General features: G+C 62.6%; 43 protein-coding genes (1 of these 43 running past the window's edge). 26 read left to right on the forward strand and 17 right to left on the reverse strand.

Translation table 11 applies throughout. From position 1 onward, the window contains the following. Positions 1-317: 317 nt before the first annotated feature. The 15 genes from flhA to yegS all read left to right on the forward strand — a co-directional run bounded on the left by flhA (position 318) and on the right by yegS (position 15,740). Positions 318-2,432 carry a flagellar biosynthesis protein FlhA gene (flhA, locus tag JFT58_RS16765; RefSeq protein ID WP_034126796.1) on the forward strand — a complete coding sequence of 705 codons (2,115 nt, stop codon included), beginning with the start codon at positions 318-320 and terminating at the stop codon, positions 2,430-2,432. Positions 2,433-2,443: 11 nt separating this feature from the next. Further along, positions 2,444-3,760, forward strand: coding sequence for a flagellar biosynthesis protein FlhF (gene flhF, locus JFT58_RS16770; protein WP_003192914.1), 1,317 nt, complete (start codon positions 2,444-2,446; stop codon positions 3,758-3,760). 105 nt (positions 3,761-3,865) lie between these two features. Continuing rightward, the gene (fleN, locus tag JFT58_RS16775) at positions 3,866-4,699 is read left to right on the forward strand and encodes a flagellar synthesis regulator FleN (RefSeq protein WP_003192912.1); all 834 of its coding nucleotides are present in this window, start codon (positions 3,866-3,868) and stop codon (positions 4,697-4,699) included. Beyond that, entirely contained in the window at positions 4,696-5,436 is a 741-nt protein-coding gene (gene fliA / locus JFT58_RS16780; RefSeq protein ID WP_003192909.1) for an RNA polymerase sigma factor FliA, read from the forward strand. The genes fleN and fliA overlap by 4 nt, the downstream gene beginning before the upstream one ends. Positions 5,437-5,603: 167 nt before the next feature. Next, positions 5,604-5,978: a chemotaxis response regulator CheY gene (locus JFT58_RS16785; RefSeq protein ID WP_003192908.1), complete on the forward strand. Its 375-nt coding sequence runs from the start codon at positions 5,604-5,606 to the stop codon at positions 5,976-5,978. Positions 5,979-5,996: 18 nt separating this feature from the next. Next, positions 5,997-6,785, forward strand: coding sequence for a protein phosphatase CheZ (locus tag JFT58_RS16790; RefSeq protein WP_003192906.1), 789 nt, complete (start codon positions 5,997-5,999; stop codon positions 6,783-6,785). A gap of 11 nt (positions 6,786-6,796) precedes the next feature. Then, positions 6,797-8,998 (forward strand): chemotaxis protein CheA, encoded by a 2,202-nt coding sequence (locus JFT58_RS16795; protein WP_054896359.1) that lies wholly within the window; start codon positions 6,797-6,799, stop codon positions 8,996-8,998. Between the two features lie 48 nt (positions 8,999-9,046). Beyond that, entirely contained in the window at positions 9,047-10,177 is a 1,131-nt protein-coding gene (locus JFT58_RS16800; protein WP_089041950.1) for a protein-glutamate methylesterase/protein-glutamine glutaminase, read from the forward strand. Continuing rightward, positions 10,177-10,917, forward strand: coding sequence for a flagellar motor protein (locus JFT58_RS16805; RefSeq protein WP_003192902.1), 741 nt, complete (start codon positions 10,177-10,179; stop codon positions 10,915-10,917). Before JFT58_RS16800 ends, JFT58_RS16805 begins: the two co-directional genes overlap by 1 nt. Positions 10,918-11,122: 205 nt before the next feature. Beyond that, on the forward strand, positions 11,123-12,010 hold the full coding sequence (motD, locus tag JFT58_RS16810; protein WP_054896357.1) for a flagellar motor protein MotD: 888 nt from the start codon (positions 11,123-11,125) through the stop codon (positions 12,008-12,010). Positions 12,011-12,061: 51 nt separating this feature from the next. After that, positions 12,062-12,850: a ParA family protein gene (locus JFT58_RS16815; protein WP_014719332.1), complete on the forward strand. Its 789-nt coding sequence runs from the start codon at positions 12,062-12,064 to the stop codon at positions 12,848-12,850. After that, complete coding sequence (locus JFT58_RS16820; RefSeq protein ID WP_054896356.1) at positions 12,850-13,641, forward strand: CheW domain-containing protein; 792 nt, start codon at positions 12,850-12,852, stop codon at positions 13,639-13,641. The genes JFT58_RS16815 and JFT58_RS16820 overlap by 1 nt, the downstream gene beginning before the upstream one ends. Before the next feature lie 79 nt (positions 13,642-13,720). Next, positions 13,721-14,203, forward strand: a complete 483-nt coding sequence (locus JFT58_RS16825) for a chemotaxis protein CheW (protein WP_003192896.1) — start codon at positions 13,721-13,723, stop codon at positions 14,201-14,203. Beyond that, a complete protein-coding gene (locus JFT58_RS16830) occupies positions 14,204-14,596 on the forward strand; it encodes a DUF2802 domain-containing protein (RefSeq protein WP_054896355.1) in 393 nt (130 codons plus the stop codon). 223 nt (positions 14,597-14,819) lie between these two features. Continuing rightward, positions 14,820-15,740 carry a lipid kinase YegS gene (gene yegS / locus JFT58_RS16835; RefSeq protein ID WP_034126802.1) on the forward strand — a complete coding sequence of 307 codons (921 nt, stop codon included), beginning with the start codon at positions 14,820-14,822 and terminating at the stop codon, positions 15,738-15,740. Here the strand turns inward: yegS and JFT58_RS16840 are convergent. The 3 genes from JFT58_RS16840 to JFT58_RS16850 all read right to left on the reverse strand — a co-directional run bounded on the left by JFT58_RS16840 (position 15,699) and on the right by JFT58_RS16850 (position 18,049). Further along, complete coding sequence (locus tag JFT58_RS16840) at positions 15,699-16,358, reverse strand: response regulator transcription factor (RefSeq protein ID WP_034126803.1); 660 nt, start codon at positions 16,356-16,358, stop codon at positions 15,699-15,701. The two genes, yegS and JFT58_RS16840, sit on opposite strands and share 42 nt — an antisense overlap. Next, entirely contained in the window at positions 16,355-17,248 is an 894-nt protein-coding gene (locus JFT58_RS16845; RefSeq protein ID WP_034126804.1) for a sensor histidine kinase, read from the reverse strand. Before JFT58_RS16845 ends, JFT58_RS16840 begins: the two co-directional genes overlap by 4 nt. A 357-nt stretch (positions 17,249-17,605) precedes the next feature. Then, positions 17,606-18,049: a hypothetical protein gene (locus JFT58_RS16850; RefSeq protein WP_169918712.1), complete on the reverse strand. Its 444-nt coding sequence runs from the start codon at positions 18,047-18,049 to the stop codon at positions 17,606-17,608. Between the two features lie 547 nt (positions 18,050-18,596). Here JFT58_RS16850 and JFT58_RS16855 point away from each other — a divergent pair. Together JFT58_RS16855 and JFT58_RS16860 are read left to right on the forward strand one after the other, a co-directional pair. Further along, a complete protein-coding gene (locus JFT58_RS16855; protein ID WP_034126805.1) occupies positions 18,597-19,532 on the forward strand; it encodes a chemotaxis protein CheV in 936 nt (311 codons plus the stop codon). A gap of 38 nt (positions 19,533-19,570) precedes the next feature. Further along, complete coding sequence (locus JFT58_RS16860) at positions 19,571-20,377, forward strand: MOSC domain-containing protein (RefSeq protein ID WP_054896354.1); 807 nt, start codon at positions 19,571-19,573, stop codon at positions 20,375-20,377. A 47-nt stretch (positions 20,378-20,424) separates the two neighbouring features. Here the strand turns inward: JFT58_RS16860 and ppnP are convergent, their stop codons facing one another. The 8 genes from ppnP to JFT58_RS16900 all read right to left on the reverse strand — a co-directional run bounded on the left by ppnP (position 20,425) and on the right by JFT58_RS16900 (position 29,834). Beyond that, the gene (gene ppnP, locus JFT58_RS16865) at positions 20,425-20,709 is read right to left on the reverse strand and encodes a pyrimidine/purine nucleoside phosphorylase (protein WP_003226701.1); all 285 of its coding nucleotides are present in this window, start codon (positions 20,707-20,709) and stop codon (positions 20,425-20,427) included. 222 nt (positions 20,710-20,931) lie between these two features. Next, on the reverse strand, positions 20,932-21,474 hold the full coding sequence (locus tag JFT58_RS16870; protein ID WP_019818536.1) for an exonuclease domain-containing protein: 543 nt from the start codon (positions 21,472-21,474) through the stop codon (positions 20,932-20,934). Between the two features lie 74 nt (positions 21,475-21,548). Next, positions 21,549-23,432, reverse strand: coding sequence for an acetyl-CoA carboxylase biotin carboxylase subunit (locus tag JFT58_RS16875; protein WP_054896353.1), 1,884 nt, complete (start codon positions 23,430-23,432; stop codon positions 21,549-21,551). Positions 23,433-23,543: 111 nt separating this feature from the next. Further along, a complete protein-coding gene (locus JFT58_RS16880) occupies positions 23,544-24,305 on the reverse strand; it encodes an enoyl-CoA hydratase/isomerase family protein (protein WP_054896352.1) in 762 nt (253 codons plus the stop codon). Next, the gene (gene atuD, locus JFT58_RS16885; RefSeq protein WP_054896351.1) at positions 24,302-25,459 is read right to left on the reverse strand and encodes a citronellyl-CoA dehydrogenase; all 1,158 of its coding nucleotides are present in this window, start codon (positions 25,457-25,459) and stop codon (positions 24,302-24,304) included. Before atuD ends, JFT58_RS16880 begins: the two co-directional genes overlap by 4 nt. Positions 25,460-25,552: 93 nt before the next feature. Beyond that, complete coding sequence (gene atuC / locus JFT58_RS16890; RefSeq protein WP_054896350.1) at positions 25,553-27,166, reverse strand: geranyl-CoA carboxylase subunit beta; 1,614 nt, start codon at positions 27,164-27,166, stop codon at positions 25,553-25,555. Between the two features lie 4 nt (positions 27,167-27,170). Next, complete coding sequence (locus tag JFT58_RS16895) at positions 27,171-28,043, reverse strand: SDR family oxidoreductase (protein ID WP_054896349.1); 873 nt, start codon at positions 28,041-28,043, stop codon at positions 27,171-27,173. A 12-nt stretch (positions 28,044-28,055) separates the two neighbouring features. Continuing rightward, positions 28,056-29,834 carry an acyclic terpene utilization AtuA family protein gene (locus JFT58_RS16900; RefSeq protein ID WP_054896348.1) on the reverse strand — a complete coding sequence of 593 codons (1,779 nt, stop codon included), beginning with the start codon at positions 29,832-29,834 and terminating at the stop codon, positions 28,056-28,058. Between the two features lie 153 nt (positions 29,835-29,987). Here JFT58_RS16900 and JFT58_RS16905 point away from each other — a divergent pair, with 153 nt between their 5' ends. Further along, entirely contained in the window at positions 29,988-30,611 is a 624-nt protein-coding gene (locus tag JFT58_RS16905; protein WP_034126813.1) for a TetR/AcrR family transcriptional regulator, read from the forward strand. Between the two features lie 92 nt (positions 30,612-30,703). Continuing rightward, the gene (locus JFT58_RS16910; protein WP_103299839.1) at positions 30,704-31,492 is read left to right on the forward strand and encodes a substrate-binding periplasmic protein; all 789 of its coding nucleotides are present in this window, start codon (positions 30,704-30,706) and stop codon (positions 31,490-31,492) included. 568 nt (positions 31,493-32,060) lie between these two features. On the opposite strand, the gene JFT58_RS16915 is transcribed toward JFT58_RS16910, so the two are convergent. Beyond that, positions 32,061-32,612, reverse strand: a complete 552-nt coding sequence (locus tag JFT58_RS16915) for an RNA polymerase factor sigma-70 (protein WP_032904207.1) — start codon at positions 32,610-32,612, stop codon at positions 32,061-32,063. Positions 32,613-32,913: 301 nt separating this feature from the next. Here JFT58_RS16915 and JFT58_RS16920 point away from each other — a divergent pair, with 301 nt between their 5' ends. Together JFT58_RS16920 and JFT58_RS16925 are read left to right on the forward strand one after the other, a co-directional pair. After that, on the forward strand, positions 32,914-33,666 hold the full coding sequence (locus tag JFT58_RS16920) for a thioesterase II family protein (RefSeq protein WP_054896346.1): 753 nt from the start codon (positions 32,914-32,916) through the stop codon (positions 33,664-33,666). A 54-nt stretch (positions 33,667-33,720) separates the two neighbouring features. Further along, positions 33,721-46,617, forward strand: coding sequence for a non-ribosomal peptide synthetase (locus JFT58_RS16925; RefSeq protein ID WP_198834420.1), 12,897 nt, complete (start codon positions 33,721-33,723; stop codon positions 46,615-46,617). Positions 46,618-47,418: 801 nt separating this feature from the next. Here the strand turns inward: JFT58_RS16925 and dsbG are convergent. The 3 genes from dsbG to dsbD are packed head-to-tail and all read right to left on the reverse strand — an operon-like array spanning position 47,419 to position 50,728. Further along, on the reverse strand, positions 47,419-48,180 hold the full coding sequence (dsbG, locus tag JFT58_RS16930) for a thiol:disulfide interchange protein DsbG (RefSeq protein ID WP_054896344.1): 762 nt from the start codon (positions 48,178-48,180) through the stop codon (positions 47,419-47,421). Then, positions 48,156-49,001 carry a TlpA disulfide reductase family protein gene (locus JFT58_RS16935; RefSeq protein ID WP_034126122.1) on the reverse strand — a complete coding sequence of 282 codons (846 nt, stop codon included), beginning with the start codon at positions 48,999-49,001 and terminating at the stop codon, positions 48,156-48,158. Before JFT58_RS16935 ends, dsbG begins: the two co-directional genes overlap by 25 nt. Beyond that, on the reverse strand, positions 49,001-50,728 hold the full coding sequence (dsbD, locus tag JFT58_RS16940; protein WP_034126123.1) for a protein-disulfide reductase DsbD: 1,728 nt from the start codon (positions 50,726-50,728) through the stop codon (positions 49,001-49,003). Before dsbD ends, JFT58_RS16935 begins: the two co-directional genes overlap by 1 nt. A gap of 175 nt (positions 50,729-50,903) precedes the next feature. Here dsbD and JFT58_RS16945 point away from each other — a divergent pair, with 175 nt between their 5' ends. The 5 genes from JFT58_RS16945 (at position 50,904) to JFT58_RS16965 (ending at position 55,776) form a co-directional block, all read left to right on the forward strand. Beyond that, a complete protein-coding gene (locus JFT58_RS16945; RefSeq protein WP_034126124.1) occupies positions 50,904-51,584 on the forward strand; it encodes a response regulator in 681 nt (226 codons plus the stop codon). Continuing rightward, positions 51,584-52,903, forward strand: a complete 1,320-nt coding sequence (locus JFT58_RS16950; RefSeq protein ID WP_054896343.1) for an ATP-binding protein — start codon at positions 51,584-51,586, stop codon at positions 52,901-52,903. Before JFT58_RS16945 ends, JFT58_RS16950 begins: the two co-directional genes overlap by 1 nt. A gap of 123 nt (positions 52,904-53,026) precedes the next feature. Further along, positions 53,027-53,794, forward strand: a complete 768-nt coding sequence (locus tag JFT58_RS16955) for an N-acetylmuramoyl-L-alanine amidase (protein WP_054896342.1) — start codon at positions 53,027-53,029, stop codon at positions 53,792-53,794. 274 nt (positions 53,795-54,068) lie between these two features. Further along, the gene (locus JFT58_RS16960) at positions 54,069-55,469 is read left to right on the forward strand and encodes an aspartate aminotransferase family protein (RefSeq protein WP_054896341.1); all 1,401 of its coding nucleotides are present in this window, start codon (positions 54,069-54,071) and stop codon (positions 55,467-55,469) included. A gap of 82 nt (positions 55,470-55,551) precedes the next feature. Further along, positions 55,552-55,776, forward strand: a complete 225-nt coding sequence (locus JFT58_RS16965) for an MbtH family protein (RefSeq protein ID WP_003192847.1) — start codon at positions 55,552-55,554, stop codon at positions 55,774-55,776. A 109-nt stretch (positions 55,777-55,885) separates the two neighbouring features. On the opposite strand, the gene JFT58_RS16970 is transcribed toward JFT58_RS16965, so the two are convergent. Together JFT58_RS16970 and JFT58_RS16975 are read right to left on the reverse strand one after the other, a co-directional pair. Then, the gene (locus JFT58_RS16970) at positions 55,886-57,232 is read right to left on the reverse strand and encodes an amidohydrolase (protein ID WP_054896340.1); all 1,347 of its coding nucleotides are present in this window, start codon (positions 57,230-57,232) and stop codon (positions 55,886-55,888) included. A 16-nt stretch (positions 57,233-57,248) separates the two neighbouring features. Beyond that, positions 57,249-57,671, reverse strand: the end of a protein-coding gene (locus JFT58_RS16975; RefSeq protein WP_034126128.1) for a mechanosensitive ion channel family protein. The gene runs 1,743 nt beyond the window's last position; the window shows 423 of its 2,166 coding nt (coding positions 1,744-2,166); its start codon lies beyond the right edge, outside the window — the gene reads right to left on this strand; it ends in the stop codon at positions 57,249-57,251.

Here is a 57,671-nt window from a genome sequence, read left to right on the forward strand (position 1 = left end):
CGCAGAGCGTGGGAATGATCGAGGGAACCGCGTTATTGTTCTAGCCTCAGGTATCAAGCCTCTTGATCGTTCCCACGCTCCCGCGTGGGAACGCATCGCGTGACGCTCTGCGTCACCCTTGCAGAGTACTCAAGTCGTGCGCCTGACACACCGCATCGCAGGCAAGCCAGCTCCCACACTTGAATCGGTTTACCACTCGAAAATCGGCCCCGAAAGCAAAGTTGGAAGGCTTCTTGCAACCCCGCCTCCAAGTCGCCTTCCAGCGTCAAAACTTTGCTTCAAGGACCCGAGGAATACCGGTGGTAGATCGCTCTCAAATGCTCAACACGGCCCGTGGCACCCTGACTGACCTGTCGCGGGGCAATCTGGGTGTGCCGTTGTTGTTGCTGGTGATGCTGGCAATGATGATGTTGCCGATGCCGCCGTTCCTGCTCGACGTGTTCTTTACCTTCAACATTGCCCTGTCCGTCGTTGTGTTGCTGGTGTGCGTGTACGCCTTGCGGCCGCTGGATTTCGCGGTGTTCCCGACGATTCTGCTGGTGGCGACCCTGCTGCGCCTGGCATTGAACGTCGCTTCCACGCGGGTGGTGATGCTCCACGGCCAGGACGGCCATGCCGCTGCCGGCAAGGTGATCCAGGCGTTCGGCGAGGTGGTGATCGGCGGTAACTACGTGGTCGGTATCGTGGTGTTCGCGATCCTGATGATCATCAACTTCGTGGTGGTGACCAAGGGCGCCGGGCGGATTTCCGAGGTGAGCGCGCGGTTTACCCTCGACGCCATGCCCGGCAAGCAGATGGCCATCGACGCCGACCTCAACGCCGGCCTGATCGACCAGGGCCAAGCCAAGGCCCGTCGGGCGGAAGTCGCCCAGGAAGCCGAGTTCTACGGCTCCATGGACGGTGCCAGCAAGTTTGTGCGCGGCGACGCCATCGCCGGCCTGTTGATTCTGTTCATCAACCTGATCGGCGGTGTGGCCGTCGGTATGTTTCAGCACGGCATGACATTCGGCGATGCCGGCAAGGTGTATGCCTTGCTGACCATCGGTGACGGTTTAGTGGCGCAATTGCCATCACTGTTGTTATCCACAGCGGCGGCCATCATGGTTACCCGTGCTTCGGGCTCCGAAGACATGGGCAAGCAGATCAGCCGGCAGATGTTCGCTTCGCCCAAGGCCCTGGCCGTGGCGGCGGGCATCATGGCGATCATGGGCATTGTGCCGGGCATGCCGCACTTTTCGTTCCTGAGCATGGCGGCCCTGGCGGGTGGTGCGGCGTACCTGTTCTGGAAAAAGCAGAACCAGGTCAAAGTCCAGGCCCAGCAGGAAATCGCCCGTCAACAGGAGCTGCTGCCATCCCCGGCCCGCGCCCAGGAAACCAAGGAGTTGGGCTGGGACGACGTCACGCCCATCGACATGATCGGCCTGGAAGTCGGTTACCGCCTGATCCCGCTGGTCGACCGCAACCAGGGTGGGCAACTGCTGGCGCGGATCAAGGGTGTGCGCAAGAAGCTGTCCCAGGACCTGGGTTTCTTGATGCCCACTGTGCATATCCGTGACAACCTCGACCTGGCCCCCAGCGCTTATCGCCTGACCCTGATGGGGGTAATCCTGGCCGAAGCCGAGATCTACCCGGACCGCGAACTGGCGATCAACCCCGGCCAAGTGTTCGGTACCCTCAACGGCATTACCGCCAAAGATCCGGCTTTCGGCCTGGAAGCGGTGTGGATCGAAGTCAGCCAGCGCAGCCAGGCGCAGTCCCTCGGTTACACCGTGGTGGATGCCAGCACCGTGGTCGCCACGCACCTCAACCAGATTCTCTACAAGCACTCCCACGAGTTGATCGGCCACGAGGAAGTCCAGCAATTGATGGGCTTGCTGGCCAAATCGTCGCCAAAACTGGCCGAAGAGCTGGTGCCTGGCGTGCTGTCACTGTCGCAGTTGCTCAAGGTGTTGCAAGCGCTGTTGGCCGAACAGGTGCCCGTGCGCGACATTCGCAGCATTGCCGAGGCCATCGCCAACAATGCCGCCAAGAGTCAAGATACTGCCGCTCTGGTGGCGGCGGTGCGTGTCGGCGTGTCCCGCGCAATCGTGCAAAGCATTGTAGGGACTGAGTCGGAGCTGCCTGTGATCACCCTGGAGCCCAGGTTGGAACAAATATTGCTCAATAGTATTCAGAAGGCAGGGCAAGGCCAGGAAGAGGGCGTTTTACTGGAGCCAAGCATGGCTGAAAAGCTGCAGCGTTCGTTGATCGACGCCGCACAGCGCCAGGAAATGCAGGGCAACCCGGTGATCCTGCTGGTGGCCGGCCCGGTTCGCGCGATGTTGTCGCGGTTCGGACGCCTGGCCGTACCGAATTTGCACGTGTTGGCTTACCAGGAAATTCCTGACAATAAGCAAGTGACTATTGTCGCGACAGTTGGGCCCAATGGCTGAGGTAGTGGGTTATGCAAGTTAAGCGTTTTTTCGCCGCCGATATGCGTCAGGCCATGAAACTGGTCCGTGATGAGCTGGGCGCCGATGCCGCGATTATCGGTAACCGTCGGATTGCCGGCGGTGTCGAGCTGACGGCTGCCCTGGATTACACGCCCCAGGCGCTGGCCCCGCGCGTGCCAAACATGGAGCTCGAAGACGAGCTGCGCAAGACCGCCTCGCGCATTGTGTCGGCCCAGGCTGAACTGAGCATGCGTGGCGACAGCGATGCCAGCACCAATCGCCAGCTGTTTGCCGGCCTGCCGCTGACCGCCGCCGAGCCGCTGGTTGAACCCACCTTTGTCGAACCGCCGCGTCCTGCAGCGCCTGCCCCGGCTGCCGCAGTTGACCAGCGCGTGATTGACTCGATGCGTTTTGAACTCAACGGCCTGCGTGAATTGCTCGAAGTGCAGCTCGGCTCGCTGGCCTGGACCCAACTGCAAGGCAGCAAGCCGCAGCAAGCCAACCTCTGGCGTCGCCTGCAACGCATCGGCCTGTCCGGCCCGTTGTCCCGCGACCTGCTGGCCTTGACCGCTGAAGTCGAAGAGCCGCGGCAGGCCTGGCGCATGCTGCTGGCGCACTTGGCGCGCATGATTGCCACGCCGGAAATCGAACCCCTGGAAGAGGGCGGTGTAATCGCCATGGTCGGCCCCGCCGGCATGGGCAAGACCACCACCCTGGCAAAGCTTGCGGCCCGTTACGTGCTTAAATACGGCGCGCAGAATATCGCCCTGGTGAGCATGGACAGTTACCGTATCGGCGCTCAGGAGCAGCTCAAGACCCTGGGCCGCATCCTCAACGTGCCGGTGACCCATGTCGACCCGGGCCAGTCCCTGGCCAATGCCCTCGACCCGTTGCTGCGCAAGCGCGTGGTGCTGATCGATACCGCCGGCCTGCAAGCCAGTGATCCGGCGCTGCGCATGCAGCTCGAAAGCCTGGCCGGGCGAGGCATCAAGTCAAAAAATTACCTGGTGCTTGCAACCACCAGCCAGAAACAGGTTCTTACCGCTGCTTATCACAGTTACAAGCGTTGCGGCCTGGCCGGTTGCATCCTCACCAAGCTCGACGAAACAGCGAGTCTGGGCGAGGTGTTGAGCCTGGCCATCAGCCATGAATTACCGGTTGCCTACCTCACCGACGGGCCGCGGATCCCGGATGATCTGCATCTGCCGCGCCGTCATCAGTTGGTCAGCCGTGCCGTGAGTGTGCAAATGCAAGACGAGCCTAGCGAGGAAGCGATGGCCGATATGTTCGCCGACCTTTACCACCACCCGGCTAAACGGGTGGGTTGAGGCAGGATGAACACCGTGAAATGTACCTACATCGATGGTCTGCAAGCGATTCACGCGGCCAAGCCATGTAGCCTGCGTCTAAGCAAGACAAGGTAAAGAAATAAAATGGGCAGCATGCATCCCGTACAGGTGATCGCGGTGACCGGCGGCAAAGGTGGCGTCGGGAAAACTAACGTGTCAGTGAATTTGTCCCTGGCCCTGGCAGAGCTTGGCCGTCGCGTCATGCTGCTGGATGCTGACCTGGGCTTGGCGAACGTGGACGTTCTGCTGGGGCTGACACCCAAACATACCCTGGCCGATGTGATCGAAGGCCGCTGTGAGCTGCGCGACGTGCTGCTCCAGGGCCCCGGAGGCATTCGCATCGTGCCGGCGGCCTCGGGCACCCAGAGCATGGTGCACCTGAGCCCCGCGCAGCATGCCGGGCTGATCCAGGCGTTCAGCGACATCGGCGACAACCTCGACGTGCTGGTGATCGACACCGCCGCCGGGATCGGCGAGTCGGTGGTCAGCTTTGTGCGCGCAGCGCAGGAAGTGCTGTTGGTGGTGTGCGACGAACCCACCTCCATCACCGACGCCTATGCGCTGATCAAACTGCTTAACCGTGACTACGGCATGAACCGCTTCCGCGTTCTGGCCAACATGGCCCAGAGCCCGCAGGAAGGGCGCAACCTGTTCGCCAAGTTGACCAAGGTCACGGATCGCTTCCTCGATGTGGCCTTACAATACGTCGGCGCAGTTCCCTATGACGAGTGTGTGCGCAAGGCCGTGCAAAAGCAGCGTGCGGTCTACGAAGCGTTCCCTCGTTCGAAATGCGCACTGGCGTTCAAGGCCATTGCCCAGAAGGTCGATACCTGGCCGTTGCCCGCCAACCCGCGGGGGCATCTGGAGTTTTTCGTCGAGCGTTTGGTGCATCAGACGAGCGCAGGACCGGTGCTATGACATCCAGCGGCTACAACCTTTACAAAAAGTCGGCACGTGACAGCCAGGGCGAATTGATCGAGCGCTATGCGCCGTTGGTCAAGCGCATTGCCTATCACCTGTTGGCGCGCCTGCCTGCGAGTGTGCAGGTCGAAGACTTGATCCAGGCCGGCATGATCGGCCTGCTTGAAGTCTCGACCAAATACGACGCCAGCAAGGGTGCCAGTTTCGAAACGTATGCGGGTATCCGTATCCGTGGCGCGATGCTCGATGAAGTGCGTAAAGGCGATTGGGCGCCGCGTTCGGTACACCGCAATACGCGCATGGTCAGCGATGCAATTCGTGCAATTGAAGCAAAAACCGGCCGTGACGCTAAAGATCATGAAGTTGCGGCCGAACTCCAATTGAGTCTCGACGATTACTACGGGATTTTGAACGATACCTTGGGCAGCCGCCTGTTCAGTTTCGACGACCTTTTACAGGACGGCGAGCACGAAGGGCTGCACGAGGACGGCGCGAGCGCGCATACGGAGCCGTCGCGCGACCTGGAAGATGAACGTTTCCAGGGCGCGTTGGCCGATGCAATCGCCAATTTGCCAGAGCGTGAGCGGCTGGTGCTGGCGCTGTACTACGACGAAGAGCTGAACCTCAAGGAAATCGGTGAGGTCCTGGGGGTCAGCGAATCGCGTGTCAGCCAGTTGCATAGCCAGTGCGCAGCCCGCTTGCGGGGCCGATTGGCCGAGTGGCGCGCGCGCTGACAGGCAGTGTGGGGGCACTGCAGACGCTGCCGTGAGATCGCAAGGTTTCGCGGCTGTGTGCCGTGGTGCCCTGGGCAGTCCTTTTTGTGTAACGCCTGTTGATTGAAATGGCGCGTCCAGGTGCTGGGCGCGTTTAAGACTGCTTGGAGGTCGAATTGGACAAGAACATGAAAATCCTCATCGTTGATGACTTCTCAACGATGCGGCGGATCATTAAAAACCTGTTGCGTGACCTTGGGTTCACCAACACGGTCGAGGCGGATGACGGCCTGACGGCCATTCCGATCCTCAACAGCGGGAGCATCGACTTTCTGGTGACCGACTGGAACATGCCGGGCATGACCGGTATCGACCTGCTGCGCCATGTGCGCGCCGATGAAAAACTGCGCAGCCTGCCTGTGCTGATGGTGACCGCCGAAGCCAAGCGCGAACAGATCATCGAAGCCGCCCAAGCCGGGGTCAACGGTTACGTGGTCAAGCCATTCACGGCACTGGCCTTGAAAGAGAAGATCGAGAAAATCTTCGAACGCATCCACGGCTAATGCCATCGCGGGGGAGCTATGGAGCATAACGAAACGTCACAGGGCGACTTTGAGTCGACCCTGAAAAAACATGCTCACCAGTTGGTCGACAGCCTGGAAAAAGGCCAGTTCGCCGATGCGGTGCAGTTGATCCATGAGCTTAACCAGACCCGTGACCGCGGCCTGTACCAGGAAGTGGGCAAGCTCACACGCGAGCTGCACAGCGCAATCGTCAATTTCCAGATTGACCCGCGCATGCCCCAGGCCGAAGAAATTTCCCAGATCACTGATGCCACTGAACGTCTGTCCTATGTGGTCAGGCTGACTGAGGCAGCGGCCAACCGCACCATGGACCTGGTGGAAAACGCCACGCCCCTGGTCAACGGCATGGCCACCGAAGCCCAGGCCTTGAGCCAGGACTGGGGCCGCTTCATGCGCCGCGAAGTGGGCGCTGAAGAGTTTCGTGAATTGGCGCGTCGCGTCGACGGGTTCCTGTCGCGCAGCGAACAGGAAAACCGCACGGTGGCCAGCAACCTCAACGACATCCTGCTGGCCCAGGATTACCAGGACCTCACCGGTCAGGTGATCAAGCGCGTGACCCAGTTGGTCACCGAAGTGGAAAGCAACTTGCTCAAATTGGTGCTGATGGCCGGCCAGGTCGATCGTTTTGCCGGCATCGAACATGACCGCGAAGCGATCCTCTCGGAAAAAGATCCACAAAAACATCTCGCCAAGGGTGAAGGTCCGCAGATTCATGCCGATAAACGTGAAGACGTTGTGTCAGGTCAGGATGACGTAGATGACCTGTTATCCAGTTTAGGCTTCTAAGGAGCACCCACATGAGCTTCGGCGCCGATGAAGAAATCCTTCAGGATTTCCTTGTAGAGGCCGGCGAAATTCTAGAGCAACTGTCCGAACAACTGGTCGAGCTGGAAAGCCGACCGGATGATGCGAACCTGCTCAATGCAATTTTTCGCGGTTTTCACACTGTAAAAGGGGGCGCCGGCTTCCTCCAGCTCCATGAGCTGGTGGAGTGCTGCCACATCGCCGAGAACGTCTTCGACATCCTGCGCAAGGGTGAGCGTCACGTCGACTCGGAATTGATGGACGTGATTCTCGAAGCACTGGATGCGGTCAACGGCATGTTCAGCCAGGTGCGTGAACGTGCGCCGATCACCGCTGCCACCCCGGAACTGCTGGCCGCCCTGGCGCGCCTGGCCGAACCTGCCGACACCGCGGCTGTGCCGGTGGTCGAGGCTGCGCCGGAGCCGGTGGCGCAAGCCGAGCCGGACGTGACCGACAGTGAGTTCGAACAACTGCTCAACTCCCTCAGCGCGGTCAAGGCCGAAGCTGAAGCGCCGGTGCAGCCTGCCGCGACGCCGAGCAGTGAAGACATTACCGACGCCGAATTCGAGTCGTTGCTCGACCAGTTGCACGGCAAAGGCCAGTTCGCAGCAGATGCCGTGGCCCCGCCTGCCGCTGCGCCAGAAGCACCCGCTGCCAACGCCAGCACCGACATCACCGACGACGAGTTCGAGGCACTTCTCGACCAACTGCATGGCAAAGGCACCTTTGTGGCTGAAGCCCTGCCTGAGGTGGCGGCCACTGCCGCCGCTGCGCCAGCGGCCAGCGCAGCACCTGCCGATGATGGGCTGATCTCCGATCACGAATTCGAAGCCCTGCTCGACGAGTTGCACGGCAAAGGCAAGTTCAGCGAAGTGGCCCCGGCCGCGGCCGCGCAGGTTGCAGCACCAGCCACTGCGGCACCGGTTGCTGCCAAACCTGCGCCGGCTGCCAAGTCAGCACCTGCCGCCGCCCCGGCCCCTGCGCGTGCAGCGGCCCCAGCGGCAGCGGAAAAACCTGCCAGCGAAGCCGAAACCACCGTGCGCGTGGATACCGCGCGCCTGGACGACATCATGAACATGGTGGGCGAACTGGTGCTGGTGCGTAACCGCCTGGTGCGCCTGGGCCTGAACAGTGGCGACGAAGCCATGCAGAAGGCCGTGTCGAACCTCGACGTGGTCACCGCCGACCTGCAAACCGCGGTGATGAAAACGCGGATGCAGCCGATCAAGAAAGTCTTCGGCCGTTTCCCGCGCCTGGTTCGCGACCTGGCGCGCCAGCTCAAGAAAGAAATCAACCTGGAGCTGGTGGGCGAAGAAACCGACCTCGACAAAAACCTCGTCGAGGCCCTGGCCGACCCGCTGGTCCACTTGGTGCGCAACGCGGTCGACCACGGTGTAGAAACCCCGGAAGAACGCGAAGCCGCCGGCAAGTCCCGCAACGGCAAGGTGATTTTGGCGGCGGAGCAAGAGGGCGACCACATCCTGCTGTCGATCACCGATGACGGCAAAGGCATGGACCCGACCATCTTGCGCAATATCGCGGTCAAGCGCGGCGTGATGGACAAGGACGCCGCCGACCGCCTCACCGATACCGAGTGCTACAACCTGATCTTTGCCCCGGGCTTTTCGACCAAGACCGAGATCTCCGACGTGTCCGGGCGTGGCGTGGGCATGGACGTGGTGAAGACCAAGATCAGCCAGCTCAACGGCTCGATCAATATCTACTCGACCAAGGGCCAGGGCTCCAAGATCGTCATCAAGGTGCCGTTGACCCTGGCGATCATGCCGACCCTGATGGTGATGCTGGGCAACCAGGCGTTCGCCTTCCCGCTGGTCAACGTCAACGAGATCTTCCACCTCGACCTGTCGCGCACCAACGTGGTGGACGGCCAGGAAGTGGTGATCGTGCGCGACAAAGCGTTGCCGCTGTTCTACCTCAAGCGCTGGCTGGTGGCCTCGGCCGCCCATGAAGAACAGCGCGAAGGCCATGTGGTGATTCTGTCCGTGGGCACCCAGCGCATCGGCTTTGTGGTCGACCAACTGGTGGGCCAGGAAGAAGTGGTGATCAAGCCTTTGGGCAAGATGCTGCAGGGAACCCCAGGCATGTCGGGCGCAACCATTACCGGTGACGGTCGCATCGCACTGATTCTCGATGTTCCGAGCATGCTCAAGCGTTACGCCGCACGGCGTATTTGATTTTGGTGGGGCAGGGCGGTCATGCCCGCCCCGCCTAACGGAGTGTTTATGGCAGTCAAGGTCCTGGTGGTGGACGATTCGGGTTTCTTCCGCCGCCGCGTCTCGGAAATTCTTTCCGCTGATCCAACGATCCAGGTGGTCGGCACTGCCACCAACGGCAAAGAGGCGATCGATCAAGCCATTGCCTTGAAGCCGGACGTGATCACCATGGACTACGAGATGCCGATGATGGATGGCATCACGGCCGTGCGCCACATCATGCAACGCTGCCCTACACCGGTATTGATGTTTTCCTCGCTGACTCACGAAGGCGCGCGGGTGACCCTCGACGCTTTGGATGCCGGCGCGGTGGACTTTTTGCCGAAGAATTTCGAAGACATCTCGCGCAACCCTGACAAGGTCAAGCAGATGCTGTGCGAGAAGGTGCACAGCATTTCCCGCAGTAACCGTCGCAGCTTGTTCAGCACGCCCGCGCCAGCTGCCACGCCTGCGCCCGCAGCAGCGGCGCCGACCTCGTCGTTTGCGCGCCCGGCGCCTGCGCCCGTGGCCCGGCCTGCGGTCGCGCCGGTACGTGCCGCCGCAGCGTCGAGTGCGCATTCGCCCGCGCCCAAGCGCAAGGCTTACAAGCTGGTCGCCATCGGCACCTCTACCGGCGGCCCGGTGGCCTTGCAGCGGGTATTGACTCAACTGCCGGCCAACTTCCCGGCGCCGATTGTGCTGGTGCAACACATGCCGGCGGCGTTCACCAAAGCCTTCGCCGAGCGCCTGGACAAGCTGTGCCGTATCACCGTCAAGGAAGCCGAGGATGGCGACGTTCTGCGTCCTGGCCTGGCACTGCTGGCGCCGGGCGGCAAGCAGATGATGGTGGACGGGCGTGGCGCGATCAAAATCCTGCCGGGCGATGAGCGCCTGAACTACAAGCCGTGTGTGGACATCACCTTCGGTTCGGCGGCCAAGTCCTATGGCGACAAAGTTCTGGCGGTGGTGCTCACCGGTATGGGCGCCGATGGCCGTGAAGGTGCGCGCCTGCTCAAACAGGGCGGTAGCGCCATCTGGGCCCAGGATGAAGCCAGTTGCGTGATCTATGGCATGCCCATGGCCATCGTCAAGGCTGACCTGGCCGATGCGGTCTACAGCCTGGACGACATCGGCAAGCACCTGGTGGAGGCCTGCCTCTGATGGATGTGTTGAGCCTGATCGGCATCACCATGGCGTTTGTCGCCATCATTGGTGGCAACTACCTGGAAGGCGGCCACCTCGGCGCCTTGGCCAACGGCCCGGCAGCGCTGATCGTGATCGGTGGCACCGTGGGCGCGGCGTTGTTGCAGTCGCCCCTGAGCTCATTCAAGCGCGCCATGCAGATTCTGGTGTGGATCATTTTTCCGCCACGGGTCGACCTGGCAGGCGGTATCGACCGTGTGGTCAATTGGAGCCTCACCGCCCGCAAGGAAGGCCTGCTGGGCCTGGAAGGCGTGGCCGATGCCGAGCCTGACAGCTACGCGCGCAAAGGCCTGCAACTGTTGGTCGATGGCGCCGAACCGGAAGCGATCCGCAGCATCCTCGAAGTGGATTTCTACACCCAGGAAAGCCGTGACATCAATGCGGCCAAAGTCTTTGAAAGCATGGGCGGCTATGCGCCGACCATTGGCATCATCGGCGCGGTGATGGGCCTGATCCACGTGATGGGCAACCTGGCCGACCCTTCGCAACTGGGCAGCGGCATTGCCGTGGCATTTGTCGCGACCATCTACGGCGTGGCCAGTGCCAACCTGGTGTTGCTGCCGGTGGCCAGCAAGCTCAAGTCGATTGCCATGCGCCAGTCGCGTTATCGCGAAATGTTGCTCGAAGGCATCCTGTCGATTGCCGAGGGCGAAAACCCGCGCTCCATCGAATTGAAGCTTCAGGGCTTCATGGATTGATGGGTATGCACATTGACCTGTGGCCAGTGAGCTTTATGTGGCGAGCGAGCTTGCTCGCGCTGGGCTGCGAAGCAGCCCCAAAACCAGGTACCGCAATCTGTCTGAACAAACGCGTTGCCTGGATGGGGGCCGCTTCGCGCCCCAGCGCGAGCAAGCTCGCTCGCCACAGTAAAGCGGCCAATAGCGGTCAGGGAGGTATTTGCCTGTGAGCCGTCGCCGTCGCGAGCCTGAAGAGCACGTCAACCACGAACGCTGGCTGGTGTCCTACGCGGACTTCATCACCTTGCTGTTCGCGTTTTTCGTGGTGATGTACTCGATCTCGTCGATCAACGAAGGCAAGTACAAGATCATTTCCCAGGCGCTGGTCGGCGTGTTCAACGATGCCGAGCGGGCGCTCAAGCCGATCCCCATCGGCGAAGAGCGGCCCAAGACGGTGACCCCGGCCAAGCCCCTGGTCAATAACAGTGATGAAACCGCCGCCGGCATCGGCGGCACCAGCGACCCGCTCAAAAGTATCGCCGACGATATCAGTGCCGCCTTTGGCGACCTGATCAGCTCCAACCAGATGACCGTGCGCGGCAATGAGTTGTGGGTGGAGATCGAGCTGAACTCCAGTCTGTTGTTCGCCAGTGCCGATGCGTTGCCCAGTGACCAGGCGTTCACGATCATCGACAAGGTGGCGGCGATCCTCAAACCGTTTGAAAACCCGATCCACGTGGAAGGCTTCACCGACAATTTCCCCATCAGCACCGCGCAGTACCCGACCAACTGGGAACTGTCCTCGGCCCGCGCGTCGAGCATCGTGCGCATGTTGGCCATGCAGGGCGTGAACCCCCAGCGCCTGGCGTCTGTGGGCTATGGTGAATTCCAGCCGGTGGCCAATAACGCCACGGTGGAAGGCCGCGCCCGTAACCGCCGGGTGGTGCTGGTGGTCTCGCGCAACCTGGATGTGCGTCGCAGCCTGACCGGTACTGGCACTGCCAATGCCACCCCGGATGCGGCGTTGAAGCGTGCTGGCACACAAACTGCACCGCCCGTTGTCAAGCCGCCGGTCCGACCGAGTAACGTCAATTCTCCGTCGCTGGCTCAATAACCGTATGCAATGTCTCGGTCGCGCCTGTGCCCGCCGGGAGGAACCAACCGAATGAGAGTCTGGGCAGTTGCCAATCAAAAGGGTGGGGTCGGCAAGACCACCACTTCCATCGCCTTGGCCGGCTTGCTGGCCGAAGCGGGCAAGCGTGTGGTCGTGGTTGACCTGGACCCCCATGGTTCCATGACCAGCTATTTCGGCTACGACCCGGATGCGCTGGAACACAGCTGCTATGACTTGTTTTTGCACAAGGGCAGCGTGCCGGCGGATCTGCCTGGGCAACTGCTGTTGCCCACCAGCAACGAAAGCATTTCCCTGCTCCCGTCGAGCACTGCCCTGGCCACCCTGGAGCGCCAGTCGCCAGGCCAGAGCGGCCTGGGCCTGGTGATCGCCAAGACCCTGGCGCAGCTGTGGCAGGACTTCGATTACGCGATCATCGACAGCCCGCCGTTGCTCGGCGTGCTGATGGTCAATGCGTTGGCGGCCAGCCAGCAATTGGTGATCCCGGTGCAGACCGAGCACCTGGCGGTCAAGGGCCTGGAGCGTATGGTCAGCACCCTGGCGATGATCAACCGTTCGCGCAAGCAGGCGCTGCCGTTCAGCATCGTGCCGACCTTGTTCGACCGTCGCACCCAGGCGTCCCTCGGCACCTTGCGCGTATTGCGCGATGCCTACCCGGACACTATCTGGAATGGCTACATCCCGGTGGACACGCGCCTGCGTGACGCCAGCCGTGCCGGGCTCACACCGTCGCAGTTCGACGGCAAGAGCCGTGGCGTGCTGGCCTACCGTGCGTTGCTCAAGCACCTGCTGTCGCAACAGCTTGTGGCGCAGGTGGCGTGATGAACCGTCCTGTCGAATTCAAGACCCGCCCGCAACTGGCTCTGGAATCCTACCTGGATGCCTTGCTGCAGGATGCGACGGCCGAGGAACTGCCAGAACCGATTCTGGTACTTGAGCCTGCTGTCGAACCCGAAAGCCCGCTGGATGAATTCCAGCAGGCGGTGATGGAAGAACAGGCACGGGATGCGCAGGTGGTGGAGGCGCCCGTGGTGGTGCCAAGCGCCCCGGCAGTGGTGGCGCCCCCGGTGGTCGAACCGCTGGTGGAAGTGCACCTGCCGCCCAGCCTCACGCCGCCGCCGGTGACGGGCGACGGTCGGCCCTCATGGGCTGCCGAGCCGTTCGAGTGCCTGCTGTTCGACGTTGCCGGGTTGACCCTGGCGGTGCCGCTGGTGTGCCTGGGCTCGATCTATTCCCTGGAAGGCCAGGAGCTGACGCCGCTGTTCGGGCAGCCGGAGTGGTTCCTCGGCATCCTGCCCAGCCAGGCCGGCAACCTCAAGGTGCTGGACACGGCGCGTTGGGTGATGCCCGACCGCTACCGCGATGATTTTCGCCAGGGCCTGCAATACGTGATTTCGGTGCAGGGCTACGAGTGGGGGCTGGCGGTGCATCAAGTCAGCCGCTCGCTGCGCCTGGACCCGAATGAAATCAAATGGCGCAGCCACCGCGGCCAGCGGCCGTGGCTGGCGGGCACTGTGATCGAACACATGTGCGCGTTGCTGGATGTCGCCGAACTGGCCGAGTTGATCGCCAGTGGTGCGGTGAAGGCAATGCCACAGAACAAACGCAGTTGATTGAACAATAAGGGCCGTGCGGTTGCGCGGCCTACGTGCACACACGCCGTCGATAGCGGCATTTGAAGGGGTCAGATGAATGAACAAGTCAGCGTCCGCACAAGGTTTGGATGATCCGATCCTGCAATGGGTAACCTTCAAGCTGGACAACGAAACCTACGGCATCAACGTGATGCGCGTGCAGGAAGTGTTGCGCTACACCGAGATCGCCCCGGTTCCAGGCGCGCCAAGCTACGTGCTGGGCATCATCAACCTGCGCGGCAACGTGGTGACGGTGATCGACACCCGTCAGCGGTTCGGCCTGGACACGGTTGAAGTCAGCGACAACACCCGTATCGTGATCATCGAAGCCGACAAGCAAGTGGTTGGCATCCTGGTCGACAGCGTGGCCGAGGTGGTTTACCTGCGCCAATCGGAAGTGGAAACCGCACCGAACGTGGGTAACGAAGAGTCGGCCAAGTTCATCCAGGGCGTGTGCAACAAGAACGGCGAACTGCTGATTCTGGTTGAGCTGGACAAGATGATGAGCGAAGAAGAATGGTCGGAACTGGAGAGCATCTGATTGTTCCTTGAGGCAGCGGTGATTGTCCTGGCCCTGTTGTGGGCCGGGACCTTGGCGTTTGTGCTGCGCTATATGCGCCAGCAGCGGGAGTCTGCCTTGCAACAGGCCGAGCGCGATGCGGTGCGCGACCGGCGCATTCTGGAACTGGTCAAGCGTGTTGATCACTTCCAGCAAAGTGCGGTGCGGGTTGGGGATGAAGTGCATGAACTGCGCGCGATTCTCGCGCCGTTGCCCGACAGGTTGGTGCAGTTGGAGCAGCGTGATCCGTCGAACCTGTCGTTTGCCCAGGCGGCCAAGCTGGTCGGCATGGGGGCGACGGTGGATGAGCTGACCCAGTCATGTGGGCTGACCCAGGCTGAGGCGCAGTTGATGAGTAAGTTGCACAAGGGCTGATTCTCGATAGCGGCCTGGCAGCCGACGCTTCTCTACCTTGCGCCCAACGATCCAACTGTGGGAGCTGGCTTGCCTGCGATGACGGCCTGCCAGCCGACATCTATCTGCCTGACAGCCCACATTTTGATCTGCATACCTCAATCAATTTTCTCCAGCCACAGACTTTTCCTGTTCCCCAAAGGTCAACATCCTTCAAGCACCTTGACCCAGGAGATTCTCCCAAATGACCGCCCCCAAAGCCCTGTTGATCCTCCACGGCAAACAAGCCCTCAACGAGGATGTGCGCGCTGCTGTGCTGGCGCGGCGTGAGCAGGGTGGGGAGTTGGCGGTGCGGGTGACCTGGGAGGGCGGTGATGCCCGGCGACTGGTCAATGAAGCCCTGGCCGAGGGGTACACCCATATCATTGCCGGCGGTGGCGACGGCACCTTGCGCGATGTGGCCGAAGCCATGGCCCATGCCAACACTGACGCCAGCCTGGTGCTGATGCCCCTGGGCACCGCCAATGATTTCGCCAAAGCCGCCGGCGTGCCGTTGGAGCCGGCTGGCGCCCTGGCCTTGCTGGACGTACAGCCCAGGGCGATCGACCTTGGCCAGGTGGGTGGGCAAATCTTCTTGAACATGGCCACCGGTGGTTTTGGCAGCCAGGTCACGGCCAACACGTCCGAAGACCTGAAGAAGGTCTTGGGCGGTGCCGCGTACCTGTTCACCGGTTTAACCCGCTTCAGTGAATTGAAAGCCGCCTACGGTGAATTGGAAGGCCCGGATTTCCATTGGAAAGGCGAGTTGCTCGCGTTGGGCATCGGCAACGGTCGCCAGGCCGGTGGCGGGCATGTGCTGTGCCCCGGAGCATTGGCTGATGACGGGCTGTTGGATGTCAGCATCTTGCCGGCGCCTCAAGAGGTGGTCGGCACGTTGCGTGAGTTGATGAACAACGGCTGGGGCCTGGACACCATGTTCGTGCGCGCACGCCTGCCCTGGGTGAAGATCAAGGTCGCACAAGGCTTGTACATCAACCTCGACGGCGAGCCGCTGGAAGGCGACGACCTGCACTTCGAGGCGCTGCCCAAGGCCCTGCGCGTGCACTTGCCGCTGGGTTCGCCGTTAGTCGTCCAGGCTGATGATCTGCTCACGCACGGCAAATAGCACCAGGCCCGCCACGTCAAAAATCTGCAAGCGCTTCATGATCTGCGAGCGGTGGGCTTCGACAGTCTTGATGCTCAGGCCCAGGCCGTGGGCAATTTCCCGGGTGGATTTGCCGCGCACGATCAAGCGCAGGATTTCCAGTTGCCGCGCCGTCAGGTTGTGGCTGTGGGCGACAGGCGCGCTGGAGTCCTGGCTACGGATCAGCGCCTGGTTGATCACTGTGTGGGCGATGGCAGGGCTCAGATAGCGTTCGTTGTTACGCAGGGCCAGCAGGGCATGTTCCAGCTCGTTGGCGGTGGTGTCTTTGAGCAGGTAGCCGTGGGCACCAGACTCCAGGGCGCGCATGATCATCTCGGGATCGGTGTGCATCGACAGGATCAGCACTTTGCACTTGGGGTAGGCGCGCTTGAGTTGCTGCAAGGCATCCAGGCCCCCGGTGTGTTTCATCGACAGGTCCAGCAGCACAATGTCGGGCTGCAGGGCGCAGAATTTCTCAAGCAGTTGCGCGCCATCGCTGGCCTCTCCAACGACGGCGTAGCCGGGGATATCCAGGATCAGTGCACGCACGCCGGCGCGGATCAAGGCATGGTCATCGACCAGGAGCAGGTTGCAGGTCACCGGAGAACCTTATGGGCACTGGCCCGTTCGAGGGCGCGGGGGGCCCAGGGGAAAAGTGCGTGGATGCGTGTGCCGTTGCCCGGCTGGCTGCTGACGGACACGGTGCCGCCCAACTGGTGGGCCCGTTCGCACATGCCGGCCATGCCCCGTTGGCCTTCCTTGCCGGGGTCGGCGGCAGGTGCGAAGCCCTGACCGTCATCGCATATCGTCAGTGACAGCCCTTCCGGCAAGCGTTGCAGGCGCACCAGCAGGTTGTGTGCCTTCGCATGGCGCAGCATGTTGGTGACCGCTTCCTGGGTGATGCGAAAGGCCGCCACGGCCATTTCTTCGGGAATGCCGGTGAGGCGTTGCTGACACTCCAGGCTCCAGCACACCTGGGTATTTTCCAGGGCCTTGAGCAGGTGCGCGCGCAGGCTGGCTTCCAGCCCCAGGCTTGCCAGTTGGCGAGGGTTGAGAATGGCGGACACGTCGCGCACCTTGGCCAGGGTTTCATTGAGCGTATTGCACAGCACCGAGCAATGAATTTGCAGGTCTTGGGGCAGTCGACGCTGCAACCATTCGCTCTGCAACTTGGCGGCGGTCAGCAGTTGGCCGATGTCATCGTGCAGCTCGCGGCTGAGGCGGTGGCGTTCGTTTTCCTGGACTTGCAGCAGGCGGTCGGCCAGCTCCTGGGGCTGGAACTTGATGGCTTTGCGCGAGCGCCACTGGTGCAGGGCGACCACTGCCAACGTGACCAGGTTGAGCAACACAATCACTAGTGGCAGCGGCGCGCCTTGCAGGTAAACCCACAGGCTGACCAGCAGTGAGCACAGGCACAGGGCAAGGATGAGGGGGCGCGCATGGCGGCGGGACACGAACCTTGCGATGAGTGACTTGAGGCTGGCGTACATAGCGGATGGAGCCAATGAGGGTTCACTGCGCGAAGACCGGTCACGGCGGTTGACTGGGCTCTGTCGAGAGTGCGGTGCCGGATCGTGGTTATCCATAATGAAGTTGCTTCATTTCGAGCGGGGCATGGTACCACCACTATTACCGTTGGTCGCCTGGCATATTCCTCCCTCGATATATTAACCACGTCAATGCCCTGACGGTCAGGCCAGCGCTCTTGAGTTGTATTAGTTAGACTGATTTGTACAATTTTAAGGTGCTGGCTAATTGATATTTCTTCAGTCTCTAGAAGTGTTTCATCTTTGGCTTAAACGGTCGCTTTTAGATAACACGGGTATTAAATACGACCTCTCCTTGGTTTAAGACCTCTGCTGTAGACGCTGCTGATGGCCGTAGTCTTTTTGCGGAATCTGCGAGGTCACCGTGGCAATCAGCGAAGTTTGCTCACTGTCATCCAGGCCCAGTTCCCCGGTACGGATGTCAATCAGCTCCAGTTGCCAAGCCAGTAACCTCAGGCAGTCGTGCAACGCCTCCAGGGCCTGGTCATGCAGTTGCACCGGGCTCACGGCATTGGCGATCAGGTATTGAATATGCCGGGAGAACTCGCTGATCGCCTGCAAGGCCAGGCCATCGGCTTTTTCTGCCAGTTTGGCCAAGCTGGTTTTCATGCAGTCGATGGCGTCGCTGTCATTGCGGATCAAATGCAGGTGGTTCAGGCATTCCTCGGACTTGGCCAGCAGCATTTCGGCTTCCAGCAAAAACTCGGGAAGCGCGGTTTGCCATTCGTTCGCGCTATTCATCATGCAAGTCTCCACAACTTAAGGTCGGGTGATGAGATGTCGCACCGGGTGAATGGCTTAAAACTAGCGCTGAAATACGACTGGGGCGTGTAGGTTGCTTCCGATAATCCAGTAGGACGTTTATTGAAAAACTCACGAATGCCGCCTTTAACCGCTGTTAGGCGGGATGACGCAACTTCAGTTGCCGATACGTGAGTGCCTGAAAGGCCCGTAGACCAAGGGCTTGGGTGGGCAAACAAAAGCCTGACTCCATTCATGCAATGAGAATGGCGTCACATTAATGGCTATTAGATATCGCGAATATCAGGTTGGGCCTGATTGCGTATAGGGGAATCCCCTATGTGGCGGAACTGCACGTCAATTCGACTGTCGCGCAAGGCGGCTTGATAGAGCATCAAGGGCCCAAGCAGTAAAGCATGATGTCAGTGTGACATCAATGGATTTACATGGCATTTTATTGGGGTCAAGGTCCGGCGCTTGCCGCCGATAACGTGCTTATACAGCTGCATACCCTTTCACGCGCCTGCGGCGTGTACACCAGGAGCTTTTAATGGCCGGCATTCTCGACACGGTAGATCAACGCACGCAATTGGTGGGTGAGAATCGCCTGGAAATTCTCATGTTCCGCCTCTTCGGACGGCAGTTGTTCGCGATCAACGTGTTCAAAGTGCAGGAAGTGCTGCAGTTGCCCAAGCTGACCCTGATGCCCCAGCGCCACCCGTTCGTGTGTGGGGTGGTCAACCTGCGTGGCCAGACCCTGCCGGTGATCGACCTGTCCCAGGCCATCGGCATGCGTCCTTTGGTACCGGGCCCCAACAGCACCATTATCGTCACCGAATATAATCGCTCGGTGCAGGCGTTCCTGGTGGGCGGTGTCGACCGCATCGTCAACATGAACTGGGAAGCCATCCTGCCGCCGCCGACCAGCGCCGGTCGCCAGCACTACCTCACCGCCATCAGCAAGGTCGATGAGCAACTGGTGGAAATCATCGACGTGGAAAAAGTCCTCGCCGAGATCGTGCCCTACAACGCCAAGGTCTCCCGGGACAAACTTGAAGACCCGGTGCTGGAGCGTGCCCGTGGCCGCGAAGTGCTTCTGGTGGATGATTCCAACGTGGCGTTGTCGCAGTTGCGTGACACCCTGGGCCAGTTGGGCGTGAAGATGCACGTCGCCAGCGACGGTCTCAAGGCACTGAACATGCTCAAGGCTTGGGCCGACAGCGGCCAGGTGATGACCGACAAACTGCTGATGATCTTCACCGACGCCGAAATGCCCGAGATGGATGGCTACCGTCTCACTACCGAAATCCGCAACGACCCGCGCCTGCGTGGTCTGTACGTGGTGATGCACACCTCGCTGTCGGGCAGCTTCAATGACTCGATGGTCAAAAAGGTCGGCTGCGACAATTTCCTCTCCAAATTCCAGCCGGACAAGCTGGTGGACGTGGTACGCCAGCGACTGATGTTGGACGAAATGCCCGCCTGACTTTAGGATGACACTTTGTTTCCTAGGAAGGCAGGCCCATGCTGCGTCTCAGCGCGTTGTACCGTTACCCCTTGAAGTCCGGCAAGGCCGAAACTTTGCAGCAGATTGGGCTGGATAAACTCGGGTTGGACGGGGATCGACGCTGGATGCTGGTGGATGAAGCCAGCGGGCGGTTCCTGACGCAACGGGCCGTGGCGAAGATGAGCCAGCTCTCGGCGTTGTGGAACAGCAGCGGGGGCCTGACCCTGAGTTCGCCGGGCTACGCGTCTTTGGATGTGGCATTGCCGGGCAGCGCCGGCGAACTGCGTGGTGTGACCATCTGGCGCGATACGCTGCGTGTGCCGGATGCTGGCGATGAGGCCGCGGCCTGGGTCAGCGCGTTCATTGGCAAGCCGACGCGCCTGGTGCAACTGCCCCTGGAACGTGCGCGCACCACCGAAGCCGGTTATGGCAAGGATGACGACAAGGTCGGCTTCGCTGACGGCTACCCGTTGCTGTTGATCGGCCAGGGCTCCCTCGACGACTTGTGTGTAAAGATCGGCCGCCCGATGGAGATGCTGCGTTTTCGTCCCAACCTGGTCATCGAGGGCGGCGAGGCTTTCGCCGAAGACGGCTGGAAGCGCTTACGCATCGGCGACGTGGAGTTTCGGGTGGTCAAGCCGTGCTCGCGGTGCATCCTCACTACCGTCGACCCCCAGACCGGTGAGCGCAGTCCCGACCGCGAGCCTTTCGCGACGCTGGAAACCTACCGCAAGACCGAAAAGGGCGCGATGTTCGGCCAGAACCTGGTCAACGATGGCATCGGGCGCCTGGAAGTCGGCATGCCGGTAACGGTGCTGGAATAAAAAAGCCCGTCTCGTGGGAGACGGGCTTTCTGTGTGCCGGGTACCGCTTAGCCGCGGTATTCACACAGGTAGGCGGTGTCCACCGCAACCTTCAACTGGAACTTGCTGTTGGCCGGTACGTTGAACTGGCTGCCGGCGGCGAAGGTTTCCCAGTCGCTGCTGTCGGGCAGCTTCACGGTCAGGGCGCCGGAGACAACGTGCATGATTTCACGTTGGGCGGTGCCGAATTCGTATTCACCCGGAGCCATCACGCCGATGGTCGCCGGCCCTTCTGCGGTGCCGAAAGCGATCGACTTGACGGTGCCGTCGAAGTACTCGTTGACTTTGAACATGGGTGAATCCTCGGAAAAGATGGATGCTTACGCTCATCACTGCAGGCGCGGGCTTCTGTGGCGAGGGAGCTTGCTCCCGTTGACTGCGTAGCAGTCCCCGTTTTTTGGGGGCGCTTCGCACCCCAGCGCAAGCAAGCTTGCTCGCCACAGGATTTCGTTGGTGCAGGTGGGCAGCAACAAAGGAAATTGGCTGGCCAGTATGCCCAAGGCTGTGGACGCTGCCTAGACCGGCAATATCAGCGGCAGCAGGCGTGCGGTGTTGCGTGCATCCTCCAGGGCGCGATGCTGCTGGCCATTGAACTGCATTCCTGCCAATTGCAGCGCACCATTGAGCCCCAGCGGCTTGTCCAGACGCCGGGCCTTGGCAAAGCGTTGCTTGAGGTTCACATGCGGGGTGTCGCCCAAGGCGCTGGCGAGGCCATGGCGCTGCCACTCCAGCTCAAGCTGCACGCGATCATAGTCACCCCAGCTGGCCCAGCCTTCCAGGCGTGGCTGATGTTGGCCCAGCCAGCGCTCGAACAGCGGCCACACCTCGGTGATCGGCGCGGCCATGTCGATATTGGCCTGGGTGATATGGGTGAGTTTGCGGCAAAAGGGTGTCAGCAATGGCCGACGCAAGGGCCGCACAAAGCGCTGGAAGTGGTCCAGTTCGCGGCCCTGGCGGTTGACCAGGCTGGCGCCGATCTCGATGACTTCCATCTCTGTCACGGGCCAGCCGCCGTCATCCGTTGTGGCTTCAAGGTCAATAATCAGCCAATGAGGCATGTGCAGGTTCCCGTACTCGTCCCTTCCTGATGGGGATAGAGCGTAGCCCGGCCCTGTAGTTCCGCCTAGGGTCGTTATTCGATCTCCAGCAAAACCTGACGGTTGCGCACCTGATCGCCCGTCATGACGCGCATCTCCTTGACGGTGCCATCGATGCCGGCCTTCAACGGGTGCTCCATTTTCATCGCTTCGAGCACCAGCAACAGTTGGCCTTTGCTGACGGTCTCACCGACGCACACCCGTATATCGACGATGGCGCCGTCCATGGGCGCCTGGACCGTGCCGCTGCTGGCGTCGGCCTGGCGGCTGGCGACTTGCTGGGTGCGGTCGGTGACGGTCAGCCCTGGCAGCCATAGCCGGTTGCCGTCCAGGTGATAGGCGATGCGGCGGCGGATACCGTTGATGACCAGGCTGGCGTGACGGCCGTCGGTGGTGAGTTGCAGGTCGTCAACGCTGACGCTGTGGAGTTGGCCGTTGACCTCCAGGCGGTACGTTACGGGGACACTCGCCGTGTTGCGCCAGCGCGCGAGTGTTTGGGTGTGCTGGTTGGCGCTGTGTTGATAAAACAGCGCGGCGGCCAGCTTGAGCTGTTCAGCGGTCGCCGTCTGCTGTGGGATGACGCTGAAGTGTTCGGCGATCAAGCCCGTGCTGAAGTCGCCATTGATAAAGTCCGGGTGCTTGAGCAGGTCGATGAGCAAACGCTGGTTGGTCGCCACGCCCAGCAATACGCTGTCTTCCACGGCCCGCAGCAGTTTTCGCCGGGCTTCTTCGCGGCTGGCGCCGTGGGCGATGATCTTGCCCAGCATCGGGTCGTAGAACGGGCTGACGGTTTGGCCTTCAAGCAATCCATGGTCGATGCGTACGCCGGGGGCTGGTTCCCAACGCAACACGTCACCGGTTTGCGGCAGGAAGCCCTGGGCCGGGTCTTCGGCGTACAGGCGCACTTCCATGGCGTGGCCGGTCAGGGTCACCTGCGATTGGGTGAGTGGCAGCGGTTGGCCGGCAGCGATCTGCAACTGCCAGTCCACCAGGTCGAGGCCGGTAATCATCTCGGTGACGGGGTGTTCGACTTGCAGGCGCGTGTTCATTTCCAGGAAATAAAACTGGCCGTTGCGGTCGAGCAGAAACTCCACGGTGCCGGCACCTACATAGTTCACCGCCCGCCCGGCCTTGAGCGCGGCTTCGCCCATGGCCTGGCGCAGATTGGGCGTCATCACGGGGCAGGGCGCTTCTTCAATGACTTTCTGATGGCGGCGCTGGATCGAACAGTCGCGTTCGCCGAGGTAAATGAGGTTGCCATGGCTGTCGCCGAACAGTTGCACTTCCACGTGGCGCGGGTCGATCAGCGCCTGTTCGAGGATCAGCTCGTCGCTGCCGAACGCATTCATGGCTTCCGAGCGTGCGGTGCGCAGTTGCTCCAGCAGCTGTTCGCGCTGGTGCACCAGGCGCATGCCACGCCCACCGCCGCCGGCGCTGGCCTTGATCATCAGTGGGAAGCCGATGCGTTCGGCTTCCCGTTGCAGGGTGGCATCGTCCTGGGCACTGCCTTGATAACCGGCGATGCAAGGTACGCCGGCGTCGAGCATGGCGAGTTTGGACAGGCGTTTGCTGCCCATCAGTTCGATCGCCTCGGCGCTGGGGCCGATGAAGGTGAGCGTGGCCTGCTGGCAGGCGCGGGCAAAGTCGGGGTTTTCCGAGAGGAAGCCGTAGCCGGGGTGAATGGCGTCGGCGCCGGTCAGTTGGGCGGCGGCGAGGATGGCCTCTGTGTTCAGGTAGGACTGTTGTACGGGCGCCGGGCCGATGTGTACGGCTTCGTCGGCCATCTGCACGTGCAGGGCATCGGTATCCGCGTCGCTGTACACGGCCACGGTGCGGTAGCCGAGGGCCTGGGCAGTGCGCTGGATGCGGCAGGCGATTTCACCGCGGTTGGCGATCAGGATCTTGGTGAATGCGGGCATTGGGTTATCCCTTGGCTGATGGGGTGTTTGTTCTGGCCTCTTCGCGAGCAAGCCCGCTCCCACAGGTTGGAATGCATTTCAAATGTGGGAGCGGGCTTGCTCGCGAAGGCGTCATTTGCACCAACTCGGCTTTCGCTTCTGCACAAACGCCTGCGTCCCCTCAACCCCTTCTTCACTCCTCACCGCCTCGGCAAACCACTGCGCCCCGCGATCCAGCACGGCCTCAAGGGGCTCATCCACACTGGCCAGCAACAGCGCTTTAGTCCGTGCGTTCGCCCCCGGCGCACACTGCAACACCTGCCCCAATACCTCATCCACCCGCTGCGCCAATGCCTGGGCGTCGTGCTCGACAAAATGCACCACTCCCAGCCGCCCAGCCTCAACCCCATCAAACCGCGCCGCCGTCAGCGCCAGGCGCCGCGTGTGAGTAAGGCCAATACGCTTGACCACAAACGGCGCAATCTGTGCCGGCAACAACCCCAGGCGGGTCTCGGGCAAGCCGAACTGCGCCTGGCCCTCTGCAATCGCAATATCACTCACGCACGCCAGCCCGAACCCACCGCCCAGCACCGCGCCTTGCAGCACCGCGATCACCACGGGTGCCAGTGCCTGCACCTCTTGCAGCAAGGTGCCAAATGCGCGGTTCAACGCTTGCAGTTGATCTCCCGCGCTGACCAGATCCTTCACATCGGCCCCCGCGCAAAAATGCCCGCCTGCGCCGCTGATCACCACGGCGCGCACCTGGCTGTCCAACTGCGCCAGTACCGCACGCAGCTCATTGACCATTTCAAGGCTCATTGCATTGCGGCATTCGGGCCGGTTGAGGGTGATATGCAGCACGCCGTTGTGGGCTTCTAGCAGCAAGGTGTTCATGGTTTTTTACCGGGCAGGGTGCCCATCAGTTTGCAGATGATGCCCAGCATGATTTCGTCGGCACCGCCGCCAATCGACACCAGGCGCACGTCGCGATAGGCGCGGGCCACCGGGTTGTCCCACATGAAGCCCATGCCGCCCCAATATTGCAGGCAGCTGTCGCTGACCTCACGGCCCAGGCGCCCGGCCTTGAGTTTGGCCATGGAGGCCAGCCGCGTGACGTCCTGGCCCTTGATGTACTGCTCGGTGGCCTGGTAGACCAAGGCGCGCAGGCATTCGATTTCGGTGGCCAGTTCCGCCAGGCGGAAGTGGATCACCTGGTTGTCGATCAACGCCTTGCCGAAGGTTTGGCGCTCCTTGCAGTATTCGATGGTGCTGTCGATGCAGTACTCCAGGCCCTTGATCATATTGGCCGCGCCAAACAGGCGTTCCTCCTGGAACTGCAACATCTGCATCATGAAGCCCGCGCCTTCGTGGCCGATGCGGTTGCGTTGCGGTACGCGCACGCCGTCGAAAAACACCTGGGCGGTCTCGGAGCTGTGCATGCCGAGTTTTTCCAACGGCGGGCTGACGCTGATGCCGGGGCTGTTCATCGGCACCATGATCAGGGATTTGTTGATGTGCGGCTTGTCGTCCGAGGTGTTGGCCAGCAGGCAGATGAAGTCAGCGCTGGGCGAATTGGTGATCCACATCTTGCTGCCATTGATCACGTAGTCGTCGCCGTCCTTGCGCGCATGGGTCTTGAGCCCGGCCACGTCGGAGCCGGCGCCGGTTTCCGAGACGCCGATGCAGCCCACTTGTTCGCCGCTGATGGCCGGGCGCAGGAACTCTTCGCGCAGTTCATCGGAGCCGAAGCGCGCCAGGGCCGGAGTGCACATATCGGTCTGCACACCAATGGACATGGGGATGCCGCCGCAGCGGATGGTGCCGAACTCTTCGGCGGCGACAATGGAGTAGCTGTAGTCCAGGCCCATGCCGCCGAATTTTTCCGGTTTGGAGATGCCCAGCAGGCCGAGGTCGCCGGCCTTGCGGAAGATTTCGTGAATGGGGAAGCGCCCGGCTTTTTCCCATTCATCCACGTACGGGTTGATCTCGCGGTCGACGAAGGCGCGCACGGTGCGGCGCAGTTCCTGGTGTTCCTGGGTGAAGATCATTTTTATTGTTCTCCCTGTTGGGACGCGGAGCGTCCTGGTTTGCATTCCCACGCGGAGCGTGGGAACGATCACCCACGTGGAGCGTGGGAACGATCAGCGCGCCACGCCAAAGCTGTTCGGTTGCAGTTGCCGCAGTTCGGCTTCGTGACAGATATCCAGCACAAACCCGAGCAAGGTGCGGGTATCCCGTGGATCAATCAGCCCGTCGTCCCACAGGTTGGCGCTGCCGTAGAGGGCGGTGGACTGGCTGTCGAGCTTCTGCGCGGTGACCTGTTCGAGCATGTCGAGCACTTTGGGGTCGGGCACCAGGCCGTCCTTGAGTTGCTTGGCCTCGGTGACAATGCGCAGCACCTTGCCCGCTTGTGCGCCGCCCATCACCGCGGTGCGGCTGTTGGGCCAGGCGAAGATAAAGCGGGGGTCCAGGCCGCGACCGCACATGGCGTAGTTGCCGGCACCGTAGGAACCACCGACCACGATGGTGAGTTTAGGCACACGGGCATTGGCCACCGCCTGGATCATCTTCGCGCCGTGCTTGATCACCCCTTGCTGTTCCGACTCGGTGCCCACCATGAAGCCGGTGGTGTTATGCAAGAACAGCAGCGGCGTGCGGCTCTGGTCGCACAGCTGGATAAACTGCGCGGCCTTGCTCGCGCCCTTTGGGGTGATGGGGCCGTTATTGCCGATCACTCCCACGGCGCGCCCCTGGATATGCAGATGGGCGCAGACGGTGTGGGGGTCGAACTCGCCTTTGAATTCCAGCAGGTTGGAACCGTCGGCCAGGCGCGCCAGGATTTCGCGCACGTCATAGGGCTTTTTCGGGTCATCGGGGATCAGCCCCAACAGCTCTTCAATCGGGTACAGCGGTTCGCGATAGGCGCGGGGTGGCGCGTGCGGCAAGCGGTCATTCCAGGGCAGCAGGCCCACAATTTCACGCACGATGCGCACGCCGTCGGCATCGTCTTGGGCCAGGTACTCAGCGGTGCCTGCGGTTTGCGCGTGCATCTGCGCACCCCCCAGTTCTTCATCGGTGGCGACTTCGCCGGTGGCGGCCTTGAGCAATGGTGGCCCGGCGAGGAACAGCTTGGCCTTGCCGCGCACCACCACCACGTAATCCGACAGGCCCGGCTGATACGCACCGCCGGCCGTGGCCGAGCCATGCACCACGGTGATCTGCGGCAAGCCCATGGCGGACATGCGTGCCTGGTTGGCAAAGCTGCGCGCGCCTTCGACGAAAATCTCGGCTGCGTAGTTGAGGTTGGCGCCGCCGCTTTCGGCGAGGGTCACCACTGGCAGTTTGTTCTCCATGGCGATCTGTTGCAGGCGCAGGGATTTTTTCAGCCCGGAGGGGGAAATGGTGCCGCCTTTGATCGCGCTGTTGTTGGCCACCACCAGCATGCGCACGCCGCTGACATAGCCGATACCAGCGATCAGCCCGCCACCGGCGGCGCTACCGTCCTTGTCGTCGTGGAGTTTGTAGCCGGCCAGACTGGCCAGCTCCAAGAACGGCGCGCCGGGGTCCAGCAGCAGGTTGAGGCGCTCACGGGGCAGCAATTGGCCGCGCTTGTCGAACTTGGGCTTGGCTTCCTGGGCCTTGGCCAGCAGGGTGTGTTCCAGTTGGCGTAGCTGGGCAATGGACGCCAGCATGGCTTCGCGGTTTTGCGCGAACGCTGGGCTGTTAGGCTCGATCATGGTTTCAATGACTGGCATGGCGTTATTGCTCCGCCTTGAGCACATCCGGCAGGTAGGCGCGGTGGAACCCGTTGAATGGCTCGCTCGGCGCCTGCGCCTTGTGCAGCGGCCATGCGCGGCTGCCCAGGCTGGCGGCGCCGTCGATGCGCAGGGTGCTACCGCTGATAAAGGCCGCAGCCGGGCTGAGCAGGAAGACGATGGCCGCGCTGACTTCCGACTCGGTGCCGATGCGCTTGAGCGGTACATGCTCACGCAGGGTGGGAATCACCGCCTTGAACGCGCCTTCGTAGGTGTCCATGCCGCTGGAGGCAATCCAGCCAGGCGCCACGGCGTTGACGCGCACCCCGGCATGGCCCCACTCAAACGCGGCGGTCTTGGTGACGTTGTCCATGCCGGAGCGCGCCGCGCCGGAGTGGCCCATGCCGGGCATGCCGCCCCACATGTCGGCGAGCATGTTGACGATCGCGCCCCCGTGCTTGCTCATCGACTGGTTGAACACTTCCCGCGCCATCAGGAAACCGCCCACCAGGTTGGTGCGCAGTACGGTTTCAAAGCCCTTCTGATTGATCGCCGCCAGTGGCGACGGGTATTGGCCGCCCGCGTTATTCACCAGGCCATGGATGGGGCCGTGGTCGTGCAGGATCTGCGTGACCAGCGCTTTCACCGCCTCTTCCTCACGAATGTCACAGGCATGCCAATGGGCGACGCCGCCATCTTCAGCAATTTCCGCCGCGACCTTCTGCAGTTTTTCTGGCTTGCGCCCCACCAGGATCACGCAGGCACCAAGGGCCGCCAGCTCATGGGCGGTGCAGCGGCCAATGCCACTGCCGCCTCCGGTGACAATCACGGTTTGCCCCTTGAACAGGTCGGCTTTGAAGATCGAGTCGAAGGCCACGGCAACGGTCCTTTAGGTGAGTTGATCGGCAATGTGTTGCGGTACGGCGATGGGGATTTCCAGCAGTTGCTGGGCGAAGGCCTTGCCCTGGGGATCGATGCGCAGGCTGGCGATACCGCCGCCGCCCAGGGCGTTTTCCAGCAGGAAGTTGAGGCTGTGGCTGCCGGGCAAGTACCAGCGTTCGACGCGGCCATGGATCGGGTCGAGCACGTGGTCCATCCAGTCGACGATCACCTCCGGGGTCAGGGCTTCGGCGATCCACGGCAGGTAGTCGGGGTGGCGGGCGATCACGCCAATATTGCTGTGGTTGCCCTTGTCACCAGAGCGCGCCACGGCGAGTTTCACCAGCGGCACACTGGCATCGGCACGGCCCTCCGGCTTGGCCGGCTCGATGGGCACAGCCGGCGTGAGCAGAGGCGCGGAGGCGGGCAGCTCGACGGCATGACGTTGGCCTTGGTACTCGATGGCGACGCTACACCGTGATTTGTCGACCAGGAACGAAAACAGCCGAATCAGCGGATACACCGTCGGCCGCCCGCCAACAATGCCGGTCAGCCCCGGTGCCATGCCGGTGGCCGCCTGGGCGATCTCGCGAGCGAACAGCACCAGCGCCTGCTTGTTCGGATGCCGCACCGCCAGCTTCATCACCACTTCACGGCAATCCGCACGCCGGGCGTGGGCGCCGTAGGTGGCTTCGCTGCCAAGCAGTTCGATGTTGACGTCGGTGTAGGGCGCCCAGCCGCGCTGGCTGAACAGCTCCGAAGTCTTGTTGATGAGCGCCTGGCTGACCCGCTCGGCCTTGGCCACCGCGTCGATGCCGGCGAGCAGGCAACTGGCGGTGCAGCGAAAGCCATCGGGGTAAGTGGCGCTGACCTTGTACTGGTCGGTGGGTGGCAGGCCCTTGGCGCCGTGCAGGCGCACCGCGTGTTTGCCTTGTTGCTGCAGTTTGACCTGGCTGAAATCGCAGATCACGTCCGGCAGCACATAGGCGCGCGGGTCACCGATTTCATACAGCAGTTGTTCGGCCACGCTGAGTTCGCTGATCAGCCCGCCGCTGCCTTCGACCTTGTTGACGGTGAACTGGCCGTCGGCGCTGACTTCGACGATAGGGAAGCCGATGTGTTCGTAGTCGGGCACGTCACGCCAGTCGGTGAAGTTACCGCCGGTGCATTGGGCGCCGCATTCGATGATATGCCCGGCCAGGGCGGCCTGGGCCAGGTGATCGTAGTCCTGCCATGACCAATTGAATTCATGCACCAGTGCCGCGCTGACCACTGCGCTGTCGACCACCCGGCCGGTGATGACAATATCGGCGCCGAGCCCCAATGCCTGGGCAATGCCCGGTGCGCCGAGGTAGGCGTTGGCGGACACGCACAGGGGCGGCAGCGGGGCGCCGTTGTACAGGTCGGTGACAGTCGGCAGCTGTTTGAGTTGAGGGTGCAGGTCATCGCCGAGCAACACGGCGATTTTCAGGGGGATGTGGGCGTTATCGCAGGCCGCTTGCAGGGCGGCGGCGCAGGCCTGGGGGTTGATACCGCCGGCATTGCTGATCACTCGGATGCCCTGGCGCTGGATATCCGCCAGCAGGGGCGTAAGCACCTCGACAAAATCCGTGGCGTAACCGGCCTTGGGGTCTTTCAGGCGGGCACCGGCGAGGATCGACATGGTGACTTCCGCCAGGTAATCGAACACCAGGTAATCCAAGGCACCGCCCTGCACCAATTGGGCGGCGGCGGTGCAGGTGTCGCCCCAGAAGGCGCTGGCGCAGCCGATACGTACCGTCTTGCTCATGAGAAATCCTTCCTCCAAGGGCTGGTGCCGAGACTACCAAGCAAGCGCTTGGTTTGTAAACTCCAGTCACAAGTTTTACCCAAGCGCTTGCTTGGGTGGCAGTCACGGCCTAAATTGCCGGCCAAGACGACAGTAGACGTGAAGGAGAGCAGCATGGATGAGCACAAAGCCCTGGGGGTGATGCGCACCATGGTCGATGGTGGCCAATTGACGGACCCCGAGAGCGCCCGCGGCAAGTTGCTGCAAACCGCAGCTCATCTGTTTCGCAACAAGGGTTTCGAGCGCACCACCGTGCGAGATCTGGCCAGCGCCGTGGGCATCCAGTCCGGCAGCATCTTTCATCACTTCAAGAGCAAGGATGAGATATTGCGTGCGGTGATGGAGGAAACCATCCATTACAACACCGCGATGATGCGCGCTTCACTGGAAGAGGCGAGCACGGTGCGCGAACGCGTGCTGGCGCTGATCCGCTGCGAGTTGCAGTCGATCATGGGTGGCAGTGGCGAGGCCATGGCGGTGCTGGTCTACGAATGGCGCTCGCTGTCGGCCGAAGGCCAGGCGCACGTGCTGGCCCTGCGTGACGTGTATGAGCAGATCTGGTTGCAGGTACTGGGCGAGGCCAAGGCCGCTGGCTACATCCGGGGCGATGTGTTTATCACCCGGCGCTTCCTCACTGGCGCCTTGTCCTGGACCACCACCTGGTTTCGCGCCCAAGGCAGCCTGACCCTTGAAGAGTTGGCCGAAGAGGCTTTGTTGATGGTGCTGAAGTCGGACTGAGGCGCAAGTTATTAATTTGCTGGCGAAAGTTGTCTCCCCCAGCAAAAACGCCTAGCTTATCGGCATTGAACTCTTCAACGGTGCGTGCCTCGATGTTTTCGCCATGGCGGCTGGCTGCAGGACTTACTTTATGGGCACTGGGCACCGCCGCGTGGACGCCGGCCGGTGCCGCGCAGTTGGTGAGAATCGGCGCGGCGCATTTTCCGCCCTACACCGTACGCCCTGAACAAGGCGCCGACACCGGGTTGCTGCCGCAATTGGTCGAGGCGTTGAACGCTGCGCAAACGGATTACCAGTTCGTGGTGGTGCCTACCTCGATCCCCCGGCGTTTTCGTGACTTCGAGCAAGGCCGGGTCGACATGGCCATCTTCGAAAACCCGTCCTGGGGTTGGCAGAATATTGCCCATACCAGTGTTGATATGGGGCTGGAAGATGCGGAAATATTCGTTGCCCAGCGTCAACCCGGGCGCGACCAGAGCTACTTCGCCGACCTCTCCGGTAAGCGCCTGGCGGTATTCAGCGGGTATCACTATGCCTTTGCCGACTTCAATCCCGATCCCAAGAACATGGCCGAGCGTTTCAACGCGACGTTGACCTATTCCCATGACAGTAATTTGCTGATGGTTGCTCGTGGGCGTGCGGATATTGCACTGGTTACCCGTTCGTACCTGAGTGATTTCATGGTGCGCAACGCAGACATGGCGGGGCAGTTTTTGGTGTCGGAGCGTATTGACCAGGTGTATCACCACTATGCGTTGTTGCGGCCCAAGGCACCGATCACTGGTCCGGCGTTTGCCGAACTGCTCAAGCGTCTGCGCGACAGTGGCCAGATGCTGAAGATTTTTGAGCCGTATCGTATTGATGTGACGCCGGTGCCCTGAGGTCTTAGTAAGTAAAATCCTTCGGGCTCGGGGGGTCAACTGTGGGAGCTGGCTTGACTGCGATGACGGCCTGAAAGCCGACACCTATCTACCTGACACCCCACAGTCAAAATGTGGAACCAGGCTTGCCTGCGGTGGCGGCCTGACAGTCAACACAGTTGGACCGTGTACATATCCATTCCTGCGGTAACGGCTACTTAGGGTTCCGCTTTTACAGCGGCTCACTTTTGAAAAGCGCAAAAGTAAGCAAAACGCTCTTGCCCCACCACTCGGCACCTCGCCTAGGCTCGGTGTGCCCGTAATCCGCCAGTGATTTGGGGGGCCGCCGCCACGCGCCATCCATGGCGCGGGGCGGCTAAACCGGCATCCCTGCCGGTTTACCCCCCAAATCCCTGTCGAATTCCGGCCAGCGTGGTTTAACGGGGCGCCTAAGATCAAAAGCCAGATCAAGATCACAAGCAGATCAAGATCACAAGCAGATCAAGATCACAAGCAGATCAAGATCAAGAGCGGCTCGCTTCGCATCGTAGTTTCCGTGGAGCCCTTACCCACATATGTCGGCGCTGCATTAAACCCGCCGCGCAAACGTATCGCTATGACTGCCCGACACCTTGCGGCAATGCACCAGCGCATCGCGAATCATGAAGTTCACCAAGGTCGGAGACACCCCAAGCTCCTTGGCGATGTCTTTTTGCGGCACGCCATGCAAGCGGTACATCTCGAACGCGTAGCGGGTGCGCTGGGGCAGTTGCGTCAGGGCGTCGGCGATGTTTTCCAGGGTGTTGAAATTGATGTGCGAGGTTTCCGGTGAAGCGCCGTGAATAACCACATTCAAGCCTTCCTCCTCGGTCCCGGAGTATTTGAGCTCCAGGGCCTGCTTGCGGTAATGATCGATCGCCAGGTTGCGCACGATCTGAAACAGATAACTCAGTTGGGCCTTGAACGATGAGGTGATGGTCGGCGCCGACTGCAGCCGGAAGTAGGCGTCCTGCACCACGTCTTCGGCGCGGGAGCGGCACCCGGTGATACGGGCCGCGATCTTCACCAAAATCAGTCGATTGTCGACGAACGCCTGGAGAAGGGGTGAATCGCACCTGCCTGTGGATACTTGTTCCGTCATGGAAATCACCTTGCTGCGAATAGGTTAGGGGAGGGCATCCCTGCTGAGGCCTCCTACATATCGGGCAACAAATTATGCTTAATGATAATGATTGTCAAATGAGAAGACGAACTAATCTTATGCCTTGGGCAAAGGTGTGAACCACGTCTCACTCGCCCCCGGCGACTAATTATTTGAAGGCTCCGTCCGTTCTCATGGGTGACAGGTTCGTTAGTACAACGGCCAAGGATCAGCACCCGCAGGAGGACCAGATGGGTTTTTATCGTGCATTCAGCGTGTTTCAGTTCGGAGTCCTCGCGGGATGAGTACGTCCCTGCGGCTGCGCCTGTTTTGCCTGCCCCACTCAGGCGCCAGCGCCTCGGTCTACGCTCGCTGGCGCCGGGTCCTGCCGGACTGGCTGCAAGTGTGCCCGCTGGAATTGCCGGGACGCGGCATGCGCATGGACGAGCCATTGCAGCGCGATATCAAGGCCTTGGCCGCGCAGCTTGCTGAAGAAATCAGCCGTGATCTCGATGGCCCCTATGCCTTGTTCGGCCACAGCCTTGGCGGGCTGTTGGCGTTTGAATTGGCTCACGCTCTGAACGCGCGCAATCTGCCCGCGCCCCTGGCGTTGTTCGCGTCCGGCACGGCGGGCCCGGCGCGTCGTGATGTGAGCGAGTACGCCGTCGAAAAGACCGATGCCCAACTGATTGCCCGACTGCGCGAATTGCAGGGCACCGCCGAAGAGGCGCTGGCCAACCCCGAGCTGATGCAACTGATGTTGCCGATCCTGCGCGCTGATTTCCTGCTGTGCGGCAGTTTCACCTATGGCGAGCGCCAGCCCCTGGCGCTGCCGATCCATGTGTTCGGTGGCAAGCAAGACAGCGTGCGTGCCGACCAGTTGCTCGACTGGCAACTCGACGCCGCCAGTGGGTTTTCCCTGGACATGTTTGACGGCCATCACTTCTTCCTCGTGCAGCACGAAAGCGCCGTGCTGCGCTGCGTGCGTCGCTATGCCGACGAGCACTTGGCGCGCTGGCGCATTGGTGCGACGCGGCAGCTCGTCGCCGGCTGAACCCCACCGACTTCTTCCCGAATTTCCCGTAAGCCGATTTCAGGCAGGAACCCCATGATGGACGCCTTCGAACTCCCCCGCACCCTGGTCCAGTCCCTTCAACAGCGTGCTGCGCAGACGCCGGACCAGGTGGCGTTGCGCTTCCTCGCCGAGAGTGCCGAGCACAGTGTGGTGCTCAGTTATCGCGACCTCGACCAACGCGCCCGCACCATCGCCGCGGCCTTGCAAGCCAACGCTGGCCTGGGCGAGCGTGCGGTGTTGCTGTTCCCGAGCGGCCCGGACTATGTGGCGGCGTTCTTTGGTTGCCTGTACGCCGGGGTGATCGCGGTGCCGGCGTATCCACCGGAATCCACGCGTCGTCATCACCAGGAGCGCCTGCTGTCGATCATCAGCGATGCTGAGCCGCGGCTGCTGTTGACCATTGCCAGCCTCAGCGAGGGCCTGGCGCAGATTGAAAACGCGCCCAAGGTGTTGAGCGTCGACACCCTGGAGGCGCAGCAGGCCGACCAGTGGGTCGAGCCCGACCTCAAGGCGGACGACATCGCGTTCCTGCAATACACCTCCGGCTCCACCGCATTGCCCAAGGGCGTGCAAGTCAGCCACGGCAACCTGGTGGCCAACGAAGTGCTGATCCGCCGTGGTTTTGGCATCGACCTCAACCCCGATGACGTGATCGTCAGTTGGTTGCCGCTGTACCACGACATGGGCCTGATCGGCGGCCTGCTGCAACCGATCTTCAGCGGCGTGCCCTGCGTGTTGATGTCGCCGGCCTACTTCCTTGGCCGACCTTTGCGCTGGCTGGAGGCGATCAGCGAATACGGCGGCACCATCAGCGGTGGCCCGGACTTCGCCTACCGCCTGTGCAGCGAACGAGTCAGTGAGTCGGCCCTGGAGCGCCTGGATTTGAGCCGCTGGCGCGTCGCCTATTCGGGTTCCGAGCCGATCCGCCTCGACACCCTGGAACGCTTTGCGGAAAAATTCGCGGCCTGTGGTTTCACCCCGAATAATTTCTTCGCCTCCTACGGTCTGGCCGAAGCCACCCTGTTTGTCGCCGGAGGTACCCGTGGCCGTGGCATTCCCGCCCTGCGCCTGGACGAACAGGCGCTGGCCGCCAACCGTGCCGAACCGGGGCAGGGCCCTGCGATCATGAGTTGCGGCACCAGCCAGCCGAACCACGCCGTGCTGATCGCCGACCCGCACACCCTCACCGAGCTGCCCGACCAGTGCGTCGGCGAACTCTGGGCCACGGGCCCGAGCATCGCCCACGGCTACTGGCGCAACCCGCAAGCCAGCGCCAAGACCTTCGTTCAGCATGCTGGCCGCACCTGGTTGCGCACCGGTGACCTGGGTTTTATCCGCGACGGTGAGGTGTACATCACCGGGCGCCTGAAAGACCTGCTGATCGTGCGCGGCCACAACCTTTACCCCCAGGACATCGAACAGACCATCGAGCGCGAAGTGGAAGTGGTGCGCAAGGGTCGGGTCGCCGCGTTTGCGGTCAATGACCAGGGCCTGGAAGGCATCGGCATCGCCGCGGAAATCAGCCGCAGCGTGCAGAAAATCCTGCCGCCCGAAGCGCTGATCAAAGCGATCCGCCAAGCCGTGGCCGAGGCCTGCCAGCAAGCTCCGAGCGTGGTGGTGCTGCTCAACCCAGGCGCTTTGCCGAAGACCTCCAGCGGCAAAGTGCAGCGTGCGGCCTGTGCGATTCGGCATGCCGATGGCAGCCTCGACAGCTACGCGCAGTTCCCCGGGCAGCCGGGGCAGGCGAGCGAAGTGGCGCTGGAATCGGACCTGCAACGGCAGATCGCGGCGATCTGGTGCGAACAACTGCAACTGGCTCATGTGGCGGGCGACGATCACTTTTTCCTGCTGGGGGGCAACTCCATCACCGCGACCCAAGTGGTCGCCCGCCTGCGCGAAAGCCTGGGGCTGGAACTGAGCCTGCGCCTGCTGTTCGAAGCGCCGACCCTCGCCGCCTTCGCCACGGCCGTCGCGCAACTGCAACAGGATGGCGGCGTGGCCCAAGGCGCAATCCACGTGCTGTCACGTCAAGAAGACCTGCCCCAATCCCTGGCACAGAACCGCCTGTGGATCACCTGGCAATTGGACCCTCACAGCAGTGCCTACACCATTCCCGGCGCCTTGCACCTGCGCGGCGAGCTGGATGAAGACGCACTGCGCCACAGCTTCCAGCAACTGATCCAGCGTCACGAAGCCCTGCGCACGCGCTTCTGCGAGCGCGACGGCCAGGCGTTCCAGCGTGTCGAGGCTACGGCGGATTTCGAACTGCCGATCATCGACCTCAGTGACCTGCCCAACACCGAGCGCGAAGCCCGTGCGCAAGAGGTTCGCGAAGACCAGGCGCGCAGCCCGTTCGACCTGGAAAAAGGCCCGTTGCTTCGGGTTACCCTGGTGCGCCTGGGCGATGAAGAGCACCAACTGCTGGTGACGCTGCACCACATCATTGCTGACGGTTGGTCGCTGAATATCCTGATCGACGAGTTCTCGCGCCTGTACGCCGCTGCCGCCCAAGGCCAGTCCCTGGAGCTGCCGCCGCTGGCATTGCAATACGCCGACTACGGCAGTTGGCAGCGCCAATGGCTGGCCGAAGGCGAGGGCCAGCGACAGCTGACGTACTGGAAAGCGCAGTTGGGTGACGAGCATCCGGCCCTGAACCTGGCCACCGATCACCCGCGTGCCGCCCAGCATCGGCACAGCGCCTCGCGCCATAGCCAGCGCCTGGATGCGCGCCTCAGTGCGGCGATCCGCCAGACCGCCCAGGCCCATGACTCAACACCGTTCATGCTGCTGCTGGCGACGTTCCAGACCTTGCTCTATCGCTACAGCGGCCAGCGCGACATCCGTATCGGCGTGCCCAATGCCAACCGCCCACGCCATGAAACCCAGGGCCTGATCGGCTTCTTTATCAACACCCTGGTGCTGCGCGCCGAGCTGGACGGGCGCCTGCCGTTCAACCAACTGTTGGCCGCCACCCGCGAGACCACACTGGCCGCCCAGGCCCATCAGGACCTGCCCTTCGAACAACTGCTGGAAGCCTTCCCCCAGGCCCGCGAGCAGGGCCTGTTCCAGGTCATGTTCAACCACCAGCAGCGCGACCTCAGTGCCTTGCGCCGCCTGCCGGGCCTGCTGGCCGATGAGTTGCCCTGGCACAGCCGCGAAGCCAAGTTCGACCTGCAACTGCACAGCGAAGAAGACCGCAATGGGCGCTTGAGCCTGTCGTTCGACTACGCCGACGAGCTGTTCGATTGCGCGACCATCCAGCGTCTGGCCGAGCACTTCATCCATCTACTTCACGCTGTGTGCGCGCAACCACAACACGCCATCGGCGATCTGCCGTTGATGCAGGCTGACGAGCAGCAACCCTGGAGCGAGGCCCCCTGCGCGCCGGCCCGGCACTGGCTGCCCGAGCTGCTCAACCAACAGACGTCGGACGCCACCGCATTGGTCTGGCAGGACGGCAGCCTGACATTCGCCCAATTGCACACCCAGGCCAACCGCCTGGCCCATTACCTGCGCGACAAAGGCGTCGGCCCGGACGTGTGCGTGGCCATCGCCGCCGAGCGTTCGCCGCAACTGCTGATCGGCCTGCTCGCCATCATCAAGGCCGGTGGCGCCTACGTGCCGCTGGACCCGGATTACCCCGCCGAACGCCTGGCCTACATGCTCAAGGACAGCGGCGTGCAACTGCTGCTCACCCAGACCGCGTTGCTGCCCCAACTGCCCAGCGCCGAAGGCGTGTGCGTGATTGCCATGGACAGCCTGCACCTCGACAGCTGGCCGACCCAGGCGCCAGGCTTGCACCTGCATGGCGATAACCTCGCCTACGTGATCTACACCTCCGGTTCCACCGGCCAACCCAAAGGCGTGGGCAACACCCACGGCGCCCTGGCCGAGCGTTTGCAGTGGATGCAGGCCACCTATCAACTGAACGAAACCGATGTGCTGATGCAAAAGGCGCCGATCAGTTTCGACGTGTCGGTGTGGGAATGCTTCTGGCCATTGATTGCCGGCTGCCGCCTGGTATTGGCCGGGCCGGGCGAACATCGCGACCCGCACCGCATCGCGCAGCTTGTGCAGGAACATGGGGTGACCACGCTGCACTTCGTGCCGCCGCTGTTGCAGCTGTTTATCGACGAGCCGCTGGTGGCCGAATGCACCAGCCTGCGTCGCCTGTTCTCCGGCGGCGAAGCCTTGCCCGCCGAACTGCGTAACCGTGTACTGGCGCGCTTGCCAGCGGTGCAATTGCACAACCGCTATGGCCCGACCGAAACCGCGATCAACGTCACCCACTGGCAGTGCGCCGCCTCGGATGGCGAGCGCTCGCCGATTGGCCGGCCGTTGGGCAATGTGATCTGCCGCGTACTGGACGAGCAGCTCAACCCGTTGCCGGCCGGTGTGCCGGGCGAACTGTGCATCGGCGGTATCGGCCTGGCGCGGGGTTACCTGGGCCGTGCCGGGCTGACAGCCGAACGTTTTGTCGCCGACCCGCTGGGCGCGGCGGGCACCCGCTTGTATCGCACCGGTGACCGTGCGCGCTGGAACGCCGATGGCGTGCTCGAATACCTCGGACGCCTCGATCAGCAGGTCAAACTGCGGGGGTTCCGGGTGGAGCCGGAAGAAATCGAAGCGCGCCTGCTGGGCCAGGTAGGCGTTGTCCAGGCCGTGGTGCTGGTGCGTGATGCACAGTTGATCGGCTACTACACCGCCGACACCGAACTGGATGAGCAAAGGGTCAAAACCGCCCTGGCCGCCGAGTTGCCGGAGTACATGGTGCCCGCGCTGCTGATGCGCCTTGACGCCATGCCCCTGAGCCCCAGCGGCAAGCTCGACCGGCGTGCCTTGCCAGAGCCGGTATGGCAAACCCGCGAACACGTCGAACCGCACACACCTTTGCAGCTGCAAATCGCCGCGATCTGGCGCGAGGTGCTTGGCCTGCCACGCATCGGCCTGCGCGATGACTTTTTCGCACTCGGCGGGCACTCGTTGCTGGCCACGCAAATCATCTCCCGCACCCGCCAGGCCTGCGACGTCGAACTGCCCCTGCGCACGCTGTTCGAAGCCAGCGAGCTGGGCGATTTTGCCCAGCAGGTCGGGCTGATGCAGGCGGCGGGCCAGCGCAACCAACAGACTGCCATCGCCAAAGTCGACCGCAGCCAGCCGGTCCCTTTGTCCTATTCCCAGCAGCGCATGTGGTTCCTCTGGCAGATGGAACCGGACAGCCCGGCCTACAACGTCGGCGGCATGGCGCGCCTGCGCGGCGTGCTGGATGTGGGGCGTTTCGAGGCCGCCTTGCAGGCCTTGATCATGCGTCACGAAACCCTGCGCACCACTTTCCCAAGTGTCGATGGTGTGGCCTGTCAAAAGGTCTCGGCGCAAACCAATGTGCGCATGGACTGGCAGGATTTCTCCGCGCTGAATGAGCCGCAGCGCCAGCAGCGTTTGCAGCAACTGGCCGATGTCGAGGCGCACACGCCGTTCAACCTGGAAACCGGGCCGCTGTTGCGCGCCTGCCTGGTCAAGGCCGGCGAGCAGGAACATTACCTGGTGCTGACCCTGCACCATATCGTCACCGAAGGCTGGGCCATGGACATCTTTGCCCGTGAACTCAGCGCCTTGTATGAAGCCTTTATCGACGAGCGCGACTCACCGCTGCCAGCGTTGCCGGTGCAGTACCTCGACTACAGCGTATGGCAACGCCAGTGGATGGAAGCCGGTGAGCGCCAGCGTCAGCTGGACTACTGGACCGCCCAACTGGGCAACGAACACCCGTTGCTGGAATTGCCCGGCGACCGTCCGCGGCCACCGGTGCAAAGCCATCGGGGCGAGCTGTACCGGTTTGATTTGAGCGATGAGCTGGCCGCCCGCGTGCGAGCCTTCAACGCCCAGCACGGCCTCACGCTGTTCATGACCATGACCGCGACCCTGGCGGTGTTGCTCTACCGCTACAGCGGCCAGACCGACCTGCGCATCGGCGCGCCAGTGGCCAACCGTATCCGCCCGGAAAGCGAAGGCTTGATTGGCGCGTTCCTCAATACCCAGGTGCTGCGTTGCCAGCTCACTGGGCAGATGCGGGTCAGCGAGCTGTTCGAGCAGGTGCGCCATACCGTGATCGAGGGCCAGTCCCATCAGGACCTTCCGTTCGACCATCTGGTGGAAGCCCTGCAACCGCCGCGCAGCGCGGCGTACAACCCGTTGTTCCAGGTGATGTGCAACGTGCAGCGCTGGGAGTTCCAGCAAAGCCGCCAACTGGCTGGCATGACCGTGGAGTACCTGGCCAACGATGCGCGGGCGACCAAGTTCGACCTCAACCTGGAAGTCACCGACCTCGACCATCGCCTGGGTTGCTGCCTGACCTACAGCACCGACCTGTTCGACGAGCCGCGTATTGCGCGTATGGCCGAGCATTGGCGCAACCTGCTTGAAGCGTTGGTCGCCGATCCTGGCCAGCGCCTGAGCGAATTGCCGTTGCTGAGCGCAGATGAACAACGCGCCTTGCAAGACAGCCTGGGGGTGGAGAAGGGCGAGCATCGCCTCGACCAGTGCATCCATCAACTGTTCAGCCAGCAGGCCAGCCAGCGGCCGGAGGCCCCGGCGCTGACCTTTGCCGGTGTGACCCTCTCGTATGCGCAACTGGATGAGCGCGCCAACCGCCTGGCCTGGATGCTGCGCGAGCGTGGCGTGGGCCCGCAGATGCGCGTGGGCCTGGCGCTGCCGCGTTCGCTGGAAATGGTCGTCGGTTTGCTGGCGATCCTCAAGGCCGGCGGTGCCTATGTGCCGTTGGACCCGGAATACCCGCTGGACCGCCTGCATTACATGATCGAAGACAGTGACATCGGCCTGCTGCTCAGTGATGCGGCGCTGTTCGAAGCTCTTGGTGAGTTGCCGGCGACGGTGGCGTGCTGGTGCCTGGAGGATGACTCGCCGGTGCTGGCGAATTACCCCGCCGAAGCGCTGCCGTTCGTGAGTCTGGCGCAACACCAGGCGTACCTCATCTATACCTCGGGTTCCACGGGCAAGCCCAAAGGCGTGGTGGTGTCCCACGGTGAGATCGCCATGCATTGCCAGGCGGTGATCGAGCGCTTTGATATGCGCCCGGATGACTGCGAGCTGCACTTTTACTCGATCAACTTCGATGCTGCCACCGAGCGTTTGCTGGTGCCGCTGCTGTGCGGGGCGCGGGTGGTATTGCGCGCCCAGGGCCAGTGGGATGCGGAGGAAATCTGCGCGCTGATCCGTACCCATCGCATCAATGTGCTCGGTTTCACCCCGAGCTACGGCAGCCAGTTGGCGCAGTGGCTGGCGACTCAGCAACAGACGCTGCCGGTGCGCATGTGTATCACCGGTGGCGAAGCCTTGACCGGCGAACACCTGCAACGCATCCGTGCGGCGTTTACGCCCCAGCTGTTCTTCAACGCCTACGGCCCCACCGAAACCGTGGTGATGCCCCTGGCCAGCCTGGCGCCCGAGCAGTTGGAGGAGGGCGCTGGCAGCGTGCCGATCGGCAGCATCGTCGGCGAGCGCGTGGCTTACATTCTCGACGCCGACCTGGCGCTGGTGCCCCAGGGCGCCAGCGGCGAGCTGTACATCGGCGGCGCCGGCCTGGCCCAGGGTTATCATCAGCGGCCGGGGATGACGGCGGAGCGCTTTGTCGCAGACCCGTTTGCTGGCAAGGGCGGGCGCCTGTACCGCACCGGCGACCTGGTACGCCAACGCGCCGATGGCCTGGTGGAGTACCTGGGGCGCATCGACCATCAGGTGAAGATCCGCGGTTTTCGCATCGAGCTGGGCGAAATCGAAACGCGCTTGCTCGAACATGACGCTGTGCGCGAAGCGGTGGTGCTGGCACTGGATGCGCCGAGCGGCAAGCAATTGGTGGCGTACCTGGTCAGCGATGCCGAGCACGCCGCCTTGCGCGACGCGTTGAAGGCGCACCTCAAGGCGCAACTACCGGACTACATGGTGCCCGCGCATCTGATCGTGCTGCAGAGCATGCCGCTGACCGCCAACGGCAAGCTCGACCGCCGCGCCTTGCCTGAGCCGGACCCAGAGGCCAATCGCCAAGCCTACGTGGCGCCGCGCAGCGAGCTGGAACACAGCCTGGCCGCCATCTGGTGCGCGGTGCTGAACGTGGAGCAAGTGGGCCTCGACGATAACTTCTTTGAACTGGGCGGCGACTCGATCCTGTCGATCCAGGTGGTGAGCCGGGCGCGCCAGGCCGGCATTCATTTCAGCCCCCGTGACCTGTTCCAGCACCAGACCGTACAGAGCCTGGCTGCCGTGGCGACTCGCTCGGAGCTCATTATCGCCGAGCAAGGATTGCTGACCGGCCCCTCGGGCCTCACGCCGATCCAGCACTGGTTCTTCGACACCGACATCCCGGCGCGCCAGCACTGGAACCAGGCATTGGTGCTCAAGCCACTGCAACTGCTCGATGCCCATCGCCTGGAGCAAGCGCTGCTGGCGGTGCTGGAACACCACGACGCGCTGCGCTTGAGCTTTACCCCGCGCGATGCGCAATGGCATGCCGAACATATGGGCGTGCCGGAAGGCGGCGTGCTGCTGCAGGCGCAGGTGCGCGACATGCAGGCGTGCACGGCGTTGTTCACCGACACCCAGCGCAGCCTCGACCTGGCACAGGGGCCGCTGCTGCGCGCCTTGCTGGTGGACGGGCCGCAAGGTCAGCAGCGCTTGCTGATCGCCATCCATCACCTGGTGGTGGACGGCGTGTCGTGGCGCATCCTGCTGGAAGACCTGCAAAACGTTTATCGCCAACTCAGTGACGGCCAGTCCGTCAGCCTGCCGGCCAAGACCAGCGCGCTGCGCGATTGGGCTGCGCGCTTGCAAGCCTATGCCCACAGTGAGTCCTTGCGCGAAGAGTTGAGCCTGTGGCAAGCGCAACTAGCTGGCCCCACCGTGGCCTTGCCAGTACAGCGTCCCCAAGGCGCACGGCGCAATAGCGATGCCGAAACGGTCAGCGTGCGCCTGGATGCCGAGCGCACCCGGCAGTTGCTGCAACAGGCGCCGAGTGCCTATCGCACCCAGGTCAACGACCTGTTGCTGACCGCCCTGGCCCGCGTACTGTGCCGCTGGAGCGGGCAGGCCTCGGCACTGATCCAACTGGAAGGCCATGGCCGCGAAACCTTGTTCGATGACATCGACCTGACCCGCAGCGTGGGCTGGTTCACCAGTGCCTATCCGTTGCGTCTGACGCCGCAGGCCGAGCAGGGCGACTCGATCAAGGCGATCAAGGAGCAACTGCGCGGCGTGCCCCATAAAGGCTTGGGCTATGGCGTACTGCGTTACCTGGCCGAAGACCTGTGCAAGCAGAGCATGGCCGCATTGCCGAGCGCGCAGGTCACCTTCAACTACCTGGGTCAGTTCGACCAGAGCTTTGGCACTGACGCGCTGTTCCACCCGCTGGAGGAATCCGCCGGCCTGGCCCATGACCCGGATGCGCCGTTGCCCAATGAACTGAGCATCGACAGCCAGGTCTACGGCGGCGAGCTGGTGCTACGCTGGACGTTCAGCCGTGAGCGGCATGATCAGCAGGTGATTCGCGATCTGGCCGAGGCCTACCTGGGCGAATTGCACAGCCTGATCGCCCATTGCCTGCAGGCCGATGCCGGTGGCCTCACGCCGTCCGACTTCCCCCTGGCGCGCCTGACCCAGGTGCAACTGGACGCCTTGCCGGTCCCGGCCAGCGCCATCGAAGACGTCTACCCGCTGACCCCGATGCAGGAAGGCTTGCTGCTGCACACCCTGCTGGAGCCCGGCACCGGCCTGTATTACATGCAGGACCGCTACCGCATCAACAGCGCCCTGGACCCGGAGCGTTTTGCCCAGGTCTGGCAAGCGGTGATCGCCCGCCACGAAGCCTTGCGCGCCTCGTTCTGCTGGAACGTCGGCGAAGACATGCTGCAAGTGATCCACAAGCCCGGCAGTACGCCGATCGAGTACCTGGACTGGAGCGCCGACCCGCAGGATGAGCACGAGCCGCGTCTGCAAGCCTTGCTCAAGGCCGAGCGCGAAGCCGGTTTTGACCTGCTCAACCAGGCGCCTTTCCACTTGCGCCTGATTCGCGTGGGCGAGGCGCGCTACTGGTTCATGATGAGCAACCACCACATCCTGATCGATGCCTGGTGCCGTTCGCTGCTGATGAATGACTTCTTCGATATCTACACAGCCCTGGGCGAAGGCCGCGATGCGCAACTGGCGACGCCGCCGCGCTATCGCGACTACATTGCCTGGCTGCAACGCCAGAACCTCAACGAGGCGCGCCAGTGGTGGCAGCAAAACTTGCAAGGCTTCGAGCGCGCCACGCCGATCCCGAGTGACCGCCCGTTCCTGCGCGAACACGCCGGTGGCAGTGGCGGCATGGTGGTGGGCGACTGCTACACCCGCCTGGATGCCCGCGACGGTGCGCAACTGCGCGAACTGGCCCAGGCGCATCAGCTTACCGTCAACACTTTCGCCCAGGCGGCGTGGGCCCTGGTGCTGCGGCGTTTGAGTGGCGATCGCGACGTGCTGTTCGGCGTCACCGTGGCTGGTCGCCCGGTGGACATGCCCGAGATGCAACGCACTGTCGGCCTGTTTATCAACAGCATCGCGTTGCGGGTAAAACTGCCCGAGGACGGCCAGCGCTGCAGCGTGCGCCAGTGGTTGAGCGCCTTGCTCGACAGCAATATGCAACTGCGCGAGTACGAATACCTGCCGTTGGTGACGATCCAGGAACACAGCGAATTGCCCAAGGGCCAGCCGCTGTTCGACAGCCTGTTTGTGTTTGAGAACGCGCCAGTGGAAGTCTCGGTGCTGGACCGTGCACAAAGCCTGAACGCCACCTCGGATTCTGGCCGTACCCACACCAACTTCCCGCTGACGGCGGTGTGCTACCCCGGCGATGACCTCGGTTTGCACCTGTCCTACGACCAGCGTTATTTCGACGAAAGCACCGTGCAAGACATGCTCGCTGAGTTCAAGCGCCTGTTGCTGGCGCTGGTGCAGGGCTTCCATGGTGACATGGACGAGCTGGCGCTGATGGGTGAGCAGGAACGTGAATTCCTCGTGGAAGGCTGTAACCAGAGCGCACATGCCTACCCGCTGGAACGCAGCTATATCGAGTTGTTCGAGGAGCAGGTCGCGCAGCATCCGCAGCGTATCGCCGCCAGTTGTCTTGACCAGCAATGGAGCTACGAGGATCTGAATCGCCGCAGCAATGGCCTCGGCCACGCGCTGATTGCGGCGGGTGTCGGCCTGGACCAACCGGTGGCGTTGTTGGCTGAACGTGGGCTGGATTTGCTCGGTATGATCATCGGCAGCTTCAAGGCCGGCGCCGGCTACCTGCCGTTGGACCCGGGCCTGCCGGGCCAGCGCCTGAGCCGCATCATCGACCTGAGCCGCACGCCGTTGCTGGTGTGCACCGAGGCGTGCCGTGAACAGGCCATCGAGTTGCTCGAAGGTGTCGATTGCCAGTTGCTGGTGTGGGAGGAAATTCCCGCCCGTGGTGAAAACCCAGGTGTCTACAGTGGCCCGGACAACCTTGCTTACGTGATCTACACCTCAGGCTCCACCGGCTTGCCCAAGGGTGTGATGGTGGAACAGCGCGGCATGCTCAATAACCAATTGAGCAAGGTACCGTACCTGAACCTGAGCGATGCCGATGTGATCGCCCAGACCGCGTCGCAAAGCTTCGATATTTCTGTGTGGCAGTTCCTCGCCGCGCCGCTGTTTGGCGCGCGTGTGGACATTGTGCCCAATACCATCGCCCATGATCCGCAAGGGTTGCTGGCCCACGTTCAAGCACAGGGCATCACCGTGCTGGAGAGTGTGCCGTCGCTGATCCAGGGCATGCTGGCCCAGGAGCGTATCAGCCTCGAGGGCCTGCGCTGGATGTTGCCGACCGGGGAGGCCATGCCGCCGGAGTTGGCCCATCAGTGGCTGCTGCGTTACCCGCAAATTGGCCTGGTGAATGCCTACGGCCCGGCGGAATGCTCCGATGATGTGGCCTTCTTCCGCGTCGATCTGGCGTCGACCCGTGGCACTTACCTGCCGATTGGTACGCCGACCGACAACAACCGCTTGTACCTGCTGGAAGGCGCTTTAGAGTTGGTGCCTCAAGGGGCGGTGGGCGAGTTGTGCGTCGCCGGCACCGGTGTCGGTCGTGGCTATGTCAGCGATCCGCTGCGCACCGCCCAGGTGTTTGTACCCAACCCCTTTGGCGCGCCTGGTGAGCGCCTCTACCGTACCGGCGACCTGGCACGGCGTCGCAGCGATGGGGTGCTGGAGTATGTCGGGCGTATCGACCACCAGGTGAAGATTCGCGGCTACCGCATCGAACTGGGTGAAATCGAAGCGCGCCTGCATGAACAACCGCTCGTGCGCGACGCGGCGGTGGGTGTGCAAGAGGGGGCCAATGGCAAACATCTGGTCGGCTACCTGGTGGCCGCCGATGCCACGCTGGAACCGAGTGAACAGCTGGAGCGCGTCAAGCAACGCCTGCGTACCGAACTGCCGGAATACATGGTGCCACTGCATTGGCTATGGCTTGACCGCCTGCCCCTTAATGCCAACGGCAAGCTCGACCGCAAGGCCCTGCCGGCCCTGGAGATCGGCCAGTTGCACAATCAGGACTATGTGGCGCCGTGCACTGAACTGGAAACCGCGTTGGCGGGTATCTGGGCCGAGGTGCTGAAGGTCGAACGGGTCGGGGTGCAGGACAACTTCTTCGAACTGGGCGGGCACTCGCTGCTGGCCACGCAGATTGCCTCGCGGGTGCAGAAGACACTGCAGCGCGATGTGCCGTTGCGGGCGATGTTCGAGTGCAGCACCGTGGCGGAGTTGGCCGAGTATATCGAGGGGGTGGCAGGCAATGAGATCAGTGCCGAGAAGGTGGATCGGTTGAGTGATTTGATGGCGGAGTTGGAAGGGCTTTGATCTTCGTTGTCTGTCAGGGCCTCATTGCAGCATAGGCATCTACACAGCTGGACCTGTGGCGAGGGAGCTTGCTCCCGTGACGGCCTGGCAGCCGACGCTGATCGAGCTGGTGCACCGCGATCCAAATGTGGGAGCTGGCTTGCCTGCGAAGACGGCCTGCCAGCCGACACCTATCTACCTGAGGCCCCGTGATCAAATTGTGGGAGCTGGCTTGCCTGCGATAGCGGCCTGACAGCCGACACAGGTGTCAGACCGAGTACATATCCATTCCTGCGGTAACGGCCACTTAGGGTTCCGCTCTTACAGCGGGTCACTTTTGGAAAAGAGCCCCAAAAGTAACCAAAAGGGCTCCTGCCCCACCACTCGGCACCTCGCCTAGGCTCGGTGTGCCCGTAATCCGTCAGTGATTTGGGGGGCCGCCGCCACGCGCCATCCATGGCGCGGGGCGGCTAAACCGGCATCCCTGCCGGTTTACCCCCCAAATCCCTGTCGAATTCCGGCCAGCGTGGTTTAACGGGGCGCTTAAGATCAAGATCAAAAGCAGATCAAGAGCAAGAGCGACTCGCTTCGCATCGTGGTTACCGTCTGCTGTTACAACCCACAAAGTTGTGTAGATACCTATGCTCATCGCAGGCAAGCCAGCTCGCACATTGGATCGCGGGGCATCAGTTATATCTGTGTCGGCTGCCAGGCCGTCACGGGAGCAAGCTCCCTCGCCACAGATTTAGCGTCGTGCCGAAGTTGTGTAGATACCTATGCTCATCGCTGGCTTGCCTGCGATGGCGCCCGCGAGGGCGGCGCTTATTTTGGCCCGAGAATTTTCACTAACTTATCCGGCGAAGGCGCCCCTTGCTGCTGCTGCAACCCACCCTTGTCATCCAGATAGAAGATCGCCGGCGTCGCCGACAACTCCAGTTCATCCATCAGCTTCATATTGGCATCAAGCTTGGCCTCGACCTCGGCCGGGATCTTTTCCAGCGCCTTGAGCTTGCTGCCCTTGCCGGCGGCTTCGTGTTCTTGCAGGGCTTTTTGCGGGTCTTTGGCGGCGAGCAGGGCGGCGGATTTGCCTGGGCTGTCTTCGCGGATGATGCCGACCATGATGTGGCGCAACTGCACCTTGCCGGCCTTCACCCACGGGCGGGCCTGTTCCCAGAACATGTTGCAGTACGGGCAGTTGGGGTCGCTGAACAGGTAGACGGTGCGCGGGGCGTCTTTATCGCCATCCTGGATCCAGCTGCTGTTTTCCATCTTGGCCCAGACTTCCTTGGCCATCGGCGCGTACACCAGTTTTTCCAGGGGCGCGGTGCTCAGGTCATTGCCTTGGGCGTCGTACAGGTTGCCCGCGATCACGTGCTTGCCGTCGGCGGTCAGGTACAGGGCCATGCCACGGTTCTGGTACTGGGCGGCGTAGCCGGTGAGGCCGCTGGGGGCATCGAATTTGCCGATGATCTTGGCACCTTTGGCTTCGATCTGTTTGATCGGGGCCGGCAGGTCTTCGGCCTGGGCCAGCGTAGCGGCTAGCGTCAAAGGCAGCAGGGTCAGCAGGTGGCGGAGGCGAGGCATGTCGGTTTCCTTGTCGTGGTGTTGTCGAAGGGTTCCATGGCACGGGCCAGGCTGGCTTCGGAGAGTTCGCCCAGGTGGCTGTTGATCAGGCGCCCATCGGCTTGGTAGAACAACGTAGTCGGCAGCGCCATGGAACCCACGGCCTGGCCGAGGCGGCCGCTGGCGTCGAACAGCACGTTGTCGAGGTTCAGGCCCTGGGTGGCCAGGTAAGTGCTGACGCTTTGCATGCTTTCGGCCTGGTTGACGAACAGGAAGGTCACATCGGGGCGCATGCGCTGGGCGTTTTCCAGCACCGGCATTTCGCGTCGGCACGGCGGGCACCAGGTGGCCCAGAGGTTGATCACCAACGGGCCGCCTTGATAATCCGCCAGTTGCACCACCTCGCCATTGGCATTGCGCAGGGTGATATCCGGCAGGCGCGTGCCTTTTTCGTACAGACTGAGGGACAGGCTGGTCATGCCCCAGAACACCAGGCCGGTGATCACCCCGGCGCTGAGCGGCTTGCGCAGGGCAGGGCGACGCCAGCCGTAGACCAGCGCGCCGAGGATCAGCGCGATGATCCCGGGCCAGGCGAGAAAGCCGCCGTCACGCAGGTCGACCATCTCCACCCAGTCGTGGCTGTAATAACTCCAGTACATCAGCACAAAGCTGACGCGGGCGGCGAGCAGGCCCAGCAGAAACAGGCTGAACAGCACCGACTCCGGGTTTTCGCCGCCGCGCTTGGCCACGCGCCAGCCCACCAGGGTGGCGAGAATCAGCGCGCTGATCAGCAGCAGGTGATTCAGGGCGATGGCGAAGGTGCCGATGGTGAGGGTCAGCATCAGAGAGCGTCCCGCGTCTGGGTCCAGCGTTGCAGGAAGGCGGCGGCGTCTACTTCGCCGGTGATGCGTTGGGCGCGGCGTTCTTCACCGTCCGGGCCGATCCACACGAAGCTCGGTGGCCCTGGCACTTTGTAGCGGCCCAGCAGCTCGCGGCTGGCGGCGTTGTCGGCGGTGACGTCCAGGCGTAACAGGCGCACGTCTTTGAGCGCGTCCATCACCTCGGGTTTGCCGAACACCTGTTTCTCCATGATCTTGCACGACACGCACCAGTCGGCGTAGTAGTCCAGCAGCACCCATTGGCCCTGGGCCTTGGCACTGTCGAGCTGGCTTTGCAGCACGGCCGGGTCGTTGATCGTGGTGAAGGCATCGTGGGCGCTCGGTGCACCGGCGACCTTTGAGCCACTGTAAACCTTCAAGGGTTGCCACAGCTCATCGCTGCCACCGGCCGCCCCCACCACCAGCACCGCGCCCCACAGACCCAGCACCAGGGAACCAGCGCCGAATACCTTGGCCGCCAGGCCGGACTCACGGGCCAGCGCCCAGCCACAGTACGCCATCACCAGCGCCAAGGCGCCCCACAGGCCGATCCACAGGCTGTCGCCGACCACCGGGCGAATCATCAGCACCGCGGTGCCCAGGAACAGGAAGCCGAAGATGCCCTTGAGCACGTTCATCCAGGTGCCCGGCTTGGGCAGGAAGCGATTGCCCACAGTCACCAGCAGCAACAGCGGGATGCCGATACCGATGCCCATGGCAAACAGGATCAGCCCCCCGTGCAGCGCATTGCCGCTCTGGGCGATGTACAGCAGGGCGCCAGCCAGGGGCGCGGTCATGCACGGCCCCACCAGCAGGCCGGACAACGCGCCGAGCACACCGGCACCTACCAGGCTGCCACCGCTTTGCTGGCGGCTGACGTTATCGAGGCGGTCGCGCAGGAAGGCGGGCAGTTGCAGTTCAAAGAAGCCGAACATCGGCAGGGCGAGCAGCACGAACAACGCCGCAAAGCTGCCGAGGATCCACGGGGTTTGCAGTAACGCCGCCAGGTTGGCGCCGAGCAACGCGGCCATCACCCCCAGGGCGGCATACACCAGCGCCATGCACACCACGTAGCTGCCGGCCAGGGCAAAGCCGCGACGCGGGCTGGCGCCGCTACCGACCACCAGGCCAGCGAGGATCGGCAGCATCGGCAACGAGCAGGGCGCAAACGCCAACAGCAGGCCCAGGCCGAAGAACACCAGCAGGCTCCACCCCAGGCTGCGCTGCTGCAGGCCGCTGGCCAGGCTTTGATCCTGGGCTTGCGCGGTCGCGGCGACGGCCGGGTTGCCGCCCAGGTCCACGGTGATCGACTGCGGCGGATAGCACAGGCCCGCATCGGCGCAGCCCTGCCAGCCGAGCTTGACCTGGCCGGTGGTGCCAGCGGGGATCTTCACTTCCAGGCCCTGGCGATACACCTGTTGTTCACCAAAGAACTCGTCGCTATGGGCTTCACCCTCGGGCAGCACGGGTTTTTCGGCCAGGCCGTCGAACTTCATGCGCTGCTGGTACAGGTAGTAACCGTCGGCAATCTGCCAAAACAGCTGGGTTTCGCCGCTTTCAAGACGTTCGGAGGTAAAGGCGAAGGCTTTGCCTACCGGGAGGAAGTCGGGTTTGGTTTCGAAGGGGCTGCCCGGCGCTGCCTGGGCGAATCCCGCGAACAACACCAGCAGAAAGGTAAACAGATGCCGCATGGTCAAGCCTTAGTTCGATGCAAGTGAGGCACACAATGTGTGGCGTTGATTAACCGATGATTAACCGCCGCTATTCTAGAGCGTAGGGATTGTCCAGTGTTGCGAACTTTAGCGGCATAATGCGCGCTTAATCCGTGGCTTTTCTAATCGCGCCATCTTTCATGAAGGGTTAACCATGCACGTACTGGTCTGTGAAGACGACGAACTGATCGCCAGTGGCATCGTGGCCGGCCTGACCGCCCAGGGCTTTACCGTGGAGCGCGTGGCCACGGCCTCGGCGGCGCGGGCGATGCTCAAGGCCGCGGCCTTCGACATCATGGTGCTCGACCTTGGCCTGCCCGACGAAGACGGCCTCAAGCTGCTGCAACAACAGCGCAGCCAGGGGTTGGACATTCCGGTGCTGATCCTCACCGCGCGGGACTCGGTGACCAACCGCGTCGATGGCTTGCAAGCCGGCGCCGACGATTACCTGCTCAAGCCCTTCGACTTGCGTGAACTCGCCGCTCGCCTGCAAACCCTGTTGCGCCGGGTGGCGGGGCGCAGCGTCAACCTGATCGAACATGGGCGCCTGGCCTACGACCCCAGCAGCCGCGAGACCTTCCTCGGCGGCCAGCCGGTGGATCTGTCCCGGCGTGAACAGGCGTTGTTGCAGGCACTGTTGCACAACAAGGGCCGCGTACTGTCCAGCGAACAGCTCAAGGACAGCGTCTACGGCTTCAGCGACGAACTGGAAAGCAACGCCCTCAACGTGCATATCCACCACCTGCGGCGCAAGTTGGGCAATGGCATCGTGGAAACCGTCAGGGGGCTGGGCTATCGCCTGGGTACGGCTGATGGGGGAGACAACACGCCGTGATGAGCTTGCGTCTGCGCCTGACGTTCAAGCTGGGCGCCGCTTTTGTACTGATCTGGGTGCTGGCGGCCGCCTGGATGCTCAACGACTTGCGCAACCAGATGATGTTTTCCCTCGACCAGCGCCTGGTGGCCTCTGCGCGCATGGTGGCCGGGCTCACCGAGCAGATGCCGGGCCTGGCCAGCGTCAGCGGGGGCGCGCATTTGCGCACCGAACAACTGAATGTGCCGGGTGGCATGGCTTGCCAGGTCAGCTCCTTGCGTGGCGAGATCCTGGCGCGCAGTCATACCACTCCGGAGGAAGGGTTGGAGTCGCGCCGCAGCGGCTTTCGCGACCAGATCATCGACGGCGTGGGCTGGCGCAGTTTTACCCTGTCCCGTGGCGACTTGCTGATCACCACCGCCGACCGCCAGGTGGAGCGTGAAGCCCTCAACCTGTCGATCCTGCTGGCGGCGTCGGTGCCGGTCGGCGTGGCATTGCTGGGCTGCCTGTGCCTGCTGTGGCTGGGCATTGGCCAGAGCCTGGTGCCGCTCAACCGTATGCGGGATGCCCTGATGCGGCGCAGTGTCGACTCCCTCGAGCCTCTGCAGATTCATCCTCTGCCCAGTGAACTCAAGCCGTTGCTCGACACCCAGAACCAACTGCTGCAGCGCATCGCCAAGACCATCGAGCGCGAACGTCGCCTGACCGGTGACGCCGCCCATGAACTGCGCAGCCCGTTGACCGCGATCAAGACCCACCTGCAAGTCGCGCGCATGACCGAGGGCGCGGCCCGCGACCAGTCCCTGGCGCACGCCGAGGAGGGCGCCGATCGCTTGCATCGCACCCTGGAGCAACTGTTGTTGCTGGCGCGGGTGGAGGGCAGCCTGTCGTTTGACGATGGCCTGCAGTCCAGTGCCGAGGAAGTCGCCCGGTTGGCGATCCAGGATGCCAACGCCGGCGACAATTCACGCATTGATCTGATCCTGGCGCCGGATCTTTCCCCTGTTCCAGTGGCAATGCCTGTGGGTCTTGCCGTCGCGGCCTTGCGTAACCTGCTGGACAACGCCTTGCGCCATACCCCGGCCGATACCCGCGTGGAACTGCAGGTGTTTTCTACCTTGAATAATGTGGTGTTCCGCGTGCGTGACCATGGCCAGCAGATCTCCAGCGAAGACCTGCAATACCTCACCCAACGCTTCTGGCGCAATGGCAGCAGCGAAGGCTGTGGCCTGGGCCTGGCGATTGTCCAGGCGATCGTGCAGCGCTGTTCCTGCTCGCTGCACTTCGACAGCCAGCCCGACGGTATGCGGGTTGATCTGGGTATGCCGTTGCGGCGCTGAGCTGCCCTTTTCACGTGGCAAATAATTACCGCCCGCCTGAGGCTCAAGCCTTCAGGATGGCGGTAATTTTTTTGCGCTTGAACGGGCCGAATGAGTCGGCTCGAAATGAAAAGGACTGTTCTTATGTTGGTGATCGACACCAGTTTCCCCGCCAGGGATTTCAACGACCGCCGCGGCGAATCCGTGCAGCAGGTGCTTGTGCACTACACCGCCGCGCCCTTTGCTTCCTCGCTACGCACCCTCACCCAAGATGGCGTCAGCGCTCACTATCTGCTGCCCGATCCCGCTGAACCCAGCTACCGCGCTGCCGGTTATGAAGAGCTGCGGGTGTTTCGCCTGGTGGACGAGGACCAGCGCGCCTGGCACGCAGGCGTGAGCTATTGGGCGGGGAAGGCCGATCTCAACAGCCGCTCGGTGGGCATTGAAATCGTCAACCTGGCGCGGGATGAAGCGGGGGTCTTTACCTTTCCGGAGTACGCACCGGCACAGATTGACCTACTGATTGAATTGCTTCGCGACCTGCTGGAGCGCTATCCGCAGGTGGGCCCCACTGACTGGCTCGGGCATTCGGACGTGGCCTACTGGCGCAAGAGCGACCCTGGGCCTCGGTTGCCCTGGCGTGTGCTGCATGAGGCCGGCATCGGGGCCTGGTTTGATGAATCGAGCCGGGCGATGTACCAGCGCCGCTTTTGTCTCGGCTTGCCGCCGGAGGTCGAAGTGGAGCGGGCGTTTCAGCGTTATGGCTACAAGCCCGCGCAGAATCGCCGGGCCTTTGAACAGCGCACCCGGGCGTTCCAGATGCACTTTCGGCCACGGGATTATTGTGGATTCCTGGATGCAGAGACGTGCGCGATCTTGTATGCCCTGAACGAAAAGTACCGCGGGATTTAATACCGAGCACTGTTCAAATGTAGGAGCGAGCTTGCTCGCGAAAAACGTCAACGATACCGCGGGCTTTCTGGATGAACGCGGCGCCGGGGAGTTTTTCGCGAGCAAGCTCGCTCCTACAATTGGATCTTCATTCATCAGTTAACAACCCTCGTCCCCTAAATCCTTTTCACGCTGAAGCGTCTCCACAACAGGAAATCCGTGCGCATGCCCTTGGGCCAGACGCCAACGGATCGGCAGTTTGGTCACGATCATCAGCGTATTGAGGGATCCACAGATGTCAGTCGCTACCAGCCGTATCGAAGACGCCCCGGTGCAGGCCGCGGAAACGCTCTATCAGTTTGACGAAAGCCCGCTGCTGGCCCGCCAGCGCCAGCAGGAATCCAACGCCCGCAGCTACCCACGGCGCATCCCCCTGGCACTCAAACGCGCCAAGGGCATTTACGTGGAGGACGTCGAGGGGCGCCGGTTCATCGATTGCCTGGCCGGTGCCGGAACCCTGGCGCTGGGGCATAACCACCCGGTGGTGATCCAGGCCATCCAGCAAGTGCTGAGCGACGAACTGCCCCTGCATACTCTGGACCTGACTACGCCGGTCAAGGATCAATTCGTGCAGGACCTGTTCGGTTTGCTCCCGTCGGAACTGGCGCGAGAAGCGAAAATCCAGTTCTGCGGCCCCACCGGCACTGATGCGGTGGAAGCCGCGTTGAAGCTGGTGCGCACTGCTACCGGGCGCAGCACCGTGCTGTCGTTCCAGGGCGGCTATCACGGCATGAGCCAGGGCGCGCTGAGTTTGATGGGCAGCCTGGGGCCAAAGAAACCCTTGGGCGCCTTGCTCGGCAATGGCGTGCAATTCCTGCCATTCCCGTATGACTACCGTTGCCCGTTTGGGCTGGGTGGCGCCGAAGGTGTGCGGGTCAACCTGCATTACCTGGAAAACCTGCTCAACGACCCGGAAGCCGGCGTGCTGTTGCCAGCGGCGGTGATTGTCGAAGTGGTCCAGGGTGAGGGCGGCGTAATCCCGGCGGACCTCGACTGGCTGCGTGGCCTGCGCCGTATCACCGCGCAAGCGGGGGTGGCGCTGATCGTCGATGAGATCCAGAGCGGTTTTGGGCGTACCGGCAAAATGTTTGCCTTCGAACACGCCGGCATCATTCCGGACGTGGTGGTCATGTCCAAGGCGATTGGCGGCAGCCTGCCGTTGGCGGTGGTGGTGTATCGCGACTGGCTCGACACCTGGCTGCCGGGCGCCCATGCCGGGACGTTCCGCGGCAACCAGATGGCGATGGCGGCGGGCTCGGCGGTGATGCGCTACCTCAAGGATCACGACCTGGCAGGCCATGCGGCGACCATGGGCGAGCGCCTGGGCGAACACCTGCGCATCCTGCAGCGCGACTTCCCGCACCTGGGGGATATCCGTGGGCGTGGGCTGATGCTGGGGGTGGAGCTGGTAGACCCGACTGGCACGCCTGATAGTCAGGGCCACCCACCGGTGCATCGCCAGTTGGCGCCGCTGGTGCAGCGCGAATGCCTCAAGCGCGGGCTGATCCTGGAACTGGGCGGGCGCCATGGCAGTGTGGTGCGTTTCCTGCCACCGCTGGTGATCACCGCTGGCGAAGTCGACCAGGTGGCTGAGATTTTCGGGCGTGCCTTGGCGGCGGCCGTGGCCAGCCTGTAATTTTCCAGGCCCTTGGTACGTTTCTACAGATATCGGTGCTGCGCGTGGTGCGCAGCCAGCCTTTGAGCGACGGAGAACAGCAATGACCTCAGTATTTGACCGCGACGACATCCTCTTTCAGGTAGTGGTCAACCATGAAGAACAGTATTCGATCTGGCCCGACTACAAGGCCGTGCCGGAAGGCTGGCGCACCGTGGGCAAGAGTGGCATGAAGAAGGAATGCCTAGCGTATATCGAGGAAGTGTGGACCGACATGCGGCCGTTGAGCCTGCGCCAGAAAATGGATGGCGCGGCCCTCGCCAACTGATTCACCCCAATACACTGTAGGAGCGAGCTTGCTCGCGAAGAACGCAAGAACGCCGCGTTTACCCTGAATAAACGCGGCGTTCTGAAGTTTTTCGCGAGCAAGCTCGCTCCTACAGGGGGGTATGGGTATAGAGGTAATCCGTCGCCAACGACGCCAGCGTCCTCACGCCCACCACCAACGCCGACTCATCCACAAAGAACCCTGGGTTGTGATTCGGTGCCGCCTTGCTCATGTCCTGATCCCTCGGGGTCACCCCCAGGAAGACAAACAGCCCCGGCGCCTCCTTGGCATAGAACGAGAAGTCTTCGGCGCCACCCACCAACGGGCCTTGCACCACATCATCCTGAGCCGCCCAGCGCAGGCTCGGCAGCATTTTCTCGGTCAGCGCCGGATTGTTGATGGTGGGGTCGTACTTCTCGATGATCGTCACTTCGGCCTTGGCGCCACCGCTTTCGGCGATTTTCTCTACGGTTTGACGCACGTCTGCATGCAGCTTCTGGCGGATACCGTAGTCGTAGGAGCGAATGGTGCCGCTCATGTCCACCGACTCGGGGATGATGTTATAGCGGGTGCCACCGTTGATGGTGCCGATGCTCACCACAGAGGGGAATGACGAAATATCGGTACGGCGGCTGACCACGGTCTGCAGGCCGACAATGGTTTGCGCGCCAACGGTGATCGGGTCGATACCGTCCCAGGGACGGCCGGCGTGGGTCTGTTTGCCGAGGATCCTGATGCGCAGGTCATCGGAGCTGGCCAGGGTCGGGCCCGGGCGGTAGGCGATTTGCCCGGCAGGCACACCGGCCCACACATGCAGGCCAAATACCGCATCGGGCTTGGGCGCTTTCATCACGCCTTCCTGCACCATCATCTTCGCACCCCAGGTGTTCTTGCCGTCGGGGATAAAGTCGCTGGGGCCTTCTTCGGCCGGTTGGAAATAAAACACCACGGTGCCGGGCAGGCGCTCGCGCATCCCGGTGAGAATCTTCGCAGTGCTCAGCAGGATAGCGGTATGGGCGTCGTGGCCGCAGGCGTGCATCACGTCGACTTCTTTGCCCAGGTAGGTGCCCTTGGCTTTGGAGGCGAAGGGCAGGTCGGCCACTTCCTTGACCGGCAGCGCATCCATGTCTGCGCGCAGGGCCACGGTCGGGCCGGGCAGGGCGCCTTTCAAGATGGCGACGACGCCAGTGCGGGCCACCCCGGTCTTTACTTCAAGGCCGAGTTCGCGCAACTGTTTGGCGACCAACTCGGCGGTGCGGGTTTCGGTATTGCCCAGTTCCGGATGGGCGTGGATATCGCGGCGGGTTTCCAACAGGCTGGGTTCGAGGATTTTTGCCTGGGCGGCAATGGTTTCCCGGGCACTGTCCTGGCCGCTGCTGGCGGCGATCACTGCACTGCTCGCGACCGCGCCGAGCAGACCCAAAACCCATTGGTGTGTCAGACCGTTCATTCGCATACCAACCTCTCCTTGCTTATTGTTGTGGATCTTTCTCCTGCACGCTGCCGGCAGTCTGCACCTGCACGCTCAAGCGCGGTGTCGCCAGGTCCAGCCCGGCTTCATCCAGGTGCCGCTTGAGCGACAGGTTGAATGCCCGCGACACTTCCCACTGCTTGATCGGCGCGGTCTTGAAGCGTGCGCGCAGGATCGCGCTGCCGGACTCGAAGCTTTCCACGCCCTGGATCTCCAGCGGCGACCAGATATTGCGGCGTTGCAGCGGGTCGTTGCGCATGGCATGGCCGACCTCGCGCATCAGTTTGATCGCGTCGTCGATTTCCATGTTGTAAGGGATCGCCACCCGGAAGATCGCGTAGCCGAACTCGCGGGAGTAGTTCTTGATGCTCTTGATTTCGCTGAACGGGATGGTGTGCACGATGCCGTCGATGTCGCGCAGGCG

It is taken from the genome of Pseudomonas sp. MF6767 (genome assembly GCF_016405475.1).
Classification (GTDB): domain Bacteria; phylum Pseudomonadota; class Gammaproteobacteria; order Pseudomonadales; family Pseudomonadaceae; genus Aquipseudomonas; species Aquipseudomonas paracarnis.

What these genes read in the sequence shown, in the direction of transcription:
- flhA (WP_034126796.1), top strand. Translation starts at nt 318, where the DNA reads ATGCTCAACACGGCCCGTGGCACCCTGACTGACCTGTCGCGGGGCAAT.
- JFT58_RS16960 (WP_054896341.1), top strand. Translation starts at nt 54,069, where the DNA reads ATGTCAGTCGCTACCAGCCGTATCGAAGACGCCCCGGTGCAGGCCGCG.
- dsbG (WP_054896344.1), bottom strand. Translation starts at nt 48,180, where the DNA reads ATGCCTCGCCTCCGCCACCTGCTGACCCTGCTGCCTTTGACGCTAGCC.
- JFT58_RS16925 (WP_198834420.1), top strand. Translation starts at nt 33,721, where the DNA reads ATGATGGACGCCTTCGAACTCCCCCGCACCCTGGTCCAGTCCCTTCAA.
- JFT58_RS16900 (WP_054896348.1), bottom strand. Translation starts at nt 29,834, where the DNA reads ATGAGCAAGACGGTACGTATCGGCTGCGCCAGCGCCTTCTGGGGCGAC.
- JFT58_RS16800 (WP_089041950.1), top strand. Translation starts at nt 9,047, where the DNA reads ATGGCAGTCAAGGTCCTGGTGGTGGACGATTCGGGTTTCTTCCGCCGC.
- JFT58_RS16970 (WP_054896340.1), bottom strand. Translation starts at nt 57,232, where the DNA reads ATGCGAATGAACGGTCTGACACACCAATGGGTTTTGGGTCTGCTCGGC.
- JFT58_RS16815 (WP_014719332.1), top strand. Translation starts at nt 12,062, where the DNA reads ATGAGAGTCTGGGCAGTTGCCAATCAAAAGGGTGGGGTCGGCAAGACC.
- JFT58_RS16850 (WP_169918712.1), bottom strand. Translation starts at nt 18,049, where the DNA reads ATGATGAATAGCGCGAACGAATGGCAAACCGCGCTTCCCGAGTTTTTG.
- JFT58_RS16935 (WP_034126122.1), bottom strand. Translation starts at nt 49,001, where the DNA reads ATGCTGACCCTCACCATCGGCACCTTCGCCATCGCCCTGAATCACCTG.
- JFT58_RS16870 (WP_019818536.1), bottom strand. Translation starts at nt 21,474, where the DNA reads ATGCCTCATTGGCTGATTATTGACCTTGAAGCCACAACGGATGACGGC.
- JFT58_RS16825 (WP_003192896.1), top strand. Translation starts at nt 13,721, where the DNA reads ATGAACAAGTCAGCGTCCGCACAAGGTTTGGATGATCCGATCCTGCAA.
- JFT58_RS16920 (WP_054896346.1), top strand. Translation starts at nt 32,914, where the DNA reads ATGAGTACGTCCCTGCGGCTGCGCCTGTTTTGCCTGCCCCACTCAGGC.
- JFT58_RS16880 (WP_054896352.1), bottom strand. Translation starts at nt 24,305, where the DNA reads ATGAACACCTTGCTGCTAGAAGCCCACAACGGCGTGCTGCATATCACC.
- fliA (WP_003192909.1), top strand. Translation starts at nt 4,696, where the DNA reads ATGACATCCAGCGGCTACAACCTTTACAAAAAGTCGGCACGTGACAGC.
- JFT58_RS16860 (WP_054896354.1), top strand. Translation starts at nt 19,571, where the DNA reads ATGCTGCGTCTCAGCGCGTTGTACCGTTACCCCTTGAAGTCCGGCAAG.
- JFT58_RS16915 (WP_032904207.1), bottom strand. Translation starts at nt 32,612, where the DNA reads ATGACGGAACAAGTATCCACAGGCAGGTGCGATTCACCCCTTCTCCAG.
- JFT58_RS16845 (WP_034126804.1), bottom strand. Translation starts at nt 17,248, where the DNA reads ATGTACGCCAGCCTCAAGTCACTCATCGCAAGGTTCGTGTCCCGCCGC.
- atuD (WP_054896351.1), bottom strand. Translation starts at nt 25,459, where the DNA reads ATGATCTTCACCCAGGAACACCAGGAACTGCGCCGCACCGTGCGCGCC.
- JFT58_RS16910 (WP_103299839.1), top strand. Translation starts at nt 30,704, where the DNA reads ATGTTTTCGCCATGGCGGCTGGCTGCAGGACTTACTTTATGGGCACTG.
- fleN (WP_003192912.1), top strand. Translation starts at nt 3,866, where the DNA reads ATGGGCAGCATGCATCCCGTACAGGTGATCGCGGTGACCGGCGGCAAA.
- JFT58_RS16805 (WP_003192902.1), top strand. Translation starts at nt 10,177, where the DNA reads ATGGATGTGTTGAGCCTGATCGGCATCACCATGGCGTTTGTCGCCATC.
- JFT58_RS16945 (WP_034126124.1), top strand. Translation starts at nt 50,904, where the DNA reads ATGCACGTACTGGTCTGTGAAGACGACGAACTGATCGCCAGTGGCATC.
- dsbD (WP_034126123.1), bottom strand. Translation starts at nt 50,728, where the DNA reads ATGCGGCATCTGTTTACCTTTCTGCTGGTGTTGTTCGCGGGATTCGCC.
- JFT58_RS16965 (WP_003192847.1), top strand. Translation starts at nt 55,552, where the DNA reads ATGACCTCAGTATTTGACCGCGACGACATCCTCTTTCAGGTAGTGGTC.
- JFT58_RS16785 (WP_003192908.1), top strand. Translation starts at nt 5,604, where the DNA reads ATGAAAATCCTCATCGTTGATGACTTCTCAACGATGCGGCGGATCATT.
- atuC (WP_054896350.1), bottom strand. Translation starts at nt 27,166, where the DNA reads ATGCCAGTCATTGAAACCATGATCGAGCCTAACAGCCCAGCGTTCGCG.
- JFT58_RS16820 (WP_054896356.1), top strand. Translation starts at nt 12,850, where the DNA reads ATGAACCGTCCTGTCGAATTCAAGACCCGCCCGCAACTGGCTCTGGAA.
- ppnP (WP_003226701.1), bottom strand. Translation starts at nt 20,709, where the DNA reads ATGTTCAAAGTCAACGAGTACTTCGACGGCACCGTCAAGTCGATCGCT.
- JFT58_RS16875 (WP_054896353.1), bottom strand. Translation starts at nt 23,432, where the DNA reads ATGCCCGCATTCACCAAGATCCTGATCGCCAACCGCGGTGAAATCGCC.
- flhF (WP_003192914.1), top strand. Translation starts at nt 2,444, where the DNA reads ATGCAAGTTAAGCGTTTTTTCGCCGCCGATATGCGTCAGGCCATGAAA.
- JFT58_RS16795 (WP_054896359.1), top strand. Translation starts at nt 6,797, where the DNA reads ATGAGCTTCGGCGCCGATGAAGAAATCCTTCAGGATTTCCTTGTAGAG.
- JFT58_RS16955 (WP_054896342.1), top strand. Translation starts at nt 53,027, where the DNA reads ATGTTGGTGATCGACACCAGTTTCCCCGCCAGGGATTTCAACGACCGC.
- yegS (WP_034126802.1), top strand. Translation starts at nt 14,820, where the DNA reads ATGACCGCCCCCAAAGCCCTGTTGATCCTCCACGGCAAACAAGCCCTC.
- JFT58_RS16905 (WP_034126813.1), top strand. Translation starts at nt 29,988, where the DNA reads ATGGATGAGCACAAAGCCCTGGGGGTGATGCGCACCATGGTCGATGGT.
- JFT58_RS16855 (WP_034126805.1), top strand. Translation starts at nt 18,597, where the DNA reads ATGGCCGGCATTCTCGACACGGTAGATCAACGCACGCAATTGGTGGGT.
- JFT58_RS16790 (WP_003192906.1), top strand. Translation starts at nt 5,997, where the DNA reads ATGGAGCATAACGAAACGTCACAGGGCGACTTTGAGTCGACCCTGAAA.
- JFT58_RS16950 (WP_054896343.1), top strand. Translation starts at nt 51,584, where the DNA reads ATGAGCTTGCGTCTGCGCCTGACGTTCAAGCTGGGCGCCGCTTTTGTA.